Here is a 57,671-nt window from a genome sequence, read left to right as displayed (position 1 = left end):
AAAATGTAAGTGAATATAGTATAAATAGGTAGTTTTTGAGATTAAGGAGACTAAAATCAATGAAAATATTTAGCAAAATATCCTAATAAAAAGAATGTAGCCAAACATCGTTGAGCTACATTCTTTTTATTTTATTCCAAAAATATTTCAATACAAACTAATCAATATTTTTTTCGCTTTCAGTAGCTACAACTTCTTTTAATATCAGAGGAGTGTTTTGTATATTTTGGGTTTCCTTTTCAAGCGATTTGAAATCCAAGGAAATATCCTTTAAAAAGCTATATATAATTAATCCCATGATCAGTGCTAAAGGAAAGGCAGCAACTATAGAAAAAGTTTGTAACATGTATAGTGTACTTTCATTAAATATAAGTGCTATAGGTAAAATAATGAAGATTAAAGCCCAGAAAACTCTTAACATCTTAGGGGGTTCTTCCACATTCTGTAGATTTTTTACTGAATACTCAGAAACAACAAGAGTTATAGCATCGAATGTACTAGCATAAAAAGCAATCATTGCTAAAGCAAGTAAAATCATAGCAAAGTTACTAAAAGGTATTTGATTTATAATGGTTACTATTACTTCAGAAGGATTAGTTCCATTAGCAACCATAGCAGCAGCATCAATTTTACCAGTTACTTGTTGGAAAAGTCCGAAATTACCAAAAACCATAAAAGAAGTATAAGTTCCTAGTAATCCACAAGTTAAACCACCAAGTATAGTTTGTTTAATAGTACGGCCTTCGGATATTTTACCAATAAAGAATGGCGTTGCAACAAACCATGCTATCCAATATGCCCAATAAAATATTGTCCAATCTTGAGGAAAACCAGAACCGTTTTCTCCTGAAATTCTTAAAGGGTCCATCCAAGTTGCCATTCCAAAAAAGTCTTGAACCATTTTACCTAAGCCAGTTACACTACTTTCTATAATGTACTTTGTTGGCCCTAGAAAAATAAACATACAAACTAAAGCTGCAAATAATAATACGCATAAATTAGCTAATTTTGAAATTCCTTTAATTCCTATGGTAACAGCAGTAGTATAAACTATAGCAATAAATAGAAGTATGCCTATAGAAAGTGAAATACTTTGTTCAATTCCAAATACTCTAGCTATTATCAAAGAAAGTAAAGGAGTAGCAAGAGAGAAGGTAGTAGCAGTGCCTGCAAGCAAGCCTACTATAGAGAAAATATCAATAGTCTTACCTAAAAATCCATCTGCTTTTGAACCAATAGTTGAACGACAAGCTTCTGATAGTGTTTGTCTTTTCCTTTTTTTCACAAAGAACATATAACCATATGCAACAGCAGGTAATATATAAAAACTCCAAGGAATTGGTCCCCAGTGAAAAAGAGAGTAGGAAGAAGAAAAATCTTGTTTTTGAGCTAAACTCATATTTTTCATGCCAAATGGAGAGGCTCCGAAGTAGTAAGACCATTCAATCAAAGACCAATATAATATGTCAGCGGCCATAGTGGAAGTGAAAATCATAGAACCCCATGCAAAAGTACTGAAACGAGGTTTTTCGATATTTCCTAATTTTACAGCACCAAATTTTGAAAAAGCTAGCCAAAGGGTAATAAGAAAAACTCCTAAACCAAAGATCATATAAAAGGAACCAAATTGCCCTACAAAAATATTTCTTAAAAATTCTATTGTATTAGCACTTGATTCAGGAAAAACCATTAATAGTAGAAAAAGAGCAATAATTATGGCTAAGGGTATTAAAGTTAAAGCCCAATCAATTTCTAGTTCATTGTTAGTTTTTTTTATAAACATTGTTTACCTCCTATAACACACTATGTAAAATTTTCAAATTGGATTTTGCACGATTATATCTATCTATGCCGTAAGAACCAAAATTATCACCTTTTGCTTCTTTTATATTTGTCCATAATGACCATAAAAAATCTTGAAGTATTTTATTGATTAATAATCTTATTTTTATGTCTTTATCAATTTTATTTTCAAAGTATATCTTTAAAAAAAGTTCTTCATGATCTTCTGAAAAGTCACATTCTAAAGAATGTGCAGCCAAGTCCCAAATAGGGTCATTCATACCGCTGTATTCCCAATCAATCAAATAAATTTTATTGTCACCACTTTTTATAAAATTTTCTGGAACGGTATCATTGTGACAAGGAACTTTAGTAATTTGCATGGCATCAAGTAAAGGTTTTGTTTCCATAACGTATTCTTTGATTAAGTGGTAATCATCATAATTATTACCATTGTAATTTTCTAAAAGAGTTTCATATTTTTCAATCAAATTAAATACATCAAAGGTATTGTTAAAAGTGATATCTGAATTATGTAGCCTTTTTAAAATATCAGCAACAAGAATCATATTAACTTCACTTTTTGCCGTTGTAGCATTTAAGGTTTCTGAGTTTTCAATAAAACGTGAAATTTTTATTCCGCTTACTTCATTTGAATAAAGTATTTCAGTATCGAAATCTTTAGTATAAGCTATATGAGAGTTGGCGCTTTCTTCAGATCTTGATATCATTTCATCTGTACCATAACCTGGGATTCTCAAAACATAATTTTCATTATTAAATGAAAATTTGTAATTTCTATTTGTCATACCACCAATAGGTAAAATAGCATGAATCTTATTTTTCTCTATATCCAGACAAGAGCTAATAATAGTTTTTAAATTTTCTACTTGGAAAGAAAGATCTTTTCTTTTAATCCTAGGAAATGTTAAGTTTAGTACTTCATTATATTGAGATAAATTATCGATTTCAGCCCAAACTAAATCATCAATTTTAACATAACCAATACTATAAGTTCTACCTACATCCATCATTAAATATTCATAATTTAGATAAGGATTAAGGTTGTTCTTAAAATCTTCTAACATTAAATGATAAAGAGGAAGTGAAATTTTACTAAGCCCAATCATCTCACCATCAATTCTATTAAATTGATGAATATCTTTACCCATCTTATAAAGAAAACCGTTTTTAATTTCTACAAAAGCTTCATCACCTGAACCACTTTCATTAGTTATTAGAATAGAATCTCTATTTGGGTTTTCTAACAAATGGTTTATTGTTCTTTCTTCAAGGACTAAGTCATTTTCGATTAATAAGAAATCATCAGTTATGTATTCTGCAGCTAAAGAAAGGGAATACATAGTGCCTGTCCATTTGAATTTATCACTAATAACAATTTGTATTCTTTTATCTTTTAGTAAATAATTAAAATGATGACTATTGTATCCAGCTACTAAAATTATGTTTTCAATTCCATTTAAAAATAATTGATTAATAGTTCGTTCTATTATTGGCAAGTCATCTAATTCTAAGCAACCAATAGGTACATCGAATTCAGAAACTTTTCCGGCTGCTAAAATAACAGCTTGTTTTACTAATTTTTCATTTGTAGTATGTAGATTGAGTTTTTTTGCTTTAGTTTGTTTTAAAAAATCTTCTATTAATTTAAAGCCATCATCTGTTAATGTATAAAATGTTTTGTTTTTTTCATTGGCAACAAATAGATAATTATTATCAATAAGATTCTTGATAGTACTATTTATATTACCTAATGAAAGTTGAGTTTTATTTGCTAAATCTCTTTGGCTAAGGTTGTTATTTTTATTTAGCAATTCTAAAATTTGAATTTCTTTATTTGACAATTAAATCACCCCTAACTTATAGTTCAAATAATGAACATTAATACATTTTATCATAATAATCCAATGTTGTAAAGAATAAAGTTAAAAAAATACATTGTTTTATGAGATATTATAGAATATAATGTAATTCGTATGCTGTACTAAAGGGAGGAAATTGCATGTATTATTTCAAAAGTATAATGGTAAATATGTTAAACTTATTTTTGTATTTTTTTACAAAGTTGTTCTTTAGAAAAAAACAAAAATGGGTATTTGGATCTTGGTATGGTGAGAAATATTTTGATAACACTAAATATTTATATGAATATATATTAAAGAATCATAGTAAAATAGATGCTATATGGATTTGTAAGGATAAAAAAATTGTTGATAAAATCAATAGTAATGGAGGAAAAGCTTTTATATATGGTAGTTTTAAAGCAAATTATCATGTGGCAACATCAAAATTTGTTTTTATGACTCAAAAGTACCTGGATGTAGCTCCTTTATACTTAATTGGAGGGGCAGTGAAAGTTCAATTGTGGCACGGGGTAGCTTTTAAAAAAATAGGATATGACAGTTTTGAAATAAAGAAAAGTTTTTTGAGAAAAATCAATCAGGAAATTCAAAATCTATTATTTAAATATGATATACACATTGCATCTTCTGAAGAATATAAAAGTAAATTAGCCACAGCATTTAAAATTCATAAAAATTCAATTATTGATGTTGGCCAACCAAGAAATGATATTTTATTTGATAATAAATATATAATCAATAAAAAAAGTGAAATTTTAGAACAATTGAAAAATAAATATAATATAAAGTTAGAAAATAAGAAAATTATAACTTACTTACCTACATTTAGGGATAAAAAGATTGTTAGTTTTGATTTTTCTAAACTAAATCAATCTGATAACCAAAAATTAGTTGAAATCTTACAAAAATATAATTCTGTTATTATACAAAAATCTCACTATGTTGATAGTAAGGATGAAAATTCAATTAGTAATAATAAGTATATTTTAAATTTAGATTCAGCTTCAGACATTGATACTCAAGAATTGATGTTATCTACTGATATACTTATTACTGATTATTCAAGTTGCTACTTTGATTTTCTTTTGTTGAATAGACCTATAGTTCATTATTTATATGACTATCATGAATATAAAAATAATGATAGAGGTTTATACTATAGTATAGATGAAGCCAAAGGAGGAGCTGTTAGTTACAAATTTGAAGAGTTACTCATATGTATAGAAAATTATTTAAAAGATGAAACCTTAGATGAATCTATAAGAAAAAATGCTACTGAAAAATTTATAAATTATGAGGACGGAAAAAGTAGCGAAAAAATATTTGATTATGTGAGCAAAATGATTTAAATGTAAGTAAAAACAATAAGCGGAATATAATGAGTGAAGTTGCATGGTATGGATTATATCCTTGTTGTATTGTGGACAAAGCAGGAGTATTATCAAGAAATCATTGAATTTATAATACAGAAATTAAAAATAATCTAAAAGAAATAGATAAAACAATTAAATTTATGTGAACAAGCTATTTAAAAAGATAATCTCCATGTATAATAAAAATATAATTAATTCAAAACTTTATAAAGGGGTAAATAATATGGCTAGAAGAAAAAAAGCAAATAAAAAAAATAAATATAAAGCTAGAAGGATTTTATTTGTTATATTAATTTTATTAGTTCTTGCAATTGCAGGATATTTAGGTAATATGTTTTCTAATTTAAGTAAAGTCAAAACAGTTAAAATAACAGAAACAAAGGAAGCTCTTGAGGTTAGTGACAAAGCAGTGGAAAAATCAAATGAATATGACGTTATTAATTTTGCTTTTTTTGGAATAGATTCTAGAGAATCAGGAGAAACAGCACGTTCAGATTCTATTATGATTGCTACTATTGATAAGGAACATAATAAAATAAAACTATCTTCTATAATGAGGGATACTTATGTTAGCATTAGTGGTCATGACAAAGATAAAATTACCCATGCATATGCTTATGGAGGGCCTCAGTTAGCAGTATCAACACTTAATAAAAATTTTGATTTAAATATAAAATATTTCGTGACGGTTGATTTCTTTGATATGGAAAAAATAATTGATACTCTCGGTGGAGTAGAAATTGATGTTAAAAAAGATGAAATTGATCTTATTAATGGATACAGTGTAGAGACTTCTACAATATCTAAGACAAAGAGAAAGCTTGTTACTAAATCAGGATTACAGGTTTTAAATGGAATGCAAGCTGTATCCTATACAAGAATAAGATATACAGCAGGTGGGGATTTTGTAAGAACTGAAAGACAAAGAACAGTATTAACTGCATTATTAAATAAGATTGCATCTATGGATAAAGCAAAATTTGCAACTATAGTACCTACATTAGCACAATATGTGGAAACAAATCTTGGTGCAACGGATATGTTATCTATAGGGATAGATGCATTACAAGCAGGGATATCAAACATAGACCAAGAAAGATTTCCTATTGATGGTAATGCTTTTGATAAAAAAATAAATGGGATATATTATTTGACAACAGATCTTGATTTAACAACAGAGCAAATACATGATTATATTTATGAAGATATAAAGCCTGTGATGGACACTAAAAAATAGAAATAAAACATAAAAATAAAGCTGCTAGTTAAGAAACTAGCAGCTTTAACTATTTAATGCAATTATAGTTTAAATTATAAACTACATCTTTTCTTTCTACTATAATGTTAATGCTTTTTTGTAAAATGTGATGATTGGAAATTTTGGTCAATAATTCTCTGGTAGGGTTGATAGCAGTTGGATATTCTACCATGCTTAACATTGTAAAATCACCAGCAGTATCTCCATAAGCGTAGCTCTCGCTTAAGTCTATATTATATTTTTTAACAAAAGAATTTATAGCATTTTTTTTGCTATCACTATCCCACATAGGGATTACTTCTCCAGTATACATTTTATTAGAATCCATTAAATACTCACTTCCAACGAAATCATCAAATCCAAATTTTATAGACATTTCTCTAACTAACTCATTTGGACTACCGGAGACTGTTATTACTTTATGACCTTGAGCTTTATGCCATTCAATTTTATCACGAGTAAAGGTATAAACCCTGTCCCCTTTTTGCTCAATTACTTTTTTAGCTATAAAATTCACTTGAGTTTCATGGAGTCCTATTATAGCATCAACATATATTTCAGCCATCTTGAGCAGATAATTATCATAGTTTCCAATTCGTTTATCCCATTTAACATAATGTTCTTTTACTTCATTATACCAACGCTGGCTATCAATTATTTCTGATTTTATAAGTTTTTTAAAGATTTCTGTTATTAATCCTTCCCTATACAAAGTTCCGTCAATATCAAAGAATGCAGCAGTTACTTTTTTCATGTGTACCTCCCAAAAAATTGTTATGTAATTATAACACAAGAAAGTATGGCTAGTCCATAAAATAAATATTAAAATTGATATTGATTTTAAGGGTTTATAATTTTATGTATACTTTATAATAATAAGTATAATTATTGATTGTGACATAAATATAAAAACATTTAAAATTTATTTTTTAAGTTAATTTTGAGAATATCTTACTTTGTAGTTTGCATACATAATATGATATAATGAATTATGTATTTATATTAAATAATATTAAATTAGGATAGGGGGATTTTCATGAAAAAAATTAGACCAATGTATTTTGTTTTTGCGGCATTATTGGTCCAGTTTGTAACTATATATGTAGTATGGATTTCTGTAGATCAAAATAATTCAAGTAGATTAATGGCGGGAAATGTATCTTCAGTAGTATTGATAGTCTTTGCAATAATTATGTCTATAATAAAAATGATATATAACAAAAGAAAAAAAATTAAAAACAGAGTAGGATTGAATATAATTTTTTGGTTTTTTTCTTTGATATATATAGGTATTTTAGTAGCTGGTTTTAAATTTTTAGAACTTTATCCAGGAATATAAAACATTCTAGAGTAAAGCATATTTAATGCTTTGCTTTATTATTTTTTTGGAAAAAAAAGAGTCACTTTCTTTTATTTACATGGGTTTAAAGTTAGTTTATTGCATAAGCTATAAAAGATATATACATTAAAGAAGGTGCTCAAATGAATAATAGATATAAAAGAATAGCAAGGATAAAAAAAAGAATAGGAATATGTTATATTTTTTTATTAGCCTCAATAATGTTTCTACATGTAACTATAAATGCGGTGCCTACAATTTATAGTTCAATGGAAGAAGAAAAAGAAGTTAAAGAGAATAGTAAAAAAGTATATATAACTTTTGATGATGGACCTTCTATAAATAATACTAGAAATATTATTAAAATTTTAAATGATAATAATGTGAAAGCTAGCTTTTTTATCGTAGGAAATAAAGCAGAAGAGTATCCAGACATAGTTAAAGAGTTAAGTGAAAATAATATGTGTATAGCTTCACATACTTATTCTCATGTATATGAGGAAGTATTTAAGAATTTAGAGTGTTATAAAAATGATTTGCAAAAATGCAATGAAAGTATTGAGAATATTATAGAAAAAGCACCTGTTCAATATATAAGAATTCCAGGAGGAATTAATAATTCTTCTTCTAATAAAAACATTATGGAAGGGATTCTAAATTATCTTAACCAAAATAATGTTAATTATGTTGGATGGAATATATGTTCAAATGATGCACTTGGAAGAAATATACCTAGTTACAAATTGATGAGCAATATAAAAACTCAAACAGAAAAAATAGAAAATAAAACTAATTGTTTGGTTGTGTTAATGCACGATTCTTATTATAAGAAAACTACTGTTGAAGTTCTCCCAGAAATCATCCAATATTATAAAGACAAAGGATATGAATTTAGAACTTTTAATGATATAACATCTAAGGAATATGAAGAACTTTTTAATGAAAAGTTGATAAATAAACAGTATTTTAAATAGCGAATAGTGGAATGAAAAGAAGAGGAAATCTTTCGCTTTGGGTAAATGATTAGAAAAAGCGAAAGATTTTATTTTTATTGAGTTTTTTCCCGGGAAATAATAAATTCTTTTGCTTTCATCTCGTATTTATCATTAAGTGGAGGAAGAGAAACATTGCCAAATTTATTTTTTAAAGCAAGGGATAAAAGCCTATCAGCAAGTTCTGGATTTTTAGACAATAATGAACCGTGAAAGTAAGTACAAAAAGTGTTTTTATAAATACAACCTTCATATCCATCCTCTCCATTATTGCCGTATCCAGCTAATACTTTTCCTAAGGGTTGCAAGTTTCCTATATAGGTTCTTCCAGAGTGATTTTCAAAACCAACATAAGTTTCCTTATATTCATCATTAAATATTACAGTATTGCCTATAAATCTTTTTTCACCTGCCTTAGTATAAATATCTAAAGCAGCTAATCCTTTTATTTTTTTTCCAGTAGAAGTTTCATAATAATTGCCTAAAAGTTGATATCCACCACAAATAGATAAAAAAACTTTACCATTTTCTATATATTTTTTGATTTCTCTTCCTTTATATCTTGATAAATCATCAGAAACTATGGATTGTTCATAATCCTGACCTCCACCAAAAAATACTATATCATAATCATCTTTTTTGAATCTGTCATTAACTGAAATATTTATAATATTGGTTTTTATACCTCTTTTTTCAGCTCTATATTTTAATATTAATATATTTCCTATATCTCCATATACATTAAGAAGATCCGGATACATGTGACAAATATTTAATTCCATTGAATTTCACTCCTTATTTTTACCATATCTTTTTTAAGTATCCTTTGTTATTTAAAAACTTTCTAAAACTTGTCATAGCTGTGTATGTAGCTAGCATATATATATTATCGTTGTTATTTGAAGAAATAGAGCTTAGTAAATTTTCATAGTTATCACAAACATTAAAGGAATTCTCATTTAAGCCTGCTACTTTTAACCTTATACTCATGTCATATAAGCGAATACCAGATAAAAATACTTTATCGATAACAGTATTGTTTAAGTTTTCAAAGTCAACATCCCATATCCATGATACATCAGTACCATCAGCGTAATTATCATTTAATAATAAAGCTAAACTTTTATCAGAGTCATCTAAATTTACTGATTTAAGGGCTTCATCAAAACCGGCTGGATTTTTTACGAGTATAATTTTTAAATGTTTACCTTCTATATTTACAACTTCTTGCCTACCAAAACTACTTTTCATAGATTGTAAAGTATAAGCAATAACCTCCTTACTTACTCCGATAAAAGAAGAGATTGTATAAGCGGAAAGAGCATTATAAATATTATAGGTTCCACTTTGGCTGATATTAAATTTGTAATTATCCATTTGAACAACAGACCCACTAGAGGAAAGTGAATTTATTTTAGTAATTGAGTAATCTAAATTAGGTCTTTTAAATCCACAATTAGGACAACTGAAATTTCCAAGATGATTATAAGTTATAAAGTCGTAGGAATATAAGCTTTTGCACTTTTTGCAAAATTTAGCATCAGCATTTAACGATAAATTAGTGTTATTGTCTACAGCGCAAGAAAAACCATAGTAGATTTTAGTGTTTGTAAGATTTAAATCACATAATAAGGATTCATCACCATTTAATATTAAAATAGATTCTGGTGTTTTTTTTATTCCATCCATTATCTTTTCTAAAGTAGTATAAACCTCTCCATATCTGTCCATCTGATCTCTAAAAAGATTTGATACACAAATTATATATGGGGTTATATATTGAGTTACTAGTTTTAAATTAGCTTCATCTACTTCTATTACAGCATATTTTGATTTGTTTTTCTTGAAAATACAATATTTATCTATGAAACAGGAAATTATACCAGGTAACATGTTTGCTCCAGTTTCATTTGTAATCACATCTTCTCCATTATTTAATAGCATATTATAAACCATGCTTGTGGTAGTGGTTTTTCCATTGGTACCAGTTATAATTATAACTTTATAATTAAAGCTTAAAGGTTTTAGTATGTCAGGATATAGTTTTAATGCTATTTTACCAGGAAAATTAGTGCCACCATTAAAAAATAATTTTGATAATTTTATTGTTAATTTAGATATTAATAAAGTGCAATTAAACCGCATAAAAAGACCCTCCAATAATAAATTTCATCTTTATATAATTATTGCCAATTTATTCATAAAATATTACAGAACACAAAACAATACATATTAGCATTGTAACATGCAAATAATTAAATGGGAATAATTAACAGTGCGAGCGTAAACTATAAGAATATATAAAATTCATCAAATAAGGGGAAGTTATTTTATATGATTTTATTGGATTTTTAATTATTCAATCGAAAAATAGAATTTTGAAAAATAAATTGGCATACAAAAATAATTTTTTAAAATAAACTTATTAGCTTTTTAACTTAAACTTTGGTAATATTATATAGAGATCCCATTGTGAAACTTAATTTATACGTGGGCTTTGTCTATATTATGAATTATATAAGAATTTATTTTATAGAAAAACAATGTTGGGAGTGATAAATATATTTAATATTAAAATAAATAAAAAAATTTCTTTAATAGCATTTGTATCATTAATAGTTTTGGTGATTTTAGGAATTAATTTAAAAACAAATTTAGAAAATAAAGCAAATCAAAGTAATAAACTGCTTATTAAAGAAAGTGAAGGAAAATTATCGGAAGGAAATCTTTTGCTTTATAATGGAGAGTTTCAATTAGCTATTGATAAGTATAATGAAATTGATTTTTCTAAAATCAAAGATGAAAGGCTTATTGAAAGTTTAAAATACATATATTTATCTCAAGCATATTATCTTAATAATGATTTAGAAGCTGCAAGTGAAAATCTAGAAAAAGCTAAAGTTACAAATAATAAAGATGATATGGTTTTATCTTTAATAGTTGCAAATGAATTTTTGAGAGGCAATAAAGAAGAAGCACTTAAGTTAGGCCAAGGGTATTTAATTGAAACGCCTAATAATAAGAAGTTAATAAAAACCATGGTAGGAGTTTATATATGGAGTAATCAAAAAGAAAAAGCTGTTGAAATGATAGAAAGATATGCTGAAAACAAAAATTCAGCTTATGATTTAGCGGAAAAGGCTAATATGTATTTGCTAGTAAATGATATGGATAATGGATTTAAGCTTTTAAAAAAGGCATGGAGCTTGGATAAAGATGAGTTTAAAATTTATGATGTACTTTCTCATTCAGCTATTTACAATAAAGATGAAATGATAAATTATATTAATGAATTACAAAAAAACAATGAAAAAGAATTATGTTATAAGATGTGGTTAGCTAAATTGTATTCAGATTTTGAAGAAACAGCTAATGGAAGCATAAATCTTTTGAAACAATTAAAAGAAGAAAATATTGATAATATAGAAACTAAATTAATTGAAACAGTTGCACTTAATAATTTAGGGAAAGTTGAAGAAGCTAATACATTGATAAATGAAGTTTTAGAAGAAACTAAAGGTGATTATCGAGTTTATCATTCAGCGGCTTGGATTAGTTTAGCTAACAATGACATTGAGAATGCAAAGAGTTATGCTTACAGTTCTATTAAAAAAAATCCTGCTTATTTAGATAATTATTCATTTTTGATGCCTGCAATTCTTAATGAAGAAAATGAACTGCAAAAAGCAGAAAAGTATATTTATATGGGAAGGCTTTCAGAATTATATAATATTTATATTATTGATAATTTAGCCAATATTTATATGGGTAGAGAAGATGGTTTAGAGAAATCAGAAGAGCTTTTTAATGAATTAAAAATAATAAAGAGTTCTGAACCAGAGATAATATATAATTTAGCTATTATTTATGCTAATAGTGGGAATGTAGACAAGTCTATAGAAACTTTGAATGAATGTATAAAGTTAGATTCACAAACAGGGAAATATTACAGAACACTAGGTTCACTTTTGCTAGTTTCTGGTAAACAAGATGAAGGAATTGAAAAACTTAGAGAAGCTTATGCTCTTGATGAAAATGACATTTTAACATTAAACAATGCAGGAAGTTATTATATATCATTTACAGATGATATTCATAAGGGTTTTTATAATTTGCAAAAGGCTTTTCAAGGGATAAATGAGCATACTGATGATTATTACAAAGAAATAATAGAAGAAAATTATAATAAAGCTAAAAGTATAATAGAATCAATAGAAAATGGTAAAGCTAATGAAAAAGTATCAATTCCTGAATTTACTTTATTATTTTAGTTTAGTAAAGCTTGAAGATAATCTCTTCAAGCTTTACTTTATACAAAATTGTAACAATTAAAATACTATATTCTTTTGAAGATAGTGTTAAAATTAATATAGCATTAATATAGAAAGTATTCTTCTTATGTTGATTAATATAATTATAAATAGTATAAAGGTAGGTATAAAAAATGTATAGAATTTTAATAGTGGAAGACGAGGAACCAATTTCAGATTTAATAAAATTAAATCTAGAGATGGCAGGATTTGAAACAGATGAAGCTTTGGATGGAAGAACAGCTTTAGAAAAAATAAATAAAGGAAATTATGATCTTGTTATATTAGATATTATGCTTCCTAGAATGAATGGATATGAACTATTGCCATATATAAAAGAAAAGGATAAACCGGTAATTATGCTTACTGCAAAGGATGCTTTGAAGGATAAAATTATGGGGTTAGATTTGGGGGCAGATGATTATTTAACAAAACCTTTTGAAAATCCAGAGCTAGTTGCTAGAGTAAAGGCTTTATTAAGAAGAAAAAAGGGTAAAGAAGGAATAATAAAGTTTGATAATGTGGAAGTTGATTTAACAGAAAAAAGCGTTTCTAAAAATGGGGAAGAAATTGAGGTTACCCCTAAAGAATTTGAGTTATTAGTGATATTAATTCAAAATAAAGGGATTGTATTAACAAGAGAAAAATTACTTAAAAAAGTTTGGAATTATGATTATTTGGGAGATTCTAGGACTATAGATATGCATATTCAAAGATTGAGAAAAAAATTAGATACAGAAAAAATAACCACCATATATAAAGTGGGGTATAGGCTAGAAGAATAGTATGGGGGATTCAAATGAAGTTTAAGTGGAAAATATTTATATTATGTATAGGAATTTATATCATAACTCTTTTTATTACGGGCATTACAATTACAGAAAATACTTATAATAATTCTTTGAAAAGAGAAGTAGATAGAAGTATTATTGAAGCCAGTAGTGTTAAGAGTAGTGCAACTTTATATTTATCTGTGTTACAAAAACAAGATGATGATACATTAACCATAAAGGATTTTAGTGAGAATATAATTGAAGTATTTGGAGATAACAATAGGGTTTTTCAAATTTTTGGGGATAGTATAGAAATGCTTGCTTCCAATACAGAGGAATTGATATTGTTTAATCGAGAAGACATCAAAAATGTATTAAAATTTAAAAAGGACAATTACATTTTAAAAGAAATAAATGGGAAACATTACTTGTTTATAAATTCATATACAAATATAAATGAAGAAAGCTTAGTTATATCATATATTAAAGATTTATCTTTTATTGATTATGAAAAAGATAGACAGTATTCTTACTTTCTTGTGGTGGGCTTAGTTGGATTAGTGATTATAATGATTGTAACAAGCATGCTTAGTAAAATTCTTTTGAAACCTATAACTAAATTATCTCAAACGGTTAAACAAATATCTTCAGGAAATTATGAGCAAAGAGTAAATGTAAAATCAACGGATGAAATAGGAGAAATGGCTGTTGAATTTAATAAAATGGCAGATACTATTCAATATCAAATAATGAAATTAGAGTTGGAATCCGAAAATAAACAAATATTTATAGATGATTTAACTCATGAGATTCGGACCCCTCTTACTTCTATTATTGGATATGCAGATATTCTTAGAAAAATGGAATACAATAAAGAAAAATTTGATAAAAGCCTAGGTTATATTTATTCAGAAGGAACTAGAATGTTGAAATTATCAAAAGTATTGATGAAACTAATTTTAGTGAGAGAAGAAGAGTTGACTTTAACTGAAGTAAACACTAAAGATTTGATGGGTCAAGTGAAGGAAGTACTTTTGATAAAAGCTACTAAAAAAAACATAACCATAGAAATATTGCCATCAAACATTAAGGTAGAGGGCGATGAAGAACTTTTATTCAGACTTTTTACAAATTTACTTGATAATGCAATTAAAGCTTCTTTTGTTGATGGAAAAGTAGAAATTGGAACAGAATTTATAGAGGGTAAAAAGGCTATTTATGTAAAAGATTTTGGGGTAGGTATGGAAAGTGAACAGATTAAGAGAATAATTGAACCTTTTTATAGAGTTGATAAATCTAGATCAAGAAAAGAAGGTGGAGCTGGACTAGGGCTTACCATATGCAATGAAATTGTAAAAAAACATAGTGCACAAATGCAGATTTCTAGTGAAATAGATAAAGGAACTAAGATTTGCATTATATTTAATTAAAAATCAGCTAATGGATAATATAATGATAAAATTATTTTATATAGCAAAGAGGGGATTTATTTGAGGAAGATTATGAAAAAAAACATAAATTTGATTATGATTTTGCTTTTATTATGTTCTATAGTTTTCAGTACTTCTTGTAGTGAAAGTACAATAAAAAATAATGTTATTTATGATATAGGATATGAGGGTAGAGAAGGAGTTTTTTATAAAAAGGATGATTCAAAAATAAATGAGAATTTGGAAAGTTTAGATCATTTTGTGGATGTTAATATAAGTATTTCAGAAAAACAGATTCCACTTACCATAACAGAAGAAGCCGATGAAGTTTTTTATTTAGAACCAATATTTACTGAGGGCTTATGGGATAGTATAACTTTGATAGGAAACGAAAAAGGTCTTTATAATTTAAAGAAAACTAATGTAAAAGATAAAACTGTAACATTAATTAAAAGCGGAGTTCATTTTATAAACACAGTTAAGTGGAATCATGAAAAAGATAAAGTAGCATTCAATGCATCAGGACAATTGATAATTTATGATAACTCAAAAGATAAATTAGTTTCTCTTGATGATTCTTTAAATGAAAGAGACAATATTTCTTATTTTGGATGGTCAAGTGATGATAAAAAAATATACACAGAAAATGAAAATTTGGTTAATGGATCAATTTATTATGTTAATTCAGGCAAAAAGAAAGAATCCTATAATGAAGAAGATTATGTTTATTTAAAAAATAATTTAAGCGAAAAGTATTACTTTGCAAGTTTATTTGAACCGGTGGGTAAAGAAATAAATAATACTTCTTTGGAAACAAGAACGGTAATAGTAAATGAAAATAGTGAAGTTGTTCAAGAATTAGTTGAAGAAAATTTTGCTAAAGAAAATTCATTAAATGAACTAAGATTTAGAGATAGTTATAAGAAATCCTTAATTCAACTTGGAAATGATGGTTTTGGATTATATTATACCAGCGACGTTTTAGAGCATAATAAGATTAATGTGGTTTCAAGTGAATATATACACATGGCAAAATTTATGCAAGGAGGAGGTTTTGCTTTCACACAATCTAAAAACAATGGAGAAGAAAATAAGTTTAGCTTATATATTGCTGATTCTTATGGTAAAATTTTAAGGGAAGTATCCGTTGGTAATGGAAATTTTATTATTTCTCCTAATGGTAAATATGCTTATTTTGATTTTCCAAATAGAGAAATTGTGGATTTAAGCAATGGAGAAATAATATCATCAGATGCAGGGGAAAATATATATAATGATAATAAAAAAGATGAAGAAAATATAATTAAGGTGCTTAGACAAGCTTTATATATTTCTATAAACTATCTTAAAGGAAGTGATTTTAATCAAAGTGAAGTAGATAAGCTATTTGTTGATTCTGAAAATCCATATCAATGGGCCAAATACGATTTTGTTAGCTATTGGAAGAAACATAATGAAACAAATGAAAATTTTAAATATGAGGTTAATGCTGATATTGATGATATATACTACTTTATTTTAAATGAAAAAAATATGGCTAACGTAAGTGGAAAGATAAAAATCAAAAGCTCTCTTGGTAGAACAATTTATTTAAAGGGAAGTATTACACTATTGGAAAATGAGGATCAATGGAAAATTACAGGATTTAGTACATTTCCTAATTCCATAGAAAAAGAGAAAGTAACTGAAAGTATAGAAACTTATATTAATAAAAAATCATTTTTTAAAGATTCAGATTGGTTATTGGGAGATATAAAAGGAAAAGATATAACAATTGGACAAATACAATTTTGGAGTTTGAATAACGCCCTTTTAAGCGAAGATGTTGAATACGCTAATTTTGCTAAAATTTATTTAAATGTATCTGAGGATGTAAATAAAGAAATTTATGAATTAAGTGCAGAAAAGCAGGGAAGTGATTGGGTAGTTATTGGGTTAGAAAAAATTTCAGAATAAAATTAAAATAAAGTGAAAACTTAAAATGAAAAAGAAGCCTTCGTATTTTGTTAGGCTTCTTTTTATATGATATAAGAATTATTGTACTGAATATGAAGTTTGTTTAAAGTTACCTAAAACATTACTCACAGCTGTAACAGTAACGAAGGCTTTTGGATCTATAGAGTCTACTATTTTTTTTAGTGGAGAAAGCTGATTCTTTTGAATAACTACATAAATGAAATTTTTACTTTTACTTGTATAAGTTCCTTCAGCATTTAAAAGAGTAACTCCTCTTCCTAGCTTTACTTGAATTTGATGAATTATCTCTTCTGGTGAATCACTAATAATAATACATTGTCTTGAAGAAGCAAGCCCTTCTTGAATAGCATCAATGGTTTTAGTTTTTACAAAACTCATGATTACAGCATACATAACTGAGTTAACCCCTAACACTGTACCAATAAGTAGATAAACAATGACATCTTGTATTAATAGTATTTTTGCTAAATCAACTGTGGGCATTTTATTTTTTATTATTTTACCTGAAATATCCATACCACCTGTACTTGCACCACCTATAAAAATTAAAGACATTGCTACTCCGGATACCACACCAGCAAAAATCGCAGCCAATAATTTTTCGTCTAATGCATTAAAGGAAAAATAATTATTTGTTAAATCAACTAGAAAAGATGAAATAAAGACTATAATAGCGCTTTTTAATGCAAAGCTTTTGCCAACTAATTTAAAACCAAAAATAAATAAAGGAATATTCATTAAAATAAGAGCAACACCAATTTTAGTACCAAATAGATGATTTAAAGAGATAGAAATACCAGCAAGTCCACCGGTCGCAAGTCCATTTGGAATTACAATCATAGATAGATATATTGAGTAAAAAATACAACCTACAACGATAAAAAATAAATCTTTCATAAAATTCTTCATTTAGAATCCTCACTTAAAATAAGGGCAAACCCTCTTGATTGAGTTAATATTAGCATAGATTTAATATTTACACATTGGCGATTTAACAGATGTATTAATTGAATTTACTATGGAGAAGTGATTAAAAGCATTTATCATAATTATGTTCTTATTTAATCTGTTTTTCATCCATATTATATAGTGTTGAAATATAAAAAAATAAATATTGCATTTATAAAAAAAAGAATGAGATTTTGACATGAAATCTTGCAAAAACACTTAAAAATTAGCATAAATAATCAAAGGGCAACTAGAATTTGATAATTTATTAATTAATAAATATATAATTAAAAGAATAATTTGCAATAAAAACATTTTAATCTTGCAAAAAAAAACAAGTGTTTACCTAAAGTTCACAATTCAAGAGTGAAATAATATAAAAAATGAATCTATATATAAAATTTGAATAAATATCAGTAAAATTAAAAATAAAATTCTAATGATTTTTAATTTGTGTAGCATATATTACATAATAAATTGTTAAGAAAATAACAGTTTAAGATTTAAATGTCAGAAAAGTCTTATTATTATGTATAATTGATAATTTAATTGAAAGTATGGTATTATAATAGAGAGTTTAAATAGTCTATAAAAAAAAGTATAAAATACCATTTGAATTATAAAGAACTAAAGAGTATTATATAAATACATGTATATATAATATAAAAATAATAGTATTTTACTTTTGTTTTAAAAATCATAAAATTCTAATCTATAGAATGGGAGGTTTCATATGAATTTATTTACTTTTAAAAAGGGAATTCATCCACCACATGGTAAATATCTTTCTGAAAAAAAGGAAATAGTGAATGTATTACCTAAGGAAATTTTAACTTTCCCTATGTCGCAACATATTGGAGCGCCGGCGGAGTGTTTAGTTAAAAAAGGAGATTCAGTTTTAGTAGGACAAAAAATTGGTGGAGCAAAAGGATTTATTTCTGCCAATATCCATAGTAGTGTATCTGGTACTGTTAAGAAAATTGAAGAAGTATTGCTTCCGTCAGGTAACAAATCATTAGCAGTTATAGTAGAAAACGATTACCAATATAATGAAACAGAGTTTCCAAAGAATAAAGACTATAGAAACATGAGTAAAGAAGAAATTATAGAAATAGTTAAAGAAGCAGGTATAGTAGGCATGGGAGGAGCATGTTTTCCAGCTAGTGTAAAATTAGCACCACCACCAGACAAAAAAATTGATTCTATAATTTTAAATGGTGCTGAGTGTGAACCTTATTTAACTTGTGACCATAGAATTATGTTAGAAGAAACAGATAAAATAGTAGAGGGTTTAAAAATAATTCTTCAAATGTATCCAGAAGCTAAGGGATACATAGGAATAGAAAATAATAAACCAGATGCTATTAAAGCAATGCAAGAAGCTGTAAAGGATATTGATAACATTTTTGTTATGGCATTAAAAACAAAATATCCTCAAGGAGCAGAAAAACAATTAATTTATGCTATAAATAAAAGAGAAGTAGAAGTAGGAAGATTACCTGCAGATGTAGGGTGTATTGTACAAAATGTATCTACTGCTCTTGATATATACAATGCGGTAGTAAAAGGTATTCCTTCAATTTACAACGTGGTAACTGTTACAGGAGAAGCTATTGCAGAACCTAAAAATATGAGAATAAGAATGGGTATGTCTTATAGAGAATTAGTTGAGGAATGTGGAGGCTTTAAAGAAGAAGCGGTTAAAATTATTTCAGGCGGACCTATGATGGGGATGGCCCTTTCAACTTTAGATGTAACAGCAATGAAAGGTAGTTCTGGTGTACTTGCTTTAACAAAAGTACAAGCTGCCTTACCAAAAGAAGAAAATTGTATTAGATGTGGTAAGTGTGTAGATGCTTGTCCTATGAACTTGATTCCATCAACATTAGATTCTTTATCAAGAAGAAATGAACTTGAAAGATTTGATGAATGTAGTGGACTAGCTTGTATTGAATGTGGGTGTTGTTCTTTTGCATGTCCTGCAAAAAGACATTTACTTCAAACAATAAGAACAACTAAACGTGCTGTTTTAGCAGAAAAAAGAAAGAAATAAATAATAAGGAGTGACATAAATGGCTGAAAATTTGTATACAGTTTCCTCATCTCCTCATATACGTTCAAAAGATACTATTCAATCAGTTATGAGAGATGTAATTATTGCTTTGATTCCAGCTATGATAGCAGGAATAGTAGTTTTTAAAACAGAAGCGTTGATTTTATTAATAGTTTCAATAACGTCATGTGTAGTTTCCGAATGGGCATGGCAAAGGTTAACTAAAAGACCTATAAAAGTACTTGATTTAAGTGCTGTTATTACAGGAATACTTATTGCTTTAAATGTTCCACCATCATTACCACCTTGGATGGTAGTTATTGGAGGAGTATTTGCTATGATTATTGTTAAAGCTTTATTTGGTGGACTTGGACAAAACATAGTTAATCCAGCTTTAGCAGCTCGTGCATTTTTAGTTGCATCTTATCCAGTGGCTATGACAACATGGACATTAGATGGAGTTTCTACTGCTACCCCTCTTGGTATATTAAAAGAAGGTGGAGAAGTCTTACCAGGTTTAATGAATGTGTTTTTAGGTAATATTGGAGGATGCATTGGAGAAACTTCTGCATTAGCCTTGTTAATAGGCTTTGTTTATCTATTATATAGAAAAGTTATATCTTGGCATATACCAGTTTATTATATAGGAACAGTTTTTGTTTTATCTACTTTTATGGGCAGAAATGGATTCATGACTGGAAATGGACTTTATGAAATTATGATAGGTGGATTAATGATTGGAGCTATATTTATGGCTACAGATTATACTACATCTCCAATGACTACAAATGGTAAAATAATTTTTGCTATTGGATGTGGTGTTTTAACTTCAATTATCCGTACTTTTGGTGGATATCCAGAAGGAGTTTCTTATTCAATTTTAATAATGAACTTATTTGTACCTTTAATAGATAGATATGTAGCTCCTAGAGTATTTGGGGAGGTGAAGTAACTTGGAAAAATCAGAAAGTAATTTAAGATTAGGTTTAATACTTTTATTAATAACTGCTGTGGCAGGAATATTGCTTGGCGGGGCTTATAGTCTTACAAAAGAGCCTATTGCTCAGCAAACAATTAAAAAGAATAATGAAGCAATGCAAGCAGTTTTATCATCTGCAGATACTTTTGAATTAAAAGAAATTGAAATACCAGAAGGAAGCTTGGTTAGTGAAGTGAATGAAGGTAAAAAAAATGATGAAGTACAAGGATATGCAATTAAAGTAATTAATGATGGTTATGGTGGAAAAATTAATATTATGGTTGGTATATCCATGGATGGAAAGTTGCAAGGACTAACTATTTTAGAACATTCAGAAACACCAGGCCTTGGAGCTAACGCAACTTTACCAGACTTTAAAGATCAATTTAAAGATAAATCAGTTGATAATCCACTTGAGGTTGTTAAAACACCTGCAGCAAATGATAATGAGATTGAAGCTTTAACAGGAGCTACAATTACATCAAAAGCAGTAACAAATGCAGTTAACTCTGCTATAGATTTATTTAATAATTCATTGAAGGGAGGAAACTAATAGTGAAAGTTGCATTAGAAAGATTAAAGAATGGTATATTTAATGAAAATATTATATTTGTTCAAGTTCTTGCAATGTGTCCTACTTTAGCGGTAACTTCCTCTGCTAACAATGGAATTGGAATGGGTCTTGCAACTACAGTAGTACTTATAGGATCCAATGTGGTTATTTCTTTAATGAGAAAGTTTATTCCAGATAAAATTAGAATTCCTTCTTACGTTGTTGTTATAGCATCATTTGTTACGCTGTTACAACTACTTCTACAAGGTTTTTTACCAGCGTTAAATGATTCTTTAGGTATTTTTATACCTTTAATAGTTGTTAACTGTGCAATTCTAGGAAGAGCGGAAGCTTATGCATCTAAAAATGGTCCTTTAGCATCCTTTTTTGATGGATTAGGAATGGGATTAGGATTTACCTTTGCACTAGGAATTATTGGTTTAATAAGAGAAGTTTTAGGAACAGGATTAGCTTTTGGAATTAAAATAACTCCAGCTTCTTTCCAACCACCTTTAATATTTGTATTGGCACCAGGAGCATTTATTACACTTGGAATATTAATGGCGCTTATTAATCAAAGAAATATTAATGCTAAAAAGAAACAAAGTAAATCCTCACTTTAGTGTGGACTAATTCATAGAAAGAGGTGGAATAAACATGAATATTTTTACTTTGATATTGGGAGCTTTGCTAGTAAACAACGTAGTTTTAGCAAAATTCTTAGGTATTTGTGGATTCCTTGGTGTTTCTAAGAAAATTGAAACTGCTAAGGGTATGGGACTTGCGGTAACTTTTGTAATGGGTCTTGCTTCAATATTTTCATATATTATATATAAATTTATATTAGATCCATTGAATATAGAATATATGTATACTGTTGCTTTTATATTAGTAATTGCATCATTGGTACAATTCGTTGAAATGGCAATTAAAAAGATGAGTCCAGAGTTGCATAAATCTTTAGGAATTTATCTTCCTTTGATCACAACAAACTGTGCAATTTTAGGAGCAGTAATTATAAATATGCAAAAAGAATTTAATTTAATAGAATCATTGATATATTCAGTAGCTACAGGTTTAGGATTTTTCTTAGCTATAGTTTTACTTGCGGGATTAAGAGAAAGAATGGAAGAAAATACAGACATGCCAGAAGCCGTAAAAGGACTACCAATTGCATTAATCACTGCGGGATTAATGGCTATTGCATTCCTTGGTTTCTCAGGCTTAGTGTAAGGAGGTTCACATGAAAGAAATTTTATTTCCTTTAATAAGTTTAGGTGGGCTTGGTCTTTTATTCGGGGTTGTTTTAGGATATTCATCCAAAAAGTTCGCTGTAGAAGTAAATCCTATGGTGCCTCAAATAAGAGGTTGTTTACCTGGTGCTAACTGTGGTGGATGTGGTTTTGCTGGTTGTGATGCGTATGCTGAAGCTATAGTTCTTAATGGTGCTGCCCCAAATGCTTGCCCAATAGCAAGCCCAGAAGTTGCAGGTCAAATAGGAGAAATCCTAGGAGTAGAAGTAAGTACAGCTGAACCAAAAGTTGCTTATGTTAAATGTAAAGGAACAAAAGATAAAGCTTTATATAAAGGTGACTACTATGGAATTGAAGATTGTTCAAATGCAGTAATTATTCCAGGTGGAGGCCCTAAATCTTGTGAGTTTGGTTGTATGGGTTTTGGATCTTGTGTAAAAGCTTGTAAGTTTGATGCGCTTCATATAATAGATGGAGTTGCAGTAGTAGATGAAGAAAAATGTGTAGGCTGTGGAGCTTGTGTGCCAAAATGTCCGAAAGCTATTATTCAAATGATGCCAAAGGGTAGACCGGTAAAAATTACTTGTAACTCAAAAGCAAAAGGTGCATCAGTTAAAAAGATATGTGAAGTAGGATGTATAGGATGCACATTATGTGTAAAAGCATGTCCATTTGATGCTATGGAAATGGTGAATAACTTACCAGTTATTGATTATGATAAATGCAAAAACTGTGGAATTTGCGCTAAAAAATGTCCAACAGCAGCAATTGATAATTTTAGAAAAGCAAAAGCATAAAAAAGGCCATTAAGGCCTTTTTTTTATGCATAAATATAGATAAATTTTTTGAATACTGTTATACTCAAAATGTAAAAGGGTAATAATTAGATTAAACAAGGGATATTAGATAATTGGATATTTTATGGAGAAATATAGTAAATAGAGAATAAATATTATAATATATTAAAAAGGAAATGTGATATAGAATGAAACTTATAGCAATCATAACCCCAAAAGGCTTTCAAATAGATTTTGACTATAATAGTAAAGGCTCACTTTCTATTATTGAAGAAAATTTTATTGAAGCCTACAATAATAATTTATTTAAAGCACTTTATGAATTATCTTTGGAAAATAAAAAAAGTGATTTATCACCTTCTATGGATTTTTTATATAAAATCAGTAAATCCATTACAACGGGTTTAATAAAAAATCCTCAAATAGAATTTGCACGGGAAAATATTAACTTTTCTCTAGACAATGAAGAAATAACAAGACTTGTATCAATATGTCCTTATATTATTGGGTCAGAATATTTAAATAATCACTGGATTGAGCTTATAGTATCTGAATTAGTAGAGGTTTTTAAGAATGATATAAAAGATTTTGTTGGCACTGTGGATGAGTACTTTTCAAAAAAAGGCTGTAATTTACATATACCTGGACGAATTTATTTTCATTTAGTAGAAAGTAAAAAAGAGGAATATCCTTTTGCTTTTCTAGCTACATATGCTCAACTTACAGAAATAAAAGGCAAGGTAAAACATATCCCTTTAAAAAATGCTTTGATAGAATATAAAAATGATAATGATCAATTACTTAGGCTTTTAGCAACTGTTAATAAAGCTACAGAAAAAAGTTCTTTTATATCAGAGATTATGGAATCAGGAGAAATATTTCACCCTCTTGCTATGTCCATAGAAGATGCTTATACATTCTTAAAAGAAATACCTATTTATGAAGAAAGTGGCATACTGTGTAGAATTCCTAATTGGTGGAAACAAAAATCTAACGCATTAAAGCTTAATGTGTCAGTGGGTAATAATCCATCTTTTGTAGGGCAAGAGGCTCTTATGGATTTTGATTTGAACATAGCCCTTGGAGAGGACACTTTAACAAAAAAAGAAATAGAACAACTCATGGCTGAGAATGAAGGTCTTGCTTTTTTGAAAGGTAAATGGGTGGAGGTTAATCATGAAAAACTCCAGCAGGTACTTCTTGCTTATGAACAAGCTGAAACACTGATGGAAAGTAAAGATTTATCCATGATAGAGGCCATGAAGTTGCAATTAAATGCTCATAAACTTTTAAAAATATCAGAGCATGAATGTGATATCAATGTAACAGAAGGTCAGTGGTTCGATGATGTGCTTAATAATCTTAAAAACCCTGAAAAGATTAATGAAGTATCCTGTGGTAACAACTTTAATGCAAGCTTAAGAAACTATCAAAAACAAGGTCTTTCTTGGCTTTATTATATGAAGCAACTTGGTTTAGGGGCTTGTCTTGCTGATGATATGGGACTTGGAAAAACTATTCAAGTTATAGCTTTATTAAATTATTTAAAAGAAAATAAAAAGGATAAAAGTCTTTTAATCATACCAGCTTCACTTCTTGGAAACTGGGAAAAGGAATTGATTAAGTTTGCACCAGAAATAAAGTATTACATACTTCATTCCTCAAAAACAAAGGTTTCTCAAGATTATAATGAAGACTTTTTGAAGGACTATCAAGTTATAATAACAACTTATACCATGATTTCAAAACAAGTATGGCTTCATGATATTAATTGGGATTTGCTGATTTTAGATGAAGCTCAAGCAATTAAAAATGCTGGGTCCATTAAAACAAAGACTGCTAAAAAAATAAAAAGTTCTTTCAGAATAGCTATGACTGGTACGCCTATTGAGAATAGTCTTTCAGATTTGTGGTCTTTATTTGACTTCCTTAATTCAGGACTTTTAGGAACTTCCAAAGAATTTTCTTTATTGGTAAAACAACTTAAGGAAAATCCAGAAGGAAATAAAAATCTAAAAAAAGTAGTAAGCCCATTTATATTAAGACGTATAAAAACGGACAAATCCATAATAAATGATTTGCCAGATAAAGTAGAAATGAAATCCTTCGCTAACTTAACAAAAAAACAAGGAGCTTTATATGCTTCTTTAGTAAAAGATTTAAATAATAAACTAAATGATAGTGAAGGAATAGCAAGGAAAGGTTTAATTTTATCATCATTAATGAAATTTAAACAGATATGTAATCATCCTGATCAGTATCTAGGAGAAAATTTATTTATAGAAAATGAAAGTGGTAAATTTGCAAGACTTAGAGAAATATGTGAAACTGTTTATGAAAGAAGAGAAAGAATATTGGTATTTACTCAATTTAAAGAAATGACAGAACCTCTTAATGAATTTTTAGAAACTATTTTTCATCATAAAGGTAGAGTTATTCATGGAGGAACACCAGTAAAAAAACGTCAACAAATTGTTGATGACTTTCAAGGGGAAGATTATGTTCCCTTTATGGTATTATCTTTAAAAGCTGGGGGAGTTGGACTCAATTTAACTGCTGCTAATCATGTAGTTCATTTTGACCGCTGGTGGAATCCAGCTGTAGAAAATCAAGCAACAGATAGAGCTTTCCGTATAGGGCAAAAAAAGAATGTTATTGTACATAAATTTATAACCCAAGGAACTATAGAAGAAAAAATAGATCTTTTAATGGAAGAAAAAACAAAACTTTCACAAGAAATTATATCTACATCTCAAGAAAATTGGATTACGGAAATGAGCAATTCAGAACTTTTAGAATTATTCAAATTAGCTATTCCCAAATAAAGGAGGAAAAAATGTACAGCTCTTATGGATTTCCAGAATATGTTTCTGTGGCTGAAAGAAAGAAAAAAAATGAAAAGGCTGCTGAAAAATTAAAGAAAAAACAAAAGGATATATGCCCAGTAGTTATAACAGGAAGAAAACTCGCTTCTACATGGTGGGGGATTGCTTGGAATAAAAATCTTGAAAGTTATTCAGATTATTCAAATAGAATTCCTCGTGGGCGTAGTTATGTTAGAAATGGTTCTGTTTTGGATTTGAAAATTGGAAAAGAAAAAATTTCTGCCTTGGTTCAAGGAAGTGGAAGAAAACCCTATGAAGTAGATATAACCATAACCCCTTTATCTATAAACCGCTGGAACAAAATAATAGATAATTCCATGGGCAAAATAGATTCCTTAGAAGAACTGGTTAAAGGTAAATTTCCAAAATCCCTAGAATCTTTGTTCACAGAAAAAAATAATGGATTATTTCCCTCACCCAAAGAAATAAAATTTGACTGTGATTGTCCCGATTGGGCCTCAATGTGTAAACATGTGGCTGCTGTTCTTTATGGGATAGGGGCTAGACTTGATGAAAACCCTGAATTGTTTTTCACTCTTAGGGGGATAAATATAAATGAATTTATTGAAAAAACCACAATAAATATGGCGGAAGCTTTACTTATTAAATCTCAAAAGACAAGCAATCGTATTATTGACAATGAGGATGTTTCGGCTTTATTTGATGTTGAAATGGATTAAAATATCAAAGAAGGCTTTAAGTATTTATAGAGAAATAATTTAAGGTGAGGGGATCTAAATGACAAAGAAAATTTCCATAGGGATAAGCGATTTCAAAGAACTCATAGAAGATAACTGTTATTTTGTGGATAAAACTTTGCTAATAGAAGAATTTATAAAAGTTAGTGCTAAAATAGTACTGGTTGCAAGACCGAGAAGATTTGGTAAAACTTTAAATATGAGCATGCTTAAATACTTTTTTGAAAAAAGTTCAATAGATAATATAAATCTATTTCAGGGGCTAAATATAGAAAAGAATAAAGATATCATGGAATTGCAAAGCAAATATCCTGTTATATTTCTAAGCTTCAAAGATGAAAAACACCTTAGTTTTGATAATTTAGAGATGAGTTTAAGAGGGCGCATGAGTGATATTTACATTGAGCATCGTTATTGTTTAGATAATCCTAACCTTCATACTGCTCAAAAGGAATATTATAATAGAGTTATAAATAAAGAATCTAATATTATAGAACTTGGGGAGTCTTTAGGAAAACTTTCAAAGTATCTTTATGATTATTACAATGAAAAGGTGATTATTTTAATAGATGAGTACGATGTACCTATTCAAGCAGGATATGTAAATCAATATTATAATGAAGTTATTTTTTTTATGAGAAATTTCTTGAGTGCAGCGTTTAAGGACAATATTTATCTAGAAAAAGCAATGATTACAGGTATCCTAAGAGTTGCTAAGGAAAGTATTTTTTCAGGACTTAATAACTTGGAAATTTCCTCACTTTTGAACTATAACTTTAACACCCAATTCGGATTTACTGAAAAAGAAATAGAAATTATATTAAAAGATTACAATATAACAACAAACCTTCAGGAAGTAAAGGATTGGTATAATGGTTATATTTTTGGGGAAGAAACAATTTATAATCCATGGTCAATTTTAAATTATGTATCAAAGCCTTCAGAAGGGTTGAAACCATACTGGGTGAATACTAGCTCTAATGATTTAGTAAACTTACTCCTTGCTAAAGGTGGAGAGGATATAAAAAAAGACTTGGAAATTCTAGTTGAAGATAAAAACATTACAAGATGTATAATCGACAATATAGTTATGGAGGATATAAGGAAATCAAGTGATAATTTATGGAGTTTTCTATTATTTACAGGCTATTTGAAAGCCTATGACAAAGAAAGAATAGGATTAAAAGATTACTATAAGCTTAAAATTCCTAATTTAGAAATAAAGAGTCTATATATTGATATAATAGAAAATTGGTTTAATAATAGTATCAGTAAGGATAAATATAATATGATGTTAAATAGTTTGACTAAGGGAGATATAAAAACCTTTGGAAAGATTCTAAAACAATTTGTATTAAATAGCATTAGTTATTTTGATGTTGGTGGTTATGAAGGAGAAAAAGTATATCATGCATTTATTCTAGGGCTTCTAGTATCGCTAAATGATACTCATGAAGTTGTTTCTAATAGGGAAAGCGGTTATGGAAGATATGATGTTAGCATCATACCTAAAGATAAAACTAAGCTTGGTTTAGTAATAGAATTTAAGAAATTAGATGTAGATGATACTGAAACTTTAGAAGAAACCGCGGATAGTGCATTAAAACAAATTGAGGAAAAGCAATATTGTGCGGAGATTGTATCTAGAGGCATAAATAAAATTAAAGAGTTAGCCATTGTTTTTAAAGGTAAAGAAATTTATGTTAAAGAAGGATAATTGCTTCTAAAAAAGCTTCAGATAAATTTATCTGAAGCTTTTGCATTAAAGTAAATGATGCTCACCAATAAGGTGGTTAATAAACTGCTCTGCAGTTCTGCCGGAACGTCCATTTTGGTTTAGTTCCCATTTTATAGCTTCTTGCTTTATGTAATCTTGCGGTAAATCTATATTCTTTTGTTCAACCAAACCGAATACAATATCAAGATATTCCTTTTGAGTAGGTTTTACAAAAGTTAAAGTTAGTCCAAATCTATCAGATAAAGATAGTTTTTCATTAACTGAATCATTGCTATGGATTTCTCCTACATTTGAAAGTGTTGGGGCATCTTCCCATTTCTCTTTAACTAAATGTCTTCTATTAGAAGTAGCATAAATTAAAACATTACTAGGTTTAGTTTCTATCCCTCCATCAAGGATAGATTTCATTTGTTTATATTCTATTTCTGTATCTTCGAAGGAAATATCGTCTAAGAAAAGAATAAAAGGTTTATTTTTTTTGCTTAACTCATTCATAATAGTACTTAAATGTAGAAATTGAGTTTTACCCACTTCAATTAATCTTAATCCATCTTTATGAAAATAATTTAATAAAGCCTTAACAAGGGAAGATTTACCGGTACCTCTTGAACCTTCTAATAAAACATTGTTTGCGGTATGTCCTTTGATAAAAGCATCAGTGTTTTTAATTAGCATATCCTTTTGATAAGCACACCCTATAATATGATTTAGTTCAATTTTATGAGGATTATTTACAGGAACAATACCGAAATCATCAACCCATTTAAAGGCTATATTGCTTGATAAAATACCAGAACCAATTTTGTGATAGTATTGAACTAAAGAATTAAAAAAATCATCAAAACAATCTATCTGGCATAAGAATTTTTTTTCTTCATTATAAGGTTTGTATAAATCTTTATTTAAAGTAGGATTATAATCTAAAATAAAATCACCATTGATTTTAGACATATTTTTAAAAGACATAAAATCCAAATGCATTATAGAAAAAATAGTTCTTAAATCTTTTATTGCTAAATCCTTTAAACAACTTTCAATATTATCACCGTATTTCTCACAACTTTGAGCAAATACATTAGAATCATTTAAGATTAAATCTAAAACATAATTACTTAATAAATTTCCTTTATAAGCTCTTTTTTCAGCAAAACAAACTAAATCACCTAAAACAGTATTATATTGTGATGACAAAAAAGTATTACTGGGAGTGTCACGTTTAGTTTCTTTAAACATAGCTTCTATACTTTTAATAACTTGATCATCTCTTATATTTCTATAAATAAGCAAACTCTCTAAATTTGCTTTTATTTCTTTGTAGGTTTTTAATGTTCCCACAGAACAGGCCCCCTTTGGTTAGTTAATAGTTAATAGTTAATAGTTAATAGTTAATAGTTAATAATTTTAGAAAAATAAATATGGTATTATATTTGATAATACCATATTGGAATAATTGTGGAAAGTGTTAAAGACGTATTATTTTTAGAGAACATTATTAATAGCCTATCATGAGGATAATAGGCTATTCTAATCTTTTGATAAATTTTTATTTTAGAGGGATTTATCTTTTGTTTAATCAGGTAAAGTATCTTTAATAATATTCTTATACAAATTCATTATAAATATAGCAGTGTTCACTTATTTTTTCATCTATTACTTTAAGCACCTTGTCCAATTCTTCACCGTTTTTATTTCTGTTTATTTCTAGGAGTACAAAATTACCATATCTTTTTGTTTTAAAGAAAAAATCTTCGCTTATATTTTCCACATATTTTATTCCCAAAGTAAAGGGAAGTCGTAGGTTATTTCCAGAGCAAGTTTCAATGAAAAATGAATCTAGATATAAGAAGATATCAAAATCTTCATGAATTATTTCCGGAATTCTTAAATAAATATCTTTTGCCAAAAGTAAGCTTTCGACTTGGGAAACGCTTTTGTGTGATGTCATAAAAGTTGTTTCTGGATAATTAACAAATTGCTCCATATACATTTTTAAAATACTCAAATATAAAGTTTGAAATTGAAAATCTTTGTGCATTAATTCTAATTGTATATCAGAAGCGAATTTGATTAATTGATAGTTTGCAATGTTTTCCCATATATTATTAATCAACGACTTTGTTTTATCATGCCAGCCATCATAGTTTTCAACAAGAATTGGTATACCTAATACAACTTCAGATTCTGTTAATATTTCTTTGTATTCTCTCATTTAAAATCTCCCTTCTTTTTATAAGTGATAAACATTATATTGATACTTGGGTTTGTTTATCTTATACATACATCATCTTACAATAATAGACATTTGTCAATAATTATTATCAAATAACTTTCAATATTCACAAATATTTCATACAAAATTATGAGAAAATTGTCGAAAGAGTGAAAATCTGTTCTTTGAATTAAAATACTAAGCTTGAAAATTTAAAGAAACTATTGACAAAAGAAAATCACTAAGAATATAATTAAAGTCAATAGTATATATAAACGTTGATAAGGAGAGTAGCTTAATTTATTCTTTTAGCGAGCAGAGGAAGGTGGAAGCTCTGTAGAAAAATTTATGTGAAGAGAACCTTTGAGTTGCTACTAAGTTATTTTATTAAATAATGAGGTAAGCCGTTAGCTGCGTTAAAGTATTAATGGTCGTTAAAAAATAACATTCACTAAATTGCCAGTAAAAATTTTAAGAACATAAATATTTTACTGACAAAAGTGAAAGTAATTTTTCAGCCAACCTATAAGTGGATTATTTTAATCAATAAGAGTGGTACCGCGGAACTTCCGTCTCTAACTATATATTTGTATATAGTTAGAGGCTTTTTTGTTTTAAAAACAAAAAACATTGCTACGTAGGGGGCGGTTTCCACGCCGCCCCGAAACTTAATTTAATGGGATAAATAAATCTTGTAAATTAAATATAGTATTTATTTATATACTATGCTTAATTATAATTGAGCTGGTGCAATACAAACGGGCGGGCATGGAAACCCGCCCCTACAATTTTCAAACAAATTAAATAAAGCTTATTTCAAAAATATATTTAAAAGGGGAAATAAAAAATGGATTATAAGAAAATCGTTGCAGAAAGAATTAAAGAGTTAGTAGATTTAGATTTAGAATTTATAGAAAATCTTATAGAAATACCACCTAAACCTGAAATGGGGGATTTTGCTTTTCCTTGTTTTCAATTAGCAAAAGCTATGAGAAAAGCACCACAAGCTATAGCGGGAGAAATTCAAGAGAAAATGAATAAAGAAGGTTTTGAAAGAATAGAAACAGCAGGTCCTTATTTAAACTTTTTTATGGATAAAGGAAGCTTTGTTGGAGTTACAATTAATAAAGTACTTGAAGAAAAAGAAGCTTATGGATCATGTAAAGTAGGAGAAGGAAAAAATGTTACTATTGATTATTCTTCCCCTAATATTGCAAAGCCTTTTCATGTAGGACATTTATGTAGTACATCTATTGGAAACTCTTTGTACAGAATAATGGAATTCGCAGGGTACAATTGTATAGGAGTTAATCACTTAGGGGATTGGGGTACTCAATTTGGTAAATTAATATCTGCTTATAAAAAATGGGTGGATGAAGAAGCTTTAGAGAAAGAACCTATAAAAGAATTATTAAGAATTTATGTTAAATTTCATGATGAAGCAGAAAAAGATCCTACTTTAGTAGATGAAGGAAGAATGCATTTTAAAAGATTAGAAGATGGATGTGAAGAAGAAGTTAAGCTTTGGGAAAGATTTAAAGCTCTTTCATTAAAAGAATTTGAAAATGTGTATAAAAGACTAGGAGTTAGATTTGATTCTTATGCTGGAGAAAGTTTCTATCTTGATAAAATGGATAGAGTTGTAGATGAATTAACAGAAAAGAAATTATTAGTAGAAAGTAATGGAGCACAAGTGGTAATGCTTGAGGATGATAATATGCCGCCTTGCATAATTAAAAAAGCTGATGGAGCAACTATTTATGCAACACGTGATTTGGCAGCAGTTTTATATAGAAATGATACTTATAATTTCCACAAAAATATTTACGTGGTTGGTCAAGATCAAACTCTTCACTTTAATCAAATATTTAAAGTTGTAGATTTAATGGGATATGAATGTGCTGAAAAATGTAAACATGTTGGTTTTGGAATAGTTAAATTTGCTGATAGAAAACTTTCTACTAGAAAAGGAGAAGTTGTTTTATTAGAAGATTTATTAAATGAATCTATTTCTAAAATCACAGAAGTTATAGAAGAAAAAAATCCTGAACTTGAGAATAAAAAGGAAGTAGCTGAAAAAGTAGGAATAGGTGCTATTAAATTTACTTATCTTAAAAATAAAAGAGGTAAAGATATAGTATTTAATTGGAGTGAAATGTTAAACTTCGAGGGAGAAACAGGTCCTTATGTTCAATATACTTATGCTAGAGGTAAAAGTATACTTAGAAAAGCGGGAGAAATAGAAGGAAAAGCAGATTTCACAAAATTAAATTCAAAAGAAGCTTTTGAGTTAGTGAAAAGTTTAGGGACTTTCCAAGAATCTATTTTAGATTCTATAGAAAAATTAGAACCATTTATAGTAACTAGATATGTATTAGAAGTAGCTAAAAACTTTAATAAGTTTTATAATGCTTATAATATAATGAGTACTGAAGATTTAGAATTAAAAGTTGCGATGTTACAAATGGTAGAAGCTACTTGTCAGGTTATAAAAAATGCTCTTGATTTACTAGGAATAGAAGTAGTGGAAAAAATGTAGTTTTATGTTCTACAAAGTATATAATATAAAATAAAATTAAAAAATGAAGTGAATAAAAGCTTTCCATATTGTGAGGGCTTTTATTTTGCTTAAAATTTTAAATATATTTAAAGGATAAAAAAATTATCTAGCCATAAATAGGTTTAAACTGGATTTATATGAAATTATATGGAACTAAAAGAATAAAAATATATGAAAATATCACAAAAACTAGAATTGTTTTAAAGTAAAACTATATTTAAATTAAAGAAAATACAATAAAACATAAAATTACATATTTATATATGTTGAAAAAAAAAATTCTTTATTGTATAATTAAATTGTAATTAATTACAGGAATAAAATAGAAGAATGAAGAATTTGTAATAATTTAGTAGTACATTATTTTCTAGTAAGTAGGGATGTTCTTATGAAATCATTAGGGAAAAAAAGATTAGGAGATTTACTGGTTCAAAGTGGTAAAATTTCTGAGCAACAATTAATGGAAGAATTAAAAAAGCAAAGAGAATCAAGAATGAAACTTGGTGAACAATTAATAAATGATGGTATTTTAACAGAAAATGACATTATTGAAGTATTAAAAGTTCAATTAAACATGGAAAGAGTATTTTTAGAAGATATTGATTTAGATAAAAGAGCTATAAGAATGATTCCCCAAAGCATGGCAGAAAAATATGTTATGATACCTATTGCCCTTCAAGGAACAGCTATTTTAGTGGCAATGACAGACCCTTTGAATATATTTGCTTTTGATGATATCAATCTTGTTACAGGATTAGAAGTAAAAGGGGTAATATCTTCTGAGAAAGAAATTAAAACTGCTATAGGGAAATTTTATTCTTCTGAATATGTTGAAAAAGCGGCAGAAGAACTATCAAAAGTTAATATTCAAGCAGAAGAAGTATTATCTCTAGAAAATGAAGATGTAAAAAATGCACCAGTTGTAAAATTGGTTGATTCAATTATAGATAGTGCAATTAAAGCAAAAGCCAGTGATATTCATGTTGAACCTAATGAAAAATACATTAAAATTAGATACAGAGTAGATGGAACGCTTAGAGAAGTTTTAAGAACCTCTCGAGAAAATTTGGCAGCTTTAGTTACAAGAATTAAAATTTTGGCGGGATTAAATATAGCCGAAAGAAGAATACCACAGGATGGAAGGATAATAACTAAACTTGATGGGGTATCAGTAGATTTAAGGGTATCAATTTTACCTACAGTTCATGGAGAAAAAATAGTTATAAGAATTTTGTTAAAAAATGTAGATCTTCTTAATAAAGAAAGATTAGGTATGTCTGAATGGGATATGAAAAAATTAGATAATATTATCAAAAGTCCCTATGGAATTATTCTTGTAACTGGTCCTACAGGTAGTGGTAAATCCACAACTTTGTATACTATTTTAAGTGAACTGAATAAGCCAGATATTAATATAGTTACGGTGGAAGATCCTGTAGAATATATGATGGAGGGTATTAATCAAGTTAACGTTAATAACAAAGCGGGCCTTAACTTTGCAGCAGGTCTTAGGTCTATACTAAGACAAGACCCTGATATTGTTATGATAGGTGAGATAAGAGATACAGAAACTGCTCAAATTGCTGTAAGAGCAGCTATTACAGGACATTTGGTATTGAGTACAATTCATACAAATGACTCAGCATCAGCAGTGGTTAGACTTATGGATATGGGAGTTGATGCTTATTTAATTGCCTCTGCCATTTCAGGAGTTGTAGCTCAAAGATTGGTAAAAAAGTTATGCCCTAGATGTAAAGAAGAATATGCAGCTAGTGATTATGAAAAGAATCTTTTAGGGATAGGTATTGAAGAAGAAGTTCATATCTCTAAACCAGTTGGGTGTAAACATTGTGGTTTTTCAGGATTTATAGGCAGAACGGGTATTTATGAAGTGATGACTATAAATGATAATATAAAAGAAGCTATTCAAAGAGGCGCTGATATGTCGGTTATAAACAAATTAAATAAAGAGAATGGAATAAGAACATTAAAATATGCTTGTATTGATTTAGTTTTAAAAGGGATAACCTCCATTGAGGAATTAAATAAAGTAGCTTTTGTTGTAGAATAAAAGTATAATAATTTCAAACAGGACAAGCATTATTGTAGAGGAGTTTCACATGGCCTTATATAAATATAAAGCATCTACTAAAAGTGGAGAAAAAATCGATGGCAAAATAGAAGCTTCTTCTAAAGAGGAAGTAATTCAAAATATTAGAGCTAATAATTATTATCCTATTTCTGTTAAAGAAATAGTTTTGCAGAAAGAAATTGAATTACCATCAATTTTTAATAAAGTTAGTTCAAAAGATATTTCAATAATGTGTAGACAATTCTATACCTTATTAAATGCAGGATCTAATATTTTAAATACTGTAAATATACTTAAATCTCAAGCAGAGAATAAAACTTTGCAGAAAAGTTTAAATGGAGTGTATGATGATATTCAAAAGGGTTCAACTGTATCAGCTTCTATGAGAAAATTTCCAAAGACTTTCCCTTTATTATTAGTAAATATGATTGAGTCAGGAGAGGAAACTGGTAATCTTACAAGAATTCTTTTCAAGATGACTGAACACTATGAAAAAGAATATAAGCTTAACTCTAAAGTAAAATCTGCCATGGTTTACCCAGCGTTTTTAGGAGTGGCGGCTGTAGGGGTAGTAATATTTATGATGACTTTTATACTACCTACATTTATCTCTATGTTTGAAGGAAGTTCAGTGGAACTACCAGGAATAACACAGTTTTTACTTAATTTAAGTTCAGCCATGACAACCTATTGGTATCTTTTTATAGGAGGAACTATTGGTTTAATCGTTGGAACTAATTTGTATTCAAAAACTGAAACAGGGGAAAGGGTAATTGAAACTATTAAATTAAACTTCCCAGGATTTAAAAACTTAAATAAAAAAATAATAACCTCTAGATTTACGCAAAACTTATCAATTGCTTTATTTAGTGGGGTTACTATGATAGATGCTATAGAAATTGTTTCCTCATTGCTAGGAAATAAATTTATTCAAAAAAAATTAATGGATGCTAGAGATGAAGTAATAAAAGGAGAAACTTTATCGGACTCTTTAGAAAGAATGAAGTTCTTTCCACCAATGATGGTATCCATGGTAAGCATAGGAGAAGAATCCGGTTCATTAGATGACATTTTAGAAAAAACAGCAGAGTTTTATGATAGAGAAGTTGAAGATGGACTAGGTAGAATGGTTACAATGATAGAACCATTGATGATAATTATTATGGGTGGACTTGTGGGATTTATTGTACTTGCTATTGCTTTGCCGATGTTTGATATGTATAGCACTATATAGTAGTGAATAGTGGATAGTTTGTTTGATATCAGAATAATCTTGTGGAAACACAACTTTAGATAAAAAAATAAAAAAACAATTGGGAGGATTTATTATGAAAAGAAATAATGCAAAAAAAGGTTTTACATTAATTGAGTTAATTATTGTTATTGCAATTTTAGGTATTCTTGCAGCGGTGGCTATTCCTAGATTTAGTGGATATCAAGAAAGTGCTAAAGTAAGTGCAGATAAAGCTACTGCAAAGACTATGGCAAACACGGCAGCTATATTGTACGCAAATAATAATGCTGTATTTACAATTCCAACAACAGGTACTACTGATATAACAACTTTAGTTACTGCAGAACTTAACTCTACTCCAGAAGTACAAGCTTATACTGGGTATACATTTTTGGTGGAGATTGATGCGAGTAAAAATATAACTGTATCAGCTAAAGGGACATCAACTTACAAAATTTATCCTACAGGGGATACAACATCTCTGTATAAATAGAAAAATATTAAGTGAGATTTGAGCACAATGCGCATTCGCGCATTGTGTTACTTTATATTATAATTACCTTATGAAGAGGTGAAAGTATGGGAAATTTATTTAGTAGTAAAGTTTTATCTATGGAGTTTGGGACTAAGAGTGTTAAGATGCTTGAGATGAAGGCTTCGGGTAAGGGGTTAGTGGTTAGTCGATCTTTTATTTTGGATTTGGATGAGGATATGGTTAAGGATGGCAATATTGAGAATAAAGAAGAGTTAGAAGGGCTTTTGAAGTCTGCCTTGGATACTAATAGATTTACTGCTAAGAAGGTTGATATAACTATTAAAAGTAGTGGAGTTATTGTTAGAAATATTTTTTTGCCCAAAGGTAATGTTAAAGATATGGATACTATGATAAAATATGAAATAGAGGAACAATTACCTGTTAATGTGGATGATTATGAAATAAAATATAAAATTTTGGGAGAAAAACAGGTTAATGAAGAAATTCTTAACACAGTTAATATAATTTTATTTCCTAAAAAAATTGCCCAGGATTATTGGGATTTGATGCATGAGTTAGAACTTAGGCCTAAAAGTTTGAATTTAAATTTTAATAGTATAGAAAAGATTTTTAATACGAAGTATATAAAAATTAATAAAGAAAATTCAGTTTCAGAGGAAACTTTTGTGGTTATAGATATTGGGTATAAAAATATTGAGGTGAACATTATATCTCAAGGGCTTACTCAATTTTCAAGAATTATATCAGGTGGCGGTAAGTTTTTAGATGATATTATTTCAGGAGAAATCAGGGGTTATGGAAATAATCTAGAAGTTTACAAACTTGAACGTATGAATTTAATGGCCAATAGAGATAAATTGGATTCTGCAGTGGCTGATATTATAGATATGGTGAAAGTGGAAGTAGAAAGATGGATAAAAGATATTGATAGGGTTTTGGACTATTATATTAATGAAAATAGAGGTAAAAAAATAGAACAAATTTATATCCATGGTGGAACTTCCAATATGATAGGGTTACCAGAATATATGGAAATGTTTTTAAATGCCTCAGTATCAAGAGTGGAAATTAAAAATATAAAATCATCGGATTTAAAATTTATTAAAAACAGCGAAAAGTTTATAAATGTAATTGGTGCTACTATCAGATAAGTAAGTGGGTGTATCTAATGAAGGATTTCAATTTTTTTGGTTATTTATTAAAAAAGCAGAAAAGCAGGAACACTAAAATTATTAATGGAACAATTGTTATTTCTGCAGTAGTTATAGCTATGATTACTGTATTCTTAATTAATCTAGCTTTAATCAAAAATTTAGAAAAAGACATCGAAATAAATGAAAAACTTATGAATTATGAAAGTTATGATGAATTGGTGCAAGAAATTGGAGAAAAACAAAGCATTTTAACTCTTCTAGAGCAGTATAATAATATTTTAGAGGGTATTGAGGGGATTATTGAAAATGGGGATAATATTAATGAAGAATTAATGGTATCCATAAATAATACTATTCCTAGAGAGGTAACTTTAGAATATATAAACCTTGATGGAGAAGCGCTTTATTTAAATGCTTCATCTACTTCAAGGCAATCAATCGCTGAGTTTCAACACAATTTGAAAGATACTGGATTATTTGAAAGCATTCATATAAATAATATATCATCAGAAGAAGAAGTATTTTCCTTTGACGTAGAAGCAATGTTTAAGGAGGTTTCCAATAATGAATAGATTTAAAAATATAAATATAAAAATTTTGATTATAGCTATTATTTTAATTATAGGAATATTTTTTGCCTACTATAAATTAGTGCTACAAGCTCAAAGAAACCAAATAAATGAGTTAACTGAAACAAATGATATATATTTGGCAGAGCTTGAACAAGTACGTCAAGATGAAGCTTTAATCAAAGAAATAAAAAGTAATATAGAAACCATAGGAACCAATATAGATGGAACGGTAAAAGCTTATTTCCCATCTTTGAATCAAGAAAAAATCATATTAATTTTGGATTCATTTTTAGATGATAATAATCTTAAGTCTTCAAGTATGAGTTTTTCTTCTGCAAATGTAGAGGTTTTACAGCCATTATCAAATGAAGAAGAAGCACAAGAGTTTCTTTTAAAGGATTTAGCAGAACAATACTCAAATATTCAAAATGGGGTAACTGTTGAAGAAAAATCAACTGAAGAAAGTCAATCCAATGAAGATAGCACATCAACAGAAGGTACAGCAAGCACTGGAACAGAAGAAGTAATGGAAGAATCTAATATTAGTGGAGCAGCGGTTTCAGAAAATGAAGCTAGTGTTGAGAATACATTTTCTGTTGAAAATATGAATATATCTTTAGAATTAGAAGGTAGTTATGAGGATATAACGAACTTTATAAATGATATCAATAATTATAGTAAAAAAATACTTATAAAAGATATCACTATTATAAGTACTGAAACAGAAGTTACCTCTGCTGGAGGGGGTGGTGGGGACAGCATTGATGATAAAAGTAATTCATCAACTGAAAATGGCACAACGTCTACTGACTCTGCAACAAACCAAGATGGAACAAATAGTTATAACACAACAACAAATTCAGATGGAACAAATAGTGGTAATAATACAACAAGTTCAGATGGTATAACAAATAGTGATGGAACCACATCAGAAGATCCAGTTGTTTTATATACTATCCAAACAATAACGGCAAGTATAAACTTAAATTTTTATGCTATTCCTAAGCTTAAAGATGATGAAACGGATTATGATTATAAAAATTGGACTATAAATAGTTTGTACGGAAAGAAAAATCCTTTTGAATAACATACAACCTAAGGGATGTAAAAAATTGGGAGTGGTTTTATATGGCTCATACGGAAGTGAATTTTTACAAAAAAAGAAAAAAAGGATTTACTTTAATAGAATTAATAATTGTTATTGCTATACTAGGAATTCTTAGTGCTATAGCCATTCCTAAGTTTAATGACTATAAAGATTCAGCATCAATAGCTACTTTGAATGCTAATGAGGGAACTTTTATAAAGCAAATTGCATTACTTGAAGCAGAAGGTAAAACAGTTTCATATGGTACTACTAATAAGCAAAATGATTTGAGGGATTTTTTGAAAAATGAAATTAGTGGGATTATAGTTAATAGTGTATCTAATAAAAGTGATATTTTCAGTACTAGTAATAATACCACATTTGAGGGAGCTGCAATAGTTACTTCTTCTAATTCCACTAAAACTATGGAGTATGTGAAAATTAAAAAAGATTATTATCCTCTTAATAGCTCCAATAGCACGGCAAGATTAAAATCATTAAATGGTACTATTATGGTTGTTGTTTGTAGTGATGGATATTTATTATACGGAATATATGATGATGAAGTGCATAACTTTCAGGAATATCATTTTTAAAAATAAAGAGGTGTAAATATAATATGAAAAACAGGAGAAAATCTAAGGGTGTTACTTTACTAGAATTGATAATTAGTATAGCTTTACTTGGGATTATAATTACTCCTGTTTTTTCTTTAGTGGTAACTAGTGCTAAGATAAATGGGAAGTCGGAGGATGAGATTCAGGCTTTGGCATTGGGTCAACAAAAATTTGAGTTTTTAAAAAATAGTAAAGATGTTACTTCTGGAATCACTGGACCTTATGAAGAAAACGGATTTTCAGTTACTGAAAAAATTATTGAATTATCAAAATATGAAGTTTTAGCTAATGAAGGCTCAAATAACTCTATACCAGAAGAAAATGTTATAAATATTGAAGTAAAAAGTGAAAATAACAATTATATATTGTATGCATCAAATAATAACAAGACAATAAACTATCAAATAAAGAATAGTGATAAAATAAAGATATTTTATAAAAATGATAATATTAATTTTGAAAATAATAGTACTTCAATTAGTATTCCAGTGAATTCAAAGTATGATGTTAATATTAATTTTATTAATAATACGGTGCATAATTTTGAAGTAACTTTTAATAATCAAAATTATAATAATAGTACAGATAAGATATATATATTTTATACAGTACCAAATACTATTTCAGTTATAAAAGATGGTGATGGTATAATGAATAGTAATGAAAAGATCGTTGGAAACACAGGAGAATCAGGTCAAAATATGAGCTTTTCAATGTATAAAATTATTGTTGAAGTAAAAGATGAAAGTAAAGTATATCAAACCTTTGAAGGATACAAACCTATTTATAATTAGGAAGTGATTATATGGTTAAGAAAAAAGGATCAGCTTTATTAATGGTTTTAATAGCTTTGATGGTTTTAAGTTTGATAGGAACTGCAATTATTAGTTATTCTTTTTCAAATTTTAAACTTAGAAAGCAAGTTAGTGACAGTTATGCAGACAGATATATTGCTGAAGGTGGTATTGATCAAAGTTATGGTGCAATAGTAAAGTTAAGCAGTGAAGTTGAGAGTGGAACTACTTTAAATGCTTTAAAAAGTAAGATAGAAACTGAATTTAACAATAAGTCAAATAGCTATTTTGACAATTTATATAATGGGGATTTAAAGATTAGTATTAGTTCACAAATAAATACCACTTTAAAAATAGTAGTTACTTCAACTTATAAAAACAATGAAACTGTCATTGGAAATTTTGAAATTATCGGTAATGGACAAGGATTTTCTGTAGCATTAACAGAAAAAATCTTTAAATAGTTTAAAGAAGGTGAATAATTTGATTAAAAGTAGAAAAAAAGCCATAACTTTAATAGAGCTAATAATAGTTATTGGAATTTTAGGTGTTGTTATGGGAACAACCTCTACTTTTTTCTTGTCTAATTATAAGAGCTTGAATAATGTAGAAGATAAAGCAGATTTACAACATGCAGCGCAAAGTGTTATTAATGCATTTTCTAATGCTACATTGAATAGTACATCATATAGTGGAGATTCATCATCAATCTTTAAATTTGATAAAAATAGTTTTAAACTAGAGAATAATGAATTTAAAGAGGGTACTAGGATTATTGCATCAAATATTAAATCTATAGTTGTAAGTGTACCTGAGGGATCTGATGAAGATGATGGCATAAAGGTGACAGTTATTGCTGGTATGGGTGATATAACAGAAACTATTGAAACTAGTTTATATTTTAGAATGGGAATATCTTTTAGTGGAGTGAGTGGAAGTATAGATGATACACAACAAGAATCACAAGAAAATAGCTCACTACCAGAAAATTTAGTTTTTTACTCTACAGCAATGTCTTTTAATGGTAAGCAAATTGATGCTGGCAGTAATTCAATTGTAATTAATGGAGATTTATACTCCACAAGTATTATTAGTGGTGGAACTGAAGTTAAAGCCAGTAAAATTTATGTTAAAGGTAACTTAGAGTTGAACAACAATAAGAAATTTTATGGAACTGTTTATACTGAAAATAACCTGAGTATATCAGGAGGAAAATACTTGTTTGGAGAAACATATGTAAAGGGAAATTTGATAATAAATAATAATGGATATTTAGATGGTGATTTGCATTTAGGTGGAAGTGCTACTATAAATTATAGCAATAGTACAATCACAAACAACAGGTTACAAAATGTATCGGGAATAGTTGATAAGAATTATCAATTTAATTTTCCGGATTATAAAATTGAATTAAAGGATGAATCTTGGTACGTAAGTAATGGGTATACAATTAATAATAGTAGTTCAATCAACATAAGTTATGGAGATAAAATTTATAGTAAAGTAGATTGCAGTTTTACTTATAATAAGGACATATCAGATTCTATTATCATAGTGAGTGAGGGAAATATAACTTTAGGAACTAATGGTAATTCCGATAAAGAATTTAAAGGAGTATTGATAGCAAAAAAAAATATTAAGTTTACCAAAAAAAAGTTTGAAGGTGTAATTATATCAGGTGGTACATTTAGTACAATAGATGGAGATACAACATTAAAATTAAATAATATAAGCAATTATTTTGATGCGAATAACAAAATTCCAGTGAACTAAAATAACTATATATGAATATTTTGATAAATTAATTGACAATAGCCATGGAAATAGTACAGGGAAATTTAGATATGAGAATATCAGAGAGAAGGATTAGGTATGTAATAGAAGAAAAACCTAAACTGTATATTAAAGATATTAAGGGCAATGATTATAAATAAATATCTTAGTGATTAATGATAGGAGAAAAATATGGATTTTTTATTCGTTTTTATATATGGATTAGTATTCGGAAGTTTTTTTAATGTATGTATATATAGAATTCCAAGGCAGGAGTCAATAGCTTATCCACCATCACATTGTACTTCCTGTGGAAAAAAACTGAAGGCTGTGGATTTATTTCCAGTTTTGAGTTGGGTATTTTTAAAGGGAAAGTGTAGGTATTGTGGAGATAAAATTTCAATAAAATATCCTTTATTTGAAATTCTTACAGGGATAATTTTTGTATTGGTGTATAAAGAGTTTGGATATTCTATAGAAACAATTAAATTCTTGGTATTTGCTAGTTATTTGATAATAGTAGGTTTTATTGATTTAAATACTACAGATGTATATTTTAGTACTACTTTATTTGGATTAATAACAGGGATTATTTTTGTTTTAATAAATGTATTTTTAGGAAATCCATTTTTAACATATATATACGGTGCGGCTTTTGGAGCAGGTATTATAACCTTAATAATATTAACCACCCATGGTATGGGATGGGGAGATGTTGAAATTTTAGGTATCTGTGGATTGTTTTTAGGATTTAAACTTAGCATAGTTACCTTCTTCTTTTCAGCTTTATTAGCAGGGATAATAGGTATGATATTGATTTTAAGTAAAATTAAAAGCAGAAAAGATTACATCGCTTTTGGTCCATACATTGCACTGGCAGCATTTCTTTTAGCATTATACTGGGATAAATTTTTTCAATGGTATTTGGCGTTGATTATTTAGAGTAATTTAATATGATTTCCACCAAAAAAAAGGCCCTCAGGCCTTTTTTTAAGCTTCTGTTTTCAATTTATTGATTCCAACTCTAATTCTCTTAAGGGATTCTTCTTTTCCGACTATTTTACCGATCTCATAAACTCCACCTGGAGAAGATGGTTGACCAGATAAGGCAGTTCTGAGTGGCCATAAAACTAGTCCGTTTTTAACACCCATTTCAGCTACTAAATCCATACAAGTTTTTTCTATAGATTCTACTGTCCATAGTTCTAAATGTTGTAAAATTGGAAGAGCTTTTTCTAATACTTGTAATGAATTTTCATTGTAAAATTTTGCACCCCAGAGGTGCTTACAAAAATTTCCTAGAGCGGAACGAGAGGAGATTTTTGTTTGCTATTTATCTTTTCGATTAGACTTTAGTGCAAACTTTTTCTTAACATTTCAACTTCTTCTTCGCTCAAGCCTGTTGCTTTAACTATAGCCATTGGGTCCATATCCATAATTAATAGCTGTTTAGCCGTTTTAATTATACCTTCTTTTATACCCTCTTTTATACCTTCTCTTATACCTTGTTCTCTGGCTGTTTTTTCTCTGGTTAACTGATCCATAATTTCTGCTTGTCTAGATTCATAAGCTCTTCTTGCTTCTTTACTTTTACTTACTCTTTGTAATATTTCATACGCTGCCTTAATGTTTTCATTTCTTTCTGCTAACATTTCCATTCCCTCCTTTGACTTTGCATCTATAAATTCAAGCCATTCTAGTATAGGGTCATCTATATCTTTTAAACTATTCAATTTGGCAAGTTTTGGTAATTCTAAAAAATGCACCTCTAATACATCAGTTAATTTATATCCTGTCTCATCTTCCAAAATATGAAATGTTGTGTGTATCTTATTTAACGGTATGCGTTCAAAATCAACAATATTTATAGTGATACACTTTTTTAGTTTGTCATAAGTATCACCTGGTACAACTTGACTATTATACATCTTTGACCAATAAAATAATGTTCTTTCTGCCATATATTCAGTAGGTAATATTTGTATCTCTATATCAATATGCTCATTATTTTTTGTCTTTACTCTTATATCTAAAATTCCTTTTTTATCTTCTTTAAACTCTCTTAATAGCTCTGTATTTAATAATTCTATACCTTTAAATTCTTCCTTTGGCAATCTCAAAACAGCACTTAAAAATGCAATTAAAACATCTTTATTCTTTTCATCTCCAAAAATTAATTTAAATACAAAGTCCACCTTAGGTGACATTATAAAATCATCATTATATTCATTACTATCCAAATTAAACTTACTATTATTCATAATACTATATTCACTTCCTATTATTTGATAGCTACATATATATAATTTTAGCCATAATTTTATTCACTTATTCATTCTAATTCATATGAGTTCTTTCTTATATTATAGCACAGAAATTTATTCACATCATCTTACTAAACAGATCTTGTAATTCAATTTGCTAACTATTTTATTGATTGATAGCAAAACAAAATTGTAAACAAAAGCACAATTTTGTTAACATACCCCATAGACATCAACTTAAGGAATATTTTTTTCACTTTTATCTCATATTGCGCTGAATGAATTTTAAAACTAATTATTTACTTAAAAGCAACTCATCTACAATAATTTACAAAAATGAATGTCAGCTTTTTTGTCGAATATATTCATAAAATACTTTATGAGGGTGAGTAAACTTATGGATATAAATGATTTGTTATCAGTTAACTTAGAAATGTACTACCATGGTAAAATGAATTTTATAGTAGGTCTTTGTGAACAGATGAAATTACCTGAAATATTTAACATGAATTTAGAAAAAAATTTGGGGTGAAACACTGATATTCCTTATGGAATCATGGCTGAGATGATGATTGTAAATATTTGCGATAATCATCATCCACTATATTTACTAAATGAATATTATAAAGAGAAAGATCTAGGAGGAATATTTCACTATCCTATCAGTTTAAGCCAAATTAATTATGATAGATTTGGCAAGTTTTTAGATGCATTTTATGAAGCTGGTCCAAGAAAAATTTTCGGATCACTAAGTTCTCAAGCCTTTGCTAATTATGGAATAGAAGTAACAAATATAAATTATGATACAACTTCAAAAGTAATGTGGGGTACTTATGAAACAGAAGAACTTAAAGAAGGTGTAATATCTATAGACTTTGGTCAAAGTAAACAAAAAAGACAAGATAAAAAGCAGATTAAAATGGTTATAGGCGTAGCCAATGGAGTAATGGTTGATGTAAAGAAATATCGTTCTTTATCTAAGCCTCTAAGTGAAAGTCATAAAAAGATATTAAAATATTTAAGTATTTCTGAAGATGTCTTTTGTTGGAATAAATAAAAATAAACAAATTTTCATTACGTCAGCATTGTCTTTTGGGCTATGTTTTAATTTTGGTATCTGTAAATACCAGAAGGCTACCGCCTAAAAAGATTTGAGGAAATTAAATTATAAAAAGATAGTAGAAACTATTTTTTTTATTAAAAACACAGGTTAAAAAAATCCCTAAAATTAAATATAGGGATATTACAATACATTGTGCGGAGTATAAGATTTTTTGACTTTAACTGTCCACTATCCACTCTCCACTGTCAACTAAAAAAGGCCCTTAGGCCTTTTTTTACGCTTCTGTCTTCAATTTATTAATTCCAACTCTAATTCTTTTAAGGGATTCTTCTTTTCCAACTATTTTACCAATCTCATAAACTCCACCTGGAGAAGATGGTTGACCAGATAAAGCAGTTCGAAGTGGCCATAAAACTAATCCATTTTTAACGCCCATTTCTGCTACTAAATCCATACAAGTTTTTTCAATGGATTCAACAGTCCATGGTTCTAGGTTTTGTAAAATAGGAAGAGCTTTTTCTAATACTTCTAAAGAATTCTCATAGTTAGTTTTCATTTTTTTATGAACATATATAGATATATTGTGTTCTGGTAATTCATTAAACATTTGGACCATATCAGGTATTTCTGTTAATACGCCTAATCTTGTTTGAATTAAGCTACTAATGAACTCTAAATCTAAAATATCCATTTTGTCATGAGAAAATACTTGTTCATAGTATTTTAATGCTAATTCATGAAAATTTTCTGGTGAAAGAGCTTTTATATACTCGCCATTCATCCAAGTAAGTTTTACCGTATCAAATATCGCTGGAGATTTACTTATGTTGTGGTAATCAAATTTTCCAACTAATTCTTCTAAACTAAATATTTCTTCGTCTGTTCCTGGGTTCCAACCTAAAAGAGCGATGTAGTTCATAACAGCATCTTTTAAATATCCTTTTTTAAGTAAATCTTCAAAAGAAGCGTCTCCATTTCTTTTACTTAATTTTTGAGTAGAATCTTTCATTATTGGAGGGCAATGTATGTAGATAGGTACTGGCCATCCAAAAGCATTGTAAAGTCTATTATATTTTGGTGAAGAAGATAAATACTCATTACCACGAACTACATGAGTAATGCCCATTAAATGGTCATCTACTACGTTAGCAAAGTTATAAGTTGGAAGTCCGTCAGTTTTTATAAGAATCATATCATCTAATTCAGAGTTATCAACTCTTATAGTTCCGTAAATTTCATCTTCAAAAACAGTTTCTCCATCAGTAGGATTATTTTGTCTAATTACAAAAGGCTTTCCTTCTGCTAAATTCTTTTCTATTTCTTCTTTGCTTAAGTGTTTACAATGCTTATCATATTTAGGGGTAACTTTTCTAGCTTCTGCATCTGCTCTTAAAGCATCCAATCTTTCTTTTGTACAAAAACAATAATAAGCTTCACCTTTATCTACAAGGTTTTTAGCATGTTCCATATACATGCCTTTTCTTTCGCTTTGTATATATGGGCCAACTTCACCGCCCACATCTGGACCTTCGTCATGATGTAGTCCAGTTAAATTTAAAGTGTTATAAATTACGTCAACGGCACCCTCTACATATCTTTCTTGATCTGTATCTTCTATTCTTAAAATAAATTTTCCGTTATCATGTTTAGCTATTAAATAAGTATAAAGCGCAGTTCTCAAATTACCTACATGCATATAGCCTGTAGGACTAGGGGCAAATCTAGTTCTTACTTCATTAGTTACCATTTTTTTCACTCCCGATAAATTAGTTTACAGCTTACAGTTTATATTAATAAAATCATAAACCCTGTGCATAGATATTTTTATCATATAACAAGGGGCATTTTATGTCAATATAATTGATAAGTTAAATTATTATCATAGAGAAATCCTTATTTGAAGGTAGGCAGTGAATTGAAAACTGTATACTTGTCTTCCTACCTTTTATTAGTTTATAATAAATGGTGGTGGTGAGATGAAAAATGATTATTAAATTTAGTGGATTTATAAAAACAATATTGAAAAGTATAAAAAGCAAAATCAGTAATTCTTTTAATGGAACAATGAAAGGAACCTTGATTTTTTTAAGCTTTTTATATTCCATGATTTTATTTTGGGTGGGGTATAATTTTTTAAGTGGATATGGAAGAATTCTTGATATATTGGTTTTGGAAATTTTGGGTTGGATAGCAATTGTAATAGCTTATTATTTATTGAAATTAATAGTATTTTTAATAAAAAAGATAAAAATTATTAAGATAGCGATTTTTTTATTGCCCATTATTGGCACATACATTTTATTGGATTATTATTTGAGTATTGAGGAGTATATTTTACTTATTGTAGCCATAGTATTTTCTTTTATTCAACTTTTACTAGGCATATTTATAACAAAAGCTTGGAAAAGAAATATATCAAAGGTTACAATATTAATGTTAATAATTTTTATGTTTTTGGATGTAAGTGTGATTTATTTCTTCAGTTTTAAAGGGTGGCAGCATGATATAGTGGATTCTTATACTAATTCACAAGAATTTAAACACAACCTGAATGTAAAGAACAAATTTACGAAAAATCCTGCAGAAAAGGGAGAATATAAAGTTAATACTCTTTACTATGGAAGTGGAAAGGATAAAAGAAGAGTTATTTATGGGGAAAATGTTGATATTGAAACTAAAGAAGTATATGCTTTTCCTTATTTAGAAAAATATAAAGGAATTAAATCAAAATTAAGAACTTTTTATTGGGGATTTGATGATAAAAATATGCCTTTGAATGGTACAGTTTGGTATCCAGAAGAAGAGGGCAAATTTCCTTTAGTGATCATAGCCCATGGAAATCATGCTATGGAAGAATATTCGGAGCTTGGTTATGAATATTTAGGACAACTTCTAGCTTCTAAAGGATATATTGTAGCTTCAATTGATGAGAACTTTCTTAATGGAAGTTGGACAGGTGCTCTTGGAGGGGAAATGGATGCAAGAGCTTGGATAATTTTAAAGCATCTTGAACAATGGCAGCAGTTAAATGAAGATAAAGACAATGAATTTTATAATAAAGTAGATATGAGCAATATTGCATTAATAGGGCACTCAAGAGGAGGAGAAGCGGTAGCACTAGCTTCTGTTTTTAATGATTTAGGCTATTATCCTTTAGGGTCAAATATTAAATATGATTTTCATTTTAATATAAAAAGTATTATTGCCATAGCGCCAACAGATAAACAATTTAAACCAGCTAATAAAGCTGTAGAGCTTGAAAATGTGAATTATTTAGTATTGCATGGATCAAATGATGGTGATGTATCAAATTTTTCGGGAAATAATGTATATGATAGAGTTAAATTTACAGATGGTAAAGATTATTTTAAATCATATCTTTATATTTGGGGAGCAAATCATGGTCAATTTAATGAAGTTTGGGGAGATGAAGATATGAGTTTTCCTAAAAATCTACTTGTAAATAAGGAAAGTCTTATTGAAGCAGAAAAGCAAAGAGAAATAGCAAAATTATATGTATCAAGTTTTTTAGATGCTACTTTAAAAAATCAAAAGCAATATAAAGAAATTTTCAAAGATTATAGAGTAGTATCGGAATATCTTCCAGAAACCATGTATTTTAATAGATATGAAGATTCAACTTTTAAACTTATAACCAATTATGAAGAAGATATAAGAGTGAATACCACTTCTTTAAAAAAAGGAAGTATTGAATCCTTTAATCTTAGTAATTATATGGAGGGGTCTTTAAAGTTTAAAGATGGTGATGTTAGAGATAATAATGCAGTACTAATAAAGTGGAATAATAATAAAGGAAAATATAGTATCTTATTAGATGAGCAAGCTAGAGAAGAATTAAATATAAACAAAGAAAATAATTTGATTTTTTCAGCTTGTGATTATGATAAAGATGAAATAAACTTTATTCAAAATGATTTCACTATAGCACTAACAGACACAGAGGGAAATAAGTCTGAAGTTATATTTTCAGATTACTTTCATATGAATCCTTTGTTTAAAGCAAAAATCACTAAGATAAAACATTATGATGATGAAAAGTATGGAGAAGATATGGAACCTATACTCCAAACTTATTCAATTGACATGGAATTATTTATAAAAAATAATTCATATTTTCACCCAGAAAAGTTGGAGAAGGTTGAATTTATATTTAATAAAACTAGTTATGGATACATTGCTATTGATGATATTGGAATAAGTGTAGAGAATTAATAGTGGTATAGTTTGAACTGAAGGTTGAATGAGATGTTTCATTGTCAAATATAAAGGGCGGGCATGTAACCCCGCCCCTACACATATTTGTTAGAATTCAATATAACTATTTCCATCTAAAGGAATTAAAACTTGTAATGGTGGAGTTTCACCAATAAGTCCTACTGCGTAAATAGTGTAGAATCTATTTGGTTTTGTGATTATATTTGGAATGGTTAATGCTACTGAATTTGTTCCTGTAGGTCTTGCTTGCAAGGTGTATTTTCCAGGTGTAATTTCAGCATACTCAGTAATTTCTTCAAAAGAAATATCTTTAAAAATAACACTGCCATCAGGTAAAGTGATATCAACAGCTGGTGTATTAGGAGATACGTGAGCAAATCTTACATAAGATTTATTGGGGTTTCTTGGTAATATGGCATCATTAACTGGAAGAAGATGAATATTAGATAATTGGCCAACAGCCACAATAGTAGTTATGCTTTCAGGGTTTACAGTAATATTTGTATCTATTACAGGCTTGGATTTAGTGCCTCGTGGATAAACTTTAATATTATACATGTCAGAAGTAACTTGAAGGTATTCTGTAAATTGTTTGTACCTTAAATCCTTTACTAATATTTTATCATTGGCGTAAATATCAACAGCTGGAGCATCAGGACTTGCATGTAATATTCTTATAAAAGCTTTATTGCTTGTTCTATAGAATGGGTAAAAAAACATAAACTCACCTTTGCAAATTATTTTTCATAACATTTTATGAAATAAGAGAAGGTAATGTGAATATTTAAATAAATTAAATGAATTAAATGTAATTATAAGCAATTTTCAGAATATAAATTTAAAGGAAGGAAATATTAGTAAATTCTATTAAATTAAATCACATCTGAGGGGGATTTATAATGGTAAAATATCTTAAATTAGTGGGTGAAATAATAGCCTATTTAGCTTTATTTTTAGTGGTTTCTATTACAGTACTTATTATTTCTTCATTTGTTTTGGTATTTTTGGGCATGGATATAATGGATAATATTCAAATGATGGAATTGTTAAATATGAGATTAACACCTTTGATTTTGTTGGTATTTTTCGGCATGGCTTATATGATTTTTAAAGCTTTCAACAAAGATTTAATTAAATTTTGTAGATTTAAAAAATTTAAATTAAATCAATTAGCGCCAGTTATACTTATTGCAATATTTACCACAGCTTTATCATTAGTGCTTATTCAATATGGGGTGGAAATTTTTCCGGATTATGCAGAAGTGTCAGAAAGTTTGAGCTCTTCATCACAAGATTTGTTAGCTATGTTAGGAATAGTGATTTTTGGACCAATGTTAGAAGAAATTTTATTTAGAGGAATTATATTTAATAGATTAAGAGAAGAAATGCCAGTTGTTATAGCAGCTTTAATTCAAGCAATAATATTTGGAGTAATGCATGGTAATCCTCTTCAATTCTTATATACAGTGGCACTTGGACTTATAATGGCTTATGTTTATGTGAAAACAGATTCTTTATGGCTTAGTATGGTGGTGCATATCACTTATAATTATTTTGGTGTGCTTATATTCCCAACTTTTTTAGGAGTGTTTAATGTACCTTTAATAGCTTTTGGAGTTATAAGTGCATTATTATTAATTTTATCCTTTATATATTTCAATTTAACTATAAGAAAAAATTTGTGGAATTGATAAATTATAAAAAAAGAAAGTACCTAGCTGGGTTGCTGTGTACTTTCTTTTTTATTAATTAAATAAATAAGTTTACATTAGAATCTTCTGCTTCACCTAGGTAATATCCAACTCCACCTATTTTTATTCCATCAATTAATTCATCTTGCTTTAATCCAAGTAAGTCCATAGACATTTGGCAAGCAACTATTTCTATACCGCTATCTATAGCAGCTTCTATTAATTCTTCTAAAGAGCTTACATTATGGTGTTTCATTATACCACGGATCATTTTTGCACCCATGCCACCCATGTTCATTCTTGATAATCCAAGTTTTTTACTACCTCTAGGCATCATCATTCCGAACATTTTTTCAACTATATTTTTGCTTACAGAAACATTTTCGTTCTTTCTTAGAATATTAATACCCCAGAAAGTGAAGAACATTGTTACTTTTTTACCCATGGCAGCAGCACCATTTGCTATTATAAAAGAAGCAATAGCTTTATCCAAATCACCGCTAAATACAACCATAGTCTTATTATCTTTAGCTTCTACAAGAGAATTATTAGAAAGTGAAACAGCAGCTTCATCTGTACCTCTTTTAAGAGTAGCAGTTATAATTCCCTTTTCTTTATATATGTTTAATAAAGTATTATTTGTTCTTTTACACCAAGCTTTTATATCTTCATAGAAGCCAGGGTCAGAAGCTGTTACTACAAGTTGATCACCTAAATTGATTTCATCCATAGAAGATTTAACTTTCATCAATGGACCAGGGCAGCTCAAGCCACAAGCATCTAGATTTTTAACAACTACATTGCTAGTGTCTATTTTATTTTGTGTAGGAATATTTGATTCTTTTACATCATTATTAGGTTCAAATTTACCAGCCATATATACTTTATAACCTCCTGTAATGTTTTTCGCATTAAATCCATTTGCTTTTAATATTCTTTCAGCTATATATCCGCGAAGACCTACTTGACAATAAGCCCATAATTCTTTGTCTTTATATTGTGCTAGTTCATCAATTCTATCTCTTAATTGTTCTAAAGGAATATGAACAGAGTTAGGTATTTGTCCACCTTCAACTTCTAATTCAGTTCTAATGTCTAGAAGAACTACTTTTTCAGGGTCTAAGGTATCAATTTCTCTTGGAAGTACGGCTTCTGATCTTTTCTCAATAATATTTTCAGCATAAAAACCAAGCATATTAACAGGGTCCTTAGCAGAAGAGTATGGAGGAGCATAAGCAAGTTCTAATTCTGATAGATCATAAATAGTTCCTTGCAGTCTAATAACCACAGCTATATCATCAATTCTTTTATCAACGCCATCATAACCAATTCCTTGAGCTCCTAAAACTTTTCCATCCATATTGAATATAAGTTTTAAAGTCATAGGGGTAGCACCAGGATAGTAAGAAGCATGACTTTGAGGTAAAACATAAATAACTTTAAAAGGAACGTTTAAAGTCGTTAAAGTTCTTTCATTGCTACCAGTACTAGCACAAGTTAAATCAAAAACTTTAAGTACAGAAGTTCCCTGAGAACCTTTAAAAGTTTTGTTGAGTCCTGAAATATTATCTGCAGCAATTCTACCTTGTTTATTTGCAGGACCAGCTAAAGGAATAGCTGTTTTATTTTTGTTTATAAAATCTATAATTTCAACTGCATCACCAACAGCATAAATATTTTCTAAATTAGTTTCCATTTTTTCATTAACAATTATATGACCTTTAGGCCCAAACTCAAGAGTAGTGTCGTTTAAGAAGTTTACATCAGGAGTAACACCAATAGCTAAGATAACCATATCAGAGCTTATAGTTGAACCATCTTCTAAGCTTAAGTGAGTTTTACCATCAATATCTTCAAACTTACAAACTTTACTATTTAAGTGAAGAGAAACACCATTATCTTGCATTTCTTTTTCAGCAATAGTTACCATATCTGAATCAAAAGGAGCTAAAATATGAGGAGCAGCTTCTACTAAAGAAACTTTAATTCCTAGCTCTACTAAATTCTCAGCCATTTCAATTCCTATGAATCCTCCACCTATAACTACTGCAGAATTTAATTTGTTTTCTGTAACATATGCTTTGATTTTATCTGTATCAGCCATATTTCTAAGAGAAAATATTCTTTCTCCATCTATTCCTTCTATAGATGGCTTAATTGGTTTAGCACCAGGTGATAGTATTAAGCTATCATAATTTTCAGTATAAGTTTTTTCGCCAGATTTTATAGTTAATTCTTTTTTCTCAGCGTCTACTTTTATAACTTCACTATCAATTCTAACATCAACGTTAAATTTATCCTTCATATCTTTTGGTGTAGATACTAATAGATTATCTCTTTCTTTAATAGTTCCACCAATATAATAAGGTAATCCACAATTAGCAAAGGAAATATAAGATCCTCTTTCAAATAATATAATTTCAGCTTGTTCATCTAATCTTCTTAATCTTGCTGCAGCAGAAGCTCCGCCAGCAACTCCACCGACAATTAAAACTTTTTTACTCATAGTAAACCTCCTAATAATTATTAATCTTCAAATAAAACCTGGATTACTTTTTGAATTTTATCATTAGAAAGAGTATAAAATATTTCATTACCCTTTCTTGTCCCTTTTATGATTCCAGCACCCTTTAATAATTGTAAATGTCTTGATACAGTTGGCTGAGGAAGTTCTAGACAGGCCTGCATGGTATTTACATTACAATTATCTTTATCCATAAGTCCTCGAACTATACAAATTCTAACAGGGTGAGCCAGAATTTTTAGAAGTTCAGTTTCTTCAGTATAAAGTTCAAAATTATTATCCATTTATACATACCTCCTCTTAATCAAACAATCACATAATCATTATATTCAAATAATTGAATATTGTTATATTATTATATTAAGATATTTGAATGTGTTTGTCAATAATTTAACTAAATATATTGATAAAAAAATAAAAGAGCTGAAATTAGCAGCTCTTTTAAAGTGGTTTAATAACGATATTTATTTCCTCTAGAACTTTTTCTTCTTTTCTTTCTAGAAGAGGATACTAATAATATTCTTAGTAATAATAAAATAGCAACTAAGCCAACTATGGCTAATAAATAAGTAAACTTACTCATCATAATTAAATTAGATGTTGTTAAAGTAGGGTAAAGTTCATAGGAAGCATTTGTTTCCCGTTGAATAATATTTAATTTACCTACAGAGGCATCATCTTTTAATTTCCAAGGATTTATTTCTGTTAATTCAATATTCTCTGTTATTTCTTTATCATTAATTTTATTTTCATAATATTTAACATCTTCTTTTAAAGTAAGAGGCACTTCAATGGTTTTTTTAGGACCTATAAATATTAATGGTTTAAAAGCTACTTCCACAGAAGATATCTGAGAATTTGCAACGTATGGAGCATCATTATTTTTATAAGTTACTTTTTCTGCATTATAGCTCCAGTTGATAATACTTGCCATGTCTTTAAAAACATCTAAATCTTCATTATCAGCATTTTTATATACAGATTTTAAAACTACTCCTACAAGTAAACGGCCATCTTTTTCGAACATGGCAGCTAAACATCTTCCAGCTTCGCCGGTATAACCGGTTTTACCACCTACACATATTGCATTTGAAGCACTAGCTCCATTTAGGTTAACACCTAACTGAGATAAATAGCTTTCATCTAGTGTTTCTCCAATTAATTTATTTCTGTTTGTTTCTTCAGCAGAAGTGCCAGAGGACATTATAATGGGAGTAGAAGTAATTTGCATAGCTTCTTTTACCCATTCGTTATTATAAGCAGCTCTCATTAATATACTTAAATCGTAAGCGGACGTATAGTGCTGATCATTATGAAGTCCGTTTGGCGTTACAAAGTTGGAAGTGGTTAATCCTAATTCCGTAGCTTTTTTATTCATTAGATCTGCAAATGCTTCAGTAGAGCCTGCAACTTTATCAGCTATCATAACAGCTGAATCATTGGCTGAATAAATCATAAGAGCTTTCATAAGATTATCACCATTCATAGTATCACCTACACGTAGTCCGGGAATAATATTCCATAGTGAAAAAGCTTCTTGTTTTCTAGCACTTTCTGTGTAAGAAATTATATCTGTTGGGGAAGAATTTTCTGCAAAAATTAGTGAAGTCATTAATTTTGTAACACTTGCAGGGTACATAGGACTTTTATCAGCATTCTTTTCGTACACTATTTCTCCTGTTGATACATCTATAACAATTGCTGCTTCACCTAAAATTTCAGGTAATATAGCATTTTCAGCTTTTACACTAGTGCAAAAGGATAAAGTTATAACTAATGTCATAACTAAGGATAATAATTTTTCTTTCAAGATTCATCTCTCCTAAATATTAATTTTATGTCTTTTTTAGTATAATCTAAATGTAAGGGTATTACAACATTCATACTTATAATGTATAAAAAAATTAATATTTATCATATAGTTGAACTGGGATGCTTATATTTTAGAAAAAGTGTGAATTTGTGAATATCATAAAATAAAGTTGGGGTATAAAGGTGGAGGATAGTATGAAAGAGGTTTTAGAATTGTTTAAAAATAGAAAAGCTGAATTAATAGGTAAATACAAAAGAAACTCTGTAGTAATTTTAATTACTTATATTAAAGGGGAAGCTCATGTAGTGTTTGAAAAAAGAGCTTTAACAATGAGAACACAACCGGGAGATGTTAGTTTGCCTGGAGGAGGCATTGAGGAAAAAGAATCTCCACAAGAAGCGGCTATAAGAGAGGCTGTGGAAGAGCTGGGTATTTCTAAAGATTCCATTAAAAATATTGGAGAGATGGATT

At 28.5% G+C, this 57,671-nt stretch carries 48 protein-coding genes and 1 pseudogene (1 of these 49 cut by a window edge); 34 read left to right on the top strand and 15 right to left on the bottom strand.

Annotation, left to right across the window (positions count from 1 at the left end):
- Nucleotides 1–157: 157 nt before the first annotated feature.
- Together BUB83_RS02830 and BUB83_RS02825 are read right to left on the bottom strand one after the other, a co-directional pair.
- Entirely contained in the window at nt 158–1,783 is a 1,626-nt protein-coding gene (locus BUB83_RS02830) for a BCCT family transporter (protein WP_084133372.1), read from the bottom strand.
- A gap of 10 nt (nt 1,784–1,793) precedes the next feature.
- Complete coding sequence (locus BUB83_RS02825; RefSeq protein WP_073336821.1) at nt 1,794–3,647, bottom strand: phosphotransferase; 1,854 nt, start codon at nt 3,645–3,647, stop codon at nt 1,794–1,796.
- Nucleotides 3,648–3,805: 158 nt separating this feature from the next.
- On the opposite strand from BUB83_RS02825, the gene BUB83_RS02820 reads away from it, so the two are divergent.
- Both BUB83_RS02820 and BUB83_RS02815 read left to right on the top strand, forming a co-directional pair.
- Nucleotides 3,806–5,014, top strand: coding sequence for a CDP-glycerol glycerophosphotransferase family protein (locus BUB83_RS02820; protein WP_073336819.1), 1,209 nt, complete (start codon nt 3,806–3,808; stop codon nt 5,012–5,014).
- A gap of 247 nt (nt 5,015–5,261) precedes the next feature.
- A complete protein-coding gene (locus BUB83_RS02815) occupies nt 5,262–6,275 on the top strand; it encodes an LCP family protein (RefSeq protein ID WP_073336817.1) in 1,014 nt (337 codons plus the stop codon).
- Between the two features lie 49 nt (nt 6,276–6,324).
- Here the strand turns inward: BUB83_RS02815 and BUB83_RS02810 are convergent, their stop codons facing one another.
- Nucleotides 6,325–7,050, bottom strand: coding sequence for an HAD-IB family hydrolase (locus BUB83_RS02810; RefSeq protein WP_073336815.1), 726 nt, complete (start codon nt 7,048–7,050; stop codon nt 6,325–6,327).
- A gap of 282 nt (nt 7,051–7,332) precedes the next feature.
- Between BUB83_RS02810 and BUB83_RS02805 the strand changes: the two genes are divergently transcribed.
- Nucleotides 7,333–7,635, top strand: coding sequence for a hypothetical protein (locus BUB83_RS02805; protein ID WP_073336813.1), 303 nt, complete (start codon nt 7,333–7,335; stop codon nt 7,633–7,635).
- 143 nt (nt 7,636–7,778) lie between these two features.
- Nucleotides 7,779–8,609, top strand: a complete 831-nt coding sequence (locus BUB83_RS02800; protein WP_084133371.1) for a polysaccharide deacetylase family protein — start codon at nt 7,779–7,781, stop codon at nt 8,607–8,609.
- A gap of 74 nt (nt 8,610–8,683) precedes the next feature.
- On the opposite strand, the gene BUB83_RS02795 is transcribed toward BUB83_RS02800, so the two are convergent.
- Both BUB83_RS02795 and BUB83_RS02790 read right to left on the bottom strand, forming a co-directional pair.
- Nucleotides 8,684–9,409, bottom strand: a complete 726-nt coding sequence (locus BUB83_RS02795) for a type 1 glutamine amidotransferase (protein WP_073336811.1) — start codon at nt 9,407–9,409, stop codon at nt 8,684–8,686.
- Between the two features lie 19 nt (nt 9,410–9,428).
- Nucleotides 9,429–10,772 carry a MurT ligase domain-containing protein gene (locus tag BUB83_RS02790; RefSeq protein ID WP_073336809.1) on the bottom strand — a complete coding sequence of 448 codons (1,344 nt, stop codon included), beginning with the start codon at nt 10,770–10,772 and terminating at the stop codon, nt 9,429–9,431.
- Nucleotides 10,773–11,173: 401 nt separating this feature from the next.
- Between BUB83_RS02790 and BUB83_RS02785 the strand changes: the two genes are divergently transcribed.
- From BUB83_RS02785 to BUB83_RS02770, 4 genes are all read left to right on the top strand, one after another.
- Nucleotides 11,174–12,898: a tetratricopeptide repeat protein gene (locus BUB83_RS02785; RefSeq protein ID WP_207649322.1), complete on the top strand. Its 1,725-nt coding sequence runs from the start codon at nt 11,174–11,176 to the stop codon at nt 12,896–12,898.
- Nucleotides 12,899–13,071: 173 nt separating this feature from the next.
- Nucleotides 13,072–13,722, top strand: coding sequence for a response regulator transcription factor (locus BUB83_RS02780; RefSeq protein WP_073336805.1), 651 nt, complete (start codon nt 13,072–13,074; stop codon nt 13,720–13,722).
- 14 nt (nt 13,723–13,736) lie between these two features.
- Nucleotides 13,737–15,140 carry a sensor histidine kinase gene (locus BUB83_RS02775; protein WP_073336803.1) on the top strand — a complete coding sequence of 468 codons (1,404 nt, stop codon included), beginning with the start codon at nt 13,737–13,739 and terminating at the stop codon, nt 15,138–15,140.
- Between the two features lie 72 nt (nt 15,141–15,212).
- The gene (locus BUB83_RS02770; protein WP_143160459.1) at nt 15,213–17,096 is read left to right on the top strand and encodes a hypothetical protein; all 1,884 of its coding nucleotides are present in this window, start codon (nt 15,213–15,215) and stop codon (nt 17,094–17,096) included.
- Nucleotides 17,097–17,174: 78 nt separating this feature from the next.
- Here BUB83_RS02770 and BUB83_RS02765 read toward each other — a convergent pair whose 3' ends face one another.
- Nucleotides 17,175–18,026 carry a YitT family protein gene (locus tag BUB83_RS02765; RefSeq protein ID WP_073336798.1) on the bottom strand — a complete coding sequence of 284 codons (852 nt, stop codon included), beginning with the start codon at nt 18,024–18,026 and terminating at the stop codon, nt 17,175–17,177.
- Nucleotides 18,027–18,798: 772 nt separating this feature from the next.
- Between BUB83_RS02765 and rsxC the strand changes: the two genes are divergently transcribed.
- From rsxC to BUB83_RS02720, 9 genes are all read left to right on the top strand, one after another.
- Nucleotides 18,799–20,118, top strand: a complete 1,320-nt coding sequence (gene rsxC / locus BUB83_RS02760) for an electron transport complex subunit RsxC (protein ID WP_073336796.1) — start codon at nt 18,799–18,801, stop codon at nt 20,116–20,118.
- A 19-nt stretch (nt 20,119–20,137) separates the two neighbouring features.
- Entirely contained in the window at nt 20,138–21,070 is a 933-nt protein-coding gene (locus BUB83_RS02755) for an RnfABCDGE type electron transport complex subunit D (protein ID WP_073336794.1), read from the top strand.
- A gap of 1 nt (nt 21,071) precedes the next feature.
- Nucleotides 21,072–21,650, top strand: a complete 579-nt coding sequence (locus BUB83_RS02750) for an RnfABCDGE type electron transport complex subunit G (protein WP_073336792.1) — start codon at nt 21,072–21,074, stop codon at nt 21,648–21,650.
- A gap of 2 nt (nt 21,651–21,652) precedes the next feature.
- Complete coding sequence (rsxE, locus tag BUB83_RS02745; protein ID WP_073336790.1) at nt 21,653–22,273, top strand: electron transport complex subunit RsxE; 621 nt, start codon at nt 21,653–21,655, stop codon at nt 22,271–22,273.
- 34 nt (nt 22,274–22,307) lie between these two features.
- A complete protein-coding gene (gene rsxA, locus BUB83_RS02740; RefSeq protein ID WP_084133369.1) occupies nt 22,308–22,883 on the top strand; it encodes an electron transport complex subunit RsxA in 576 nt (191 codons plus the stop codon).
- Between the two features lie 10 nt (nt 22,884–22,893).
- Nucleotides 22,894–23,700 (top strand): RnfABCDGE type electron transport complex subunit B, encoded by an 807-nt coding sequence (locus BUB83_RS02735; protein WP_073336786.1) that lies wholly within the window; start codon nt 22,894–22,896, stop codon nt 23,698–23,700.
- 188 nt (nt 23,701–23,888) lie between these two features.
- Nucleotides 23,889–26,525, top strand: coding sequence for a DEAD/DEAH box helicase (locus BUB83_RS02730; protein ID WP_073336784.1), 2,637 nt, complete (start codon nt 23,889–23,891; stop codon nt 26,523–26,525).
- A gap of 11 nt (nt 26,526–26,536) precedes the next feature.
- Nucleotides 26,537–27,265: an SWIM zinc finger family protein gene (locus BUB83_RS02725; protein WP_073336782.1), complete on the top strand. Its 729-nt coding sequence runs from the start codon at nt 26,537–26,539 to the stop codon at nt 27,263–27,265.
- A 58-nt stretch (nt 27,266–27,323) separates the two neighbouring features.
- Nucleotides 27,324–29,000: an AAA family ATPase gene (locus tag BUB83_RS02720; RefSeq protein ID WP_073336780.1), complete on the top strand. Its 1,677-nt coding sequence runs from the start codon at nt 27,324–27,326 to the stop codon at nt 28,998–29,000.
- 45 nt (nt 29,001–29,045) lie between these two features.
- Here the strand turns inward: BUB83_RS02720 and BUB83_RS02715 are convergent, their stop codons facing one another.
- Together BUB83_RS02715 and BUB83_RS02710 are read right to left on the bottom strand one after the other, a co-directional pair.
- Entirely contained in the window at nt 29,046–30,356 is a 1,311-nt protein-coding gene (locus BUB83_RS02715) for an ATP-binding protein (RefSeq protein WP_073336778.1), read from the bottom strand.
- A gap of 265 nt (nt 30,357–30,621) precedes the next feature.
- Nucleotides 30,622–31,230, bottom strand: a complete 609-nt coding sequence (locus tag BUB83_RS02710) for a hypothetical protein (RefSeq protein ID WP_073336776.1) — start codon at nt 31,228–31,230, stop codon at nt 30,622–30,624.
- 847 nt (nt 31,231–32,077) lie between these two features.
- Between BUB83_RS02710 and argS the strand changes: the two genes are divergently transcribed.
- The 12 genes from argS (at nt 32,078) to BUB83_RS02650 (ending at nt 44,551) form a co-directional block, all read left to right on the top strand.
- Nucleotides 32,078–33,769, top strand: a complete 1,692-nt coding sequence (gene argS / locus BUB83_RS02705; RefSeq protein ID WP_073336774.1) for an arginine--tRNA ligase — start codon at nt 32,078–32,080, stop codon at nt 33,767–33,769.
- Nucleotides 33,770–34,178: 409 nt separating this feature from the next.
- Entirely contained in the window at nt 34,179–35,861 is a 1,683-nt protein-coding gene (locus BUB83_RS02700; protein ID WP_073336772.1) for a GspE/PulE family protein, read from the top strand.
- A 49-nt stretch (nt 35,862–35,910) separates the two neighbouring features.
- Complete coding sequence (locus tag BUB83_RS02695; protein ID WP_073336770.1) at nt 35,911–37,116, top strand: type II secretion system F family protein; 1,206 nt, start codon at nt 35,911–35,913, stop codon at nt 37,114–37,116.
- A gap of 94 nt (nt 37,117–37,210) precedes the next feature.
- Nucleotides 37,211–37,609, top strand: coding sequence for a type II secretion system protein (locus tag BUB83_RS22655; RefSeq protein ID WP_073336768.1), 399 nt, complete (start codon nt 37,211–37,213; stop codon nt 37,607–37,609).
- A gap of 86 nt (nt 37,610–37,695) precedes the next feature.
- On the top strand, nt 37,696–38,763 hold the full coding sequence (pilM, locus tag BUB83_RS02685; RefSeq protein WP_073336766.1) for a pilus assembly protein PilM: 1,068 nt from the start codon (nt 37,696–37,698) through the stop codon (nt 38,761–38,763).
- Nucleotides 38,764–38,780: 17 nt separating this feature from the next.
- Nucleotides 38,781–39,338 (top strand): PilN domain-containing protein, encoded by a 558-nt coding sequence (locus BUB83_RS02680; protein ID WP_073336764.1) that lies wholly within the window; start codon nt 38,781–38,783, stop codon nt 39,336–39,338.
- Entirely contained in the window at nt 39,331–40,425 is a 1,095-nt protein-coding gene (locus BUB83_RS02675) for a hypothetical protein (protein ID WP_073336762.1), read from the top strand. Before BUB83_RS02680 ends, BUB83_RS02675 begins: the two co-directional genes overlap by 8 nt.
- A gap of 41 nt (nt 40,426–40,466) precedes the next feature.
- Nucleotides 40,467–41,021: a prepilin-type N-terminal cleavage/methylation domain-containing protein gene (locus BUB83_RS22650; protein ID WP_278336911.1), complete on the top strand. Its 555-nt coding sequence runs from the start codon at nt 40,467–40,469 to the stop codon at nt 41,019–41,021.
- 23 nt (nt 41,022–41,044) lie between these two features.
- Complete coding sequence (locus BUB83_RS02665) at nt 41,045–41,836, top strand: type II secretion system protein (protein WP_073336759.1); 792 nt, start codon at nt 41,045–41,047, stop codon at nt 41,834–41,836.
- Between the two features lie 11 nt (nt 41,837–41,847).
- Complete coding sequence (locus BUB83_RS02660; RefSeq protein ID WP_073336757.1) at nt 41,848–42,300, top strand: hypothetical protein; 453 nt, start codon at nt 41,848–41,850, stop codon at nt 42,298–42,300.
- Between the two features lie 19 nt (nt 42,301–42,319).
- Nucleotides 42,320–43,609 carry a type II secretion system protein gene (locus BUB83_RS02655; RefSeq protein ID WP_073336755.1) on the top strand — a complete coding sequence of 430 codons (1,290 nt, stop codon included), beginning with the start codon at nt 42,320–42,322 and terminating at the stop codon, nt 43,607–43,609.
- A gap of 192 nt (nt 43,610–43,801) precedes the next feature.
- Entirely contained in the window at nt 43,802–44,551 is a 750-nt protein-coding gene (locus BUB83_RS02650; protein WP_073336752.1) for a prepilin peptidase, read from the top strand.
- Nucleotides 44,552–44,599: 48 nt separating this feature from the next.
- Here the strand turns inward: BUB83_RS02650 and BUB83_RS02645 are convergent.
- Together BUB83_RS02645 and BUB83_RS02640 are read right to left on the bottom strand one after the other, a co-directional pair.
- A pseudogene (locus BUB83_RS02645) lies at nt 44,600–44,866 on the bottom strand (glutamate--tRNA ligase); the annotation flags it as partial.
- Nucleotides 44,867–44,961: 95 nt separating this feature from the next.
- Nucleotides 44,962–45,870: an Rpn family recombination-promoting nuclease/putative transposase gene (locus BUB83_RS02640; RefSeq protein WP_073336738.1), complete on the bottom strand. Its 909-nt coding sequence runs from the start codon at nt 45,868–45,870 to the stop codon at nt 44,962–44,964.
- Between the two features lie 400 nt (nt 45,871–46,270).
- On the opposite strand from BUB83_RS02640, the gene BUB83_RS22645 reads away from it, so the two are divergent.
- Both BUB83_RS22645 and BUB83_RS02635 read left to right on the top strand, forming a co-directional pair.
- Nucleotides 46,271–46,405: a hypothetical protein gene (locus BUB83_RS22645; RefSeq protein ID WP_278336910.1), complete on the top strand. Its 135-nt coding sequence runs from the start codon at nt 46,271–46,273 to the stop codon at nt 46,403–46,405.
- Nucleotides 46,406–46,414: 9 nt separating this feature from the next.
- Nucleotides 46,415–46,930 (top strand): DUF4277 domain-containing protein, encoded by a 516-nt coding sequence (locus tag BUB83_RS02635; protein WP_341465336.1) that lies wholly within the window; start codon nt 46,415–46,417, stop codon nt 46,928–46,930.
- A 280-nt stretch (nt 46,931–47,210) separates the two neighbouring features.
- Here the strand turns inward: BUB83_RS02635 and gltX are convergent, their stop codons facing one another.
- Nucleotides 47,211–48,683, bottom strand: coding sequence for a glutamate--tRNA ligase (gene gltX / locus BUB83_RS02630; RefSeq protein ID WP_073336734.1), 1,473 nt, complete (start codon nt 48,681–48,683; stop codon nt 47,211–47,213).
- A gap of 236 nt (nt 48,684–48,919) precedes the next feature.
- Between gltX and BUB83_RS02625 the strand changes: the two genes are divergently transcribed.
- The gene (locus BUB83_RS02625) at nt 48,920–51,169 is read left to right on the top strand and encodes an alpha/beta hydrolase family protein (protein WP_073336732.1); all 2,250 of its coding nucleotides are present in this window, start codon (nt 48,920–48,922) and stop codon (nt 51,167–51,169) included.
- 90 nt (nt 51,170–51,259) lie between these two features.
- On the opposite strand, the gene BUB83_RS02620 is transcribed toward BUB83_RS02625, so the two are convergent.
- The gene (locus BUB83_RS02620) at nt 51,260–51,892 is read right to left on the bottom strand and encodes a DUF4397 domain-containing protein (RefSeq protein ID WP_073336730.1); all 633 of its coding nucleotides are present in this window, start codon (nt 51,890–51,892) and stop codon (nt 51,260–51,262) included.
- A gap of 179 nt (nt 51,893–52,071) precedes the next feature.
- On the opposite strand from BUB83_RS02620, the gene BUB83_RS02615 reads away from it, so the two are divergent.
- Complete coding sequence (locus tag BUB83_RS02615) at nt 52,072–52,863, top strand: CPBP family intramembrane glutamic endopeptidase (RefSeq protein WP_073336728.1); 792 nt, start codon at nt 52,072–52,074, stop codon at nt 52,861–52,863.
- A 58-nt stretch (nt 52,864–52,921) separates the two neighbouring features.
- Here BUB83_RS02615 and BUB83_RS02610 read toward each other — a convergent pair whose 3' ends face one another.
- From BUB83_RS02610 to BUB83_RS02600, 3 genes are all read right to left on the bottom strand, one after another.
- Nucleotides 52,922–55,369 carry a DsrE/DsrF/DrsH-like family protein gene (locus BUB83_RS02610; RefSeq protein ID WP_073336726.1) on the bottom strand — a complete coding sequence of 816 codons (2,448 nt, stop codon included), beginning with the start codon at nt 55,367–55,369 and terminating at the stop codon, nt 52,922–52,924.
- 20 nt (nt 55,370–55,389) lie between these two features.
- Entirely contained in the window at nt 55,390–55,671 is a 282-nt protein-coding gene (locus BUB83_RS02605) for an ArsR/SmtB family transcription factor (protein WP_073336724.1), read from the bottom strand.
- A 167-nt stretch (nt 55,672–55,838) separates the two neighbouring features.
- A complete protein-coding gene (locus BUB83_RS02600; RefSeq protein WP_073336722.1) occupies nt 55,839–57,197 on the bottom strand; it encodes a D-alanyl-D-alanine carboxypeptidase family protein in 1,359 nt (452 codons plus the stop codon).
- Between the two features lie 197 nt (nt 57,198–57,394).
- Here BUB83_RS02600 and BUB83_RS02595 point away from each other — a divergent pair, with 197 nt between their 5' ends.
- Nucleotides 57,395–57,671, top strand: partial view of an NUDIX hydrolase gene (locus BUB83_RS02595; RefSeq protein WP_073336720.1) — the 5' portion only. 329 nt of this gene lie beyond the right edge of the window; the window shows 277 of its 606 coding nt (coding positions 1–277); the start codon lies at nt 57,395–57,397; its stop codon lies off the right edge, out of view.

The sequence above is a fragment of the Clostridium grantii DSM 8605 genome (assembly GCF_900129965.1).
Lineage (GTDB): Bacteria > Bacillota > Clostridia > Clostridiales > Clostridiaceae > Clostridium_AF > Clostridium_AF grantii.
This window is presented reverse-complemented; position numbering and strand designations above follow the sequence as displayed.

Coding starts and splice junctions, on each gene's coding strand:
- BUB83_RS02665 (WP_073336759.1), top strand. CDS start 41,045: ATGAAAAACAGGAGAAAATCTAAGGGTGTTACTTTACTAGAATTGATA.
- BUB83_RS02820 (WP_073336819.1), top strand. CDS start 3,806: ATGTATTATTTCAAAAGTATAATGGTAAATATGTTAAACTTATTTTTG.
- BUB83_RS02660 (WP_073336757.1), top strand. CDS start 41,848: ATGGTTAAGAAAAAAGGATCAGCTTTATTAATGGTTTTAATAGCTTTG.
- BUB83_RS02615 (WP_073336728.1), top strand. CDS start 52,072: ATGGTAAAATATCTTAAATTAGTGGGTGAAATAATAGCCTATTTAGCT.
- BUB83_RS02640 (WP_073336738.1), bottom strand. CDS start 45,870: ATGAATAATAGTAAGTTTAATTTGGATAGTAATGAATATAATGATGAT.
- BUB83_RS22650 (WP_278336911.1), top strand. CDS start 40,467: ATGGCTCATACGGAAGTGAATTTTTACAAAAAAAGAAAAAAAGGATTT.
- BUB83_RS22655 (WP_073336768.1), top strand. CDS start 37,211: ATGAAAAGAAATAATGCAAAAAAAGGTTTTACATTAATTGAGTTAATT.
- BUB83_RS02700 (WP_073336772.1), top strand. CDS start 34,179: ATGAAATCATTAGGGAAAAAAAGATTAGGAGATTTACTGGTTCAAAGT.
- BUB83_RS22645 (WP_278336910.1), top strand. CDS start 46,271: ATGGATATAAATGATTTGTTATCAGTTAACTTAGAAATGTACTACCAT.
- BUB83_RS02765 (WP_073336798.1), bottom strand. CDS start 18,026: ATGAAGAATTTTATGAAAGATTTATTTTTTATCGTTGTAGGTTGTATT.
- BUB83_RS02815 (WP_073336817.1), top strand. CDS start 5,262: ATGGCTAGAAGAAAAAAAGCAAATAAAAAAAATAAATATAAAGCTAGA.
- BUB83_RS02755 (WP_073336794.1), top strand. CDS start 20,138: ATGGCTGAAAATTTGTATACAGTTTCCTCATCTCCTCATATACGTTCA.
- BUB83_RS02605 (WP_073336724.1), bottom strand. CDS start 55,671: ATGGATAATAATTTTGAACTTTATACTGAAGAAACTGAACTTCTAAAA.
- BUB83_RS02710 (WP_073336776.1), bottom strand. CDS start 31,230: ATGAGAGAATACAAAGAAATATTAACAGAATCTGAAGTTGTATTAGGT.
- BUB83_RS02790 (WP_073336809.1), bottom strand. CDS start 10,772: ATGCGGTTTAATTGCACTTTATTAATATCTAAATTAACAATAAAATTA.
- BUB83_RS02810 (WP_073336815.1), bottom strand. CDS start 7,050: ATGAAAAAAGTAACTGCTGCATTCTTTGATATTGACGGAACTTTGTAT.
- BUB83_RS02775 (WP_073336803.1), top strand. CDS start 13,737: ATGAAGTTTAAGTGGAAAATATTTATATTATGTATAGGAATTTATATC.
- rsxA (WP_084133369.1), top strand. CDS start 22,308: ATGAATATTTTTACTTTGATATTGGGAGCTTTGCTAGTAAACAACGTA.
- BUB83_RS02620 (WP_073336730.1), bottom strand. CDS start 51,892: ATGTTTTTTTACCCATTCTATAGAACAAGCAATAAAGCTTTTATAAGA.
- BUB83_RS02725 (WP_073336782.1), top strand. CDS start 26,537: ATGTACAGCTCTTATGGATTTCCAGAATATGTTTCTGTGGCTGAAAGA.
- BUB83_RS02650 (WP_073336752.1), top strand. CDS start 43,802: ATGGATTTTTTATTCGTTTTTATATATGGATTAGTATTCGGAAGTTTT.
- BUB83_RS02675 (WP_073336762.1), top strand. CDS start 39,331: ATGAATAGATTTAAAAATATAAATATAAAAATTTTGATTATAGCTATT.
- BUB83_RS02735 (WP_073336786.1), top strand. CDS start 22,894: ATGAAAGAAATTTTATTTCCTTTAATAAGTTTAGGTGGGCTTGGTCTT.
- rsxC (WP_073336796.1), top strand. CDS start 18,799: ATGAATTTATTTACTTTTAAAAAGGGAATTCATCCACCACATGGTAAA.
- BUB83_RS02625 (WP_073336732.1), top strand. CDS start 48,920: ATGATTATTAAATTTAGTGGATTTATAAAAACAATATTGAAAAGTATA.
- BUB83_RS02730 (WP_073336784.1), top strand. CDS start 23,889: ATGAAACTTATAGCAATCATAACCCCAAAAGGCTTTCAAATAGATTTT.
- BUB83_RS02695 (WP_073336770.1), top strand. CDS start 35,911: ATGGCCTTATATAAATATAAAGCATCTACTAAAAGTGGAGAAAAAATC.
- argS (WP_073336774.1), top strand. CDS start 32,078: ATGGATTATAAGAAAATCGTTGCAGAAAGAATTAAAGAGTTAGTAGAT.
- gltX (WP_073336734.1), bottom strand. CDS start 48,683: ATGGTAACTAATGAAGTAAGAACTAGATTTGCCCCTAGTCCTACAGGC.
- BUB83_RS02610 (WP_073336726.1), bottom strand. CDS start 55,369: ATGAGTAAAAAAGTTTTAATTGTCGGTGGAGTTGCTGGCGGAGCTTCT.
- BUB83_RS02720 (WP_073336780.1), top strand. CDS start 27,324: ATGACAAAGAAAATTTCCATAGGGATAAGCGATTTCAAAGAACTCATA.
- BUB83_RS02780 (WP_073336805.1), top strand. CDS start 13,072: ATGTATAGAATTTTAATAGTGGAAGACGAGGAACCAATTTCAGATTTA.
- BUB83_RS02800 (WP_084133371.1), top strand. CDS start 7,779: ATGAATAATAGATATAAAAGAATAGCAAGGATAAAAAAAAGAATAGGA.
- BUB83_RS02680 (WP_073336764.1), top strand. CDS start 38,781: ATGAAGGATTTCAATTTTTTTGGTTATTTATTAAAAAAGCAGAAAAGC.
- BUB83_RS02770 (WP_143160459.1), top strand. CDS start 15,213: ATGAAAAAAAACATAAATTTGATTATGATTTTGCTTTTATTATGTTCT.
- BUB83_RS02795 (WP_073336811.1), bottom strand. CDS start 9,409: ATGGAATTAAATATTTGTCACATGTATCCGGATCTTCTTAATGTATAT.
- BUB83_RS02830 (WP_084133372.1), bottom strand. CDS start 1,783: ATGTTTATAAAAAAAACTAACAATGAACTAGAAATTGATTGGGCTTTA.
- BUB83_RS02805 (WP_073336813.1), top strand. CDS start 7,333: ATGAAAAAAATTAGACCAATGTATTTTGTTTTTGCGGCATTATTGGTC.
- pilM (WP_073336766.1), top strand. CDS start 37,696: ATGGGAAATTTATTTAGTAGTAAAGTTTTATCTATGGAGTTTGGGACT.